The 56595-nt window shown below is 61.2% G+C and carries 54 protein-coding genes and 2 pseudogenes (2 of these 56 running past the window's edge); 32 read left to right on the top strand and 24 right to left on the bottom strand.

The features are described 5' to 3' along the window. From J2X42_RS14125 to J2X42_RS14100, 6 genes are all read right to left on the bottom strand, one after another. A protein-coding gene (locus J2X42_RS14125; RefSeq protein ID WP_310166119.1) for a hypothetical protein crosses the window boundary here: on the bottom strand, positions 1 to 303 show its 5' portion. 309 nt of this gene lie to the left of the window's left edge; the window shows 303 of its 612 coding nt (coding positions 1–303); the start codon lies at positions 301 to 303; its stop codon lies off the left edge, out of view. A gap of 71 nt (positions 304 to 374) precedes the next feature. Continuing rightward, the gene (locus J2X42_RS14120) at positions 375 to 932 is read right to left on the bottom strand and encodes an alternate-type signal peptide domain-containing protein (protein ID WP_310166117.1); all 558 of its coding nucleotides are present in this window, start codon (positions 930 to 932) and stop codon (positions 375 to 377) included. A gap of 475 nt (positions 933 to 1407) precedes the next feature. Then, positions 1408 to 2097 carry an alpha/beta hydrolase gene (locus tag J2X42_RS14115; RefSeq protein WP_310166115.1) on the bottom strand — a complete coding sequence of 230 codons (690 nt, stop codon included), beginning with the start codon at positions 2095 to 2097 and terminating at the stop codon, positions 1408 to 1410. Between the two features lie 36 nt (positions 2098 to 2133). Further along, on the bottom strand, positions 2134 to 3351 hold the full coding sequence (locus J2X42_RS14110) for an MFS transporter (RefSeq protein ID WP_310166113.1): 1218 nt from the start codon (positions 3349 to 3351) through the stop codon (positions 2134 to 2136). Positions 3352 to 3396: 45 nt separating this feature from the next. Then, positions 3397 to 3714, bottom strand: a complete 318-nt coding sequence (locus J2X42_RS14105) for a hypothetical protein (RefSeq protein WP_310166111.1) — start codon at positions 3712 to 3714, stop codon at positions 3397 to 3399. 599 nt (positions 3715 to 4313) lie between these two features. Next, positions 4314 to 4907 carry an ArsR family transcriptional regulator gene (locus tag J2X42_RS14100; RefSeq protein WP_310166110.1) on the bottom strand — a complete coding sequence of 198 codons (594 nt, stop codon included), beginning with the start codon at positions 4905 to 4907 and terminating at the stop codon, positions 4314 to 4316. A 172-nt stretch (positions 4908 to 5079) separates the two neighbouring features. On the opposite strand from J2X42_RS14100, the gene J2X42_RS14095 reads away from it, so the two are divergent. The 3 genes from J2X42_RS14095 (at position 5080) to J2X42_RS14085 (ending at position 7035) form a co-directional block, all read left to right on the top strand. Next, positions 5080 to 5433, top strand: coding sequence for a hypothetical protein (locus J2X42_RS14095; RefSeq protein WP_310166109.1), 354 nt, complete (start codon positions 5080 to 5082; stop codon positions 5431 to 5433). 150 nt (positions 5434 to 5583) lie between these two features. Beyond that, on the top strand, positions 5584 to 5907 hold the full coding sequence (locus J2X42_RS14090) for a hypothetical protein (RefSeq protein WP_310166108.1): 324 nt from the start codon (positions 5584 to 5586) through the stop codon (positions 5905 to 5907). A 123-nt stretch (positions 5908 to 6030) separates the two neighbouring features. Then, positions 6031 to 7035, top strand: a complete 1005-nt coding sequence (locus J2X42_RS14085) for a LacI family DNA-binding transcriptional regulator (protein WP_310166106.1) — start codon at positions 6031 to 6033, stop codon at positions 7033 to 7035. A 123-nt stretch (positions 7036 to 7158) separates the two neighbouring features. Here the strand turns inward: J2X42_RS14085 and J2X42_RS14080 are convergent, their stop codons facing one another. Beyond that, a complete protein-coding gene (locus J2X42_RS14080) occupies positions 7159 to 7812 on the bottom strand; it encodes a DUF4304 domain-containing protein (protein ID WP_310166105.1) in 654 nt (217 codons plus the stop codon). Positions 7813 to 8394: 582 nt separating this feature from the next. On the opposite strand from J2X42_RS14080, the gene J2X42_RS14075 reads away from it, so the two are divergent. Beyond that, positions 8395 to 9096, top strand: a complete 702-nt coding sequence (locus J2X42_RS14075) for a hypothetical protein (protein ID WP_310166103.1) — start codon at positions 8395 to 8397, stop codon at positions 9094 to 9096. 141 nt (positions 9097 to 9237) lie between these two features. Here the strand turns inward: J2X42_RS14075 and J2X42_RS14070 are convergent, their stop codons facing one another. After that, entirely contained in the window at positions 9238 to 9516 is a 279-nt protein-coding gene (locus J2X42_RS14070) for a DUF6228 family protein (RefSeq protein WP_310166142.1), read from the bottom strand. A 114-nt stretch (positions 9517 to 9630) separates the two neighbouring features. On the opposite strand from J2X42_RS14070, the gene J2X42_RS14065 reads away from it, so the two are divergent. Further along, positions 9631 to 9864, top strand: coding sequence for a hypothetical protein (locus J2X42_RS14065; protein WP_310166102.1), 234 nt, complete (start codon positions 9631 to 9633; stop codon positions 9862 to 9864). 320 nt (positions 9865 to 10184) lie between these two features. After that, positions 10185 to 10541, top strand: a complete 357-nt coding sequence (locus J2X42_RS14060; protein ID WP_310166101.1) for a hypothetical protein — start codon at positions 10185 to 10187, stop codon at positions 10539 to 10541. 421 nt (positions 10542 to 10962) lie between these two features. On the opposite strand, the gene J2X42_RS14055 is transcribed toward J2X42_RS14060, so the two are convergent. Both J2X42_RS14055 and J2X42_RS14050 read right to left on the bottom strand, forming a co-directional pair. After that, positions 10963 to 11319: a hypothetical protein gene (locus J2X42_RS14055; protein WP_310166100.1), complete on the bottom strand. Its 357-nt coding sequence runs from the start codon at positions 11317 to 11319 to the stop codon at positions 10963 to 10965. 179 nt (positions 11320 to 11498) lie between these two features. After that, positions 11499 to 12059: a hypothetical protein gene (locus J2X42_RS14050; RefSeq protein WP_310166099.1), complete on the bottom strand. Its 561-nt coding sequence runs from the start codon at positions 12057 to 12059 to the stop codon at positions 11499 to 11501. 254 nt (positions 12060 to 12313) lie between these two features. Between J2X42_RS14050 and J2X42_RS14045 the strand changes: the two genes are divergently transcribed. From J2X42_RS14045 to J2X42_RS14005, 9 genes are all read left to right on the top strand, one after another. Beyond that, on the top strand, positions 12314 to 13318 hold the full coding sequence (locus J2X42_RS14045; protein WP_310166098.1) for a LacI family DNA-binding transcriptional regulator: 1005 nt from the start codon (positions 12314 to 12316) through the stop codon (positions 13316 to 13318). 113 nt (positions 13319 to 13431) lie between these two features. Next, on the top strand, positions 13432 to 14736 hold the full coding sequence (locus tag J2X42_RS14040) for a sugar ABC transporter substrate-binding protein (protein ID WP_310166097.1): 1305 nt from the start codon (positions 13432 to 13434) through the stop codon (positions 14734 to 14736). 2 nt (positions 14737 to 14738) lie between these two features. Then, positions 14739 to 15689 carry a sugar ABC transporter permease gene (locus tag J2X42_RS14035; protein WP_310166096.1) on the top strand — a complete coding sequence of 317 codons (951 nt, stop codon included), beginning with the start codon at positions 14739 to 14741 and terminating at the stop codon, positions 15687 to 15689. After that, complete coding sequence (locus tag J2X42_RS14030; protein WP_310166095.1) at positions 15682 to 16587, top strand: carbohydrate ABC transporter permease; 906 nt, start codon at positions 15682 to 15684, stop codon at positions 16585 to 16587. Before J2X42_RS14035 ends, J2X42_RS14030 begins: the two co-directional genes overlap by 8 nt. A 28-nt stretch (positions 16588 to 16615) precedes the next feature. Beyond that, on the top strand, positions 16616 to 17980 hold the full coding sequence (locus tag J2X42_RS14025; protein ID WP_310166094.1) for a glycoside hydrolase family 172 protein: 1365 nt from the start codon (positions 16616 to 16618) through the stop codon (positions 17978 to 17980). A 34-nt stretch (positions 17981 to 18014) separates the two neighbouring features. After that, entirely contained in the window at positions 18015 to 19364 is a 1350-nt protein-coding gene (locus J2X42_RS14020; protein WP_310166092.1) for a glycoside hydrolase family 32 protein, read from the top strand. Positions 19365 to 19373: 9 nt separating this feature from the next. Further along, positions 19374 to 20120, top strand: coding sequence for an NAD(P)H-binding protein (locus J2X42_RS14015; RefSeq protein WP_310166090.1), 747 nt, complete (start codon positions 19374 to 19376; stop codon positions 20118 to 20120). Positions 20121 to 20373: 253 nt separating this feature from the next. Then, positions 20374 to 20715, top strand: a complete 342-nt coding sequence (locus J2X42_RS14010; protein ID WP_310166088.1) for a DUF5655 domain-containing protein — start codon at positions 20374 to 20376, stop codon at positions 20713 to 20715. A gap of 483 nt (positions 20716 to 21198) precedes the next feature. Continuing rightward, positions 21199 to 21615: an Hpt domain-containing protein gene (locus tag J2X42_RS14005; RefSeq protein ID WP_310166087.1), complete on the top strand. Its 417-nt coding sequence runs from the start codon at positions 21199 to 21201 to the stop codon at positions 21613 to 21615. A 317-nt stretch (positions 21616 to 21932) separates the two neighbouring features. Here J2X42_RS14005 and J2X42_RS14000 read toward each other — a convergent pair whose 3' ends face one another. The 4 genes from J2X42_RS14000 to J2X42_RS13985 form a co-directional block, all read right to left on the bottom strand. Continuing rightward, positions 21933 to 23177 carry a MinD/ParA family protein gene (locus J2X42_RS14000; protein WP_310166085.1) on the bottom strand — a complete coding sequence of 415 codons (1245 nt, stop codon included), beginning with the start codon at positions 23175 to 23177 and terminating at the stop codon, positions 21933 to 21935. A gap of 348 nt (positions 23178 to 23525) precedes the next feature. Continuing rightward, positions 23526 to 23666: a hypothetical protein gene (locus J2X42_RS13995; RefSeq protein WP_310166083.1), complete on the bottom strand. Its 141-nt coding sequence runs from the start codon at positions 23664 to 23666 to the stop codon at positions 23526 to 23528. Positions 23667 to 23776: 110 nt separating this feature from the next. Beyond that, positions 23777 to 23920, bottom strand: a complete 144-nt coding sequence (locus J2X42_RS13990; protein ID WP_310166081.1) for a hypothetical protein — start codon at positions 23918 to 23920, stop codon at positions 23777 to 23779. An 86-nt stretch (positions 23921 to 24006) separates the two neighbouring features. Further along, positions 24007 to 24822, bottom strand: a complete 816-nt coding sequence (locus tag J2X42_RS13985) for an MBL fold metallo-hydrolase (protein WP_310166079.1) — start codon at positions 24820 to 24822, stop codon at positions 24007 to 24009. 2969 nt (positions 24823 to 27791) lie between these two features. On the opposite strand from J2X42_RS13985, the gene J2X42_RS13980 reads away from it, so the two are divergent. Then, complete coding sequence (locus J2X42_RS13980; RefSeq protein WP_310166077.1) at positions 27792 to 29435, top strand: heparin lyase I family protein; 1644 nt, start codon at positions 27792 to 27794, stop codon at positions 29433 to 29435. A gap of 531 nt (positions 29436 to 29966) precedes the next feature. Here J2X42_RS13980 and J2X42_RS13975 read toward each other — a convergent pair. Genes J2X42_RS13975 through pdhA form a run of 3 tightly spaced genes read right to left on the bottom strand, consistent with a single transcriptional unit; the run spans position 29967 to position 33810 of the window. Continuing rightward, positions 29967 to 31481, bottom strand: a complete 1515-nt coding sequence (locus tag J2X42_RS13975) for a dihydrolipoamide acetyltransferase family protein (protein WP_310166076.1) — start codon at positions 31479 to 31481, stop codon at positions 29967 to 29969. Between the two features lie 2 nt (positions 31482 to 31483). After that, a complete protein-coding gene (locus J2X42_RS13970; protein WP_310166075.1) occupies positions 31484 to 32596 on the bottom strand; it encodes an alpha-ketoacid dehydrogenase subunit beta in 1113 nt (370 codons plus the stop codon). Then, complete coding sequence (gene pdhA / locus J2X42_RS13965; RefSeq protein ID WP_310166074.1) at positions 32593 to 33810, bottom strand: pyruvate dehydrogenase (acetyl-transferring) E1 component subunit alpha; 1218 nt, start codon at positions 33808 to 33810, stop codon at positions 32593 to 32595. Before pdhA ends, J2X42_RS13970 begins: the two co-directional genes overlap by 4 nt. Positions 33811 to 33969: 159 nt before the next feature. Here pdhA and J2X42_RS13960 point away from each other — a divergent pair, with 159 nt between their 5' ends. The 16 genes and pseudogenes from J2X42_RS13960 (at position 33970) to J2X42_RS13900 (ending at position 50896) form a co-directional block, all read left to right on the top strand. Next, on the top strand, positions 33970 to 34434 hold the full coding sequence (locus tag J2X42_RS13960; protein ID WP_310166073.1) for an Lrp/AsnC family transcriptional regulator: 465 nt from the start codon (positions 33970 to 33972) through the stop codon (positions 34432 to 34434). A gap of 230 nt (positions 34435 to 34664) precedes the next feature. Continuing rightward, positions 34665 to 36200 carry a polysaccharide biosynthesis tyrosine autokinase gene (locus J2X42_RS13955; RefSeq protein ID WP_310166140.1) on the top strand — a complete coding sequence of 512 codons (1536 nt, stop codon included), beginning with the start codon at positions 34665 to 34667 and terminating at the stop codon, positions 36198 to 36200. Positions 36201 to 36241: 41 nt separating this feature from the next. Next, a pseudogene (locus J2X42_RS23425) lies at positions 36242 to 36562 on the top strand (hypothetical protein); the annotation flags it as partial. An 87-nt stretch (positions 36563 to 36649) separates the two neighbouring features. After that, positions 36650 to 36793, top strand: a pseudogene (locus tag J2X42_RS23420) (DapH/DapD/GlmU-related protein); the annotation flags it as partial. Between the two features lie 99 nt (positions 36794 to 36892). Further along, entirely contained in the window at positions 36893 to 38041 is a 1149-nt protein-coding gene (locus J2X42_RS13950) for a glycosyltransferase family 4 protein (RefSeq protein ID WP_310166072.1), read from the top strand. Then, positions 38022 to 39149 (top strand): glycosyltransferase, encoded by a 1128-nt coding sequence (locus tag J2X42_RS23415; protein ID WP_396134078.1) that lies wholly within the window; start codon positions 38022 to 38024, stop codon positions 39147 to 39149. Before J2X42_RS13950 ends, J2X42_RS23415 begins: the two co-directional genes overlap by 20 nt. Before the next feature lie 2 nt (positions 39150 to 39151). Continuing rightward, positions 39152 to 40540, top strand: a complete 1389-nt coding sequence (locus tag J2X42_RS13945; RefSeq protein WP_310166071.1) for a hypothetical protein — start codon at positions 39152 to 39154, stop codon at positions 40538 to 40540. Then, a complete protein-coding gene (locus J2X42_RS13940; RefSeq protein ID WP_310166070.1) occupies positions 40537 to 41499 on the top strand; it encodes a glycosyltransferase in 963 nt (320 codons plus the stop codon). The genes J2X42_RS13945 and J2X42_RS13940 overlap by 4 nt, the downstream gene beginning before the upstream one ends. A gap of 31 nt (positions 41500 to 41530) precedes the next feature. Next, on the top strand, positions 41531 to 42571 hold the full coding sequence (locus J2X42_RS13935; protein ID WP_310166069.1) for a glycosyltransferase family 4 protein: 1041 nt from the start codon (positions 41531 to 41533) through the stop codon (positions 42569 to 42571). A 24-nt stretch (positions 42572 to 42595) separates the two neighbouring features. Further along, positions 42596 to 43192 (top strand): serine acetyltransferase, encoded by a 597-nt coding sequence (locus J2X42_RS13930; RefSeq protein WP_310166068.1) that lies wholly within the window; start codon positions 42596 to 42598, stop codon positions 43190 to 43192. After that, entirely contained in the window at positions 43189 to 44514 is a 1326-nt protein-coding gene (locus tag J2X42_RS13925) for an oligosaccharide flippase family protein (protein WP_310166067.1), read from the top strand. The genes J2X42_RS13930 and J2X42_RS13925 overlap by 4 nt, the downstream gene beginning before the upstream one ends. A gap of 149 nt (positions 44515 to 44663) precedes the next feature. Next, positions 44664 to 46124 carry a sugar transferase gene (locus J2X42_RS13920; protein ID WP_310166066.1) on the top strand — a complete coding sequence of 487 codons (1461 nt, stop codon included), beginning with the start codon at positions 44664 to 44666 and terminating at the stop codon, positions 46122 to 46124. A 25-nt stretch (positions 46125 to 46149) separates the two neighbouring features. Continuing rightward, entirely contained in the window at positions 46150 to 47463 is a 1314-nt protein-coding gene (locus J2X42_RS13915; RefSeq protein WP_310166065.1) for a UDP-glucose/GDP-mannose dehydrogenase family protein, read from the top strand. A gap of 157 nt (positions 47464 to 47620) precedes the next feature. Next, positions 47621 to 49333 (top strand): DUF4012 domain-containing protein, encoded by a 1713-nt coding sequence (locus J2X42_RS13910; protein WP_310166064.1) that lies wholly within the window; start codon positions 47621 to 47623, stop codon positions 49331 to 49333. Between the two features lie 180 nt (positions 49334 to 49513). Then, on the top strand, positions 49514 to 50125 hold the full coding sequence (locus J2X42_RS13905; RefSeq protein ID WP_310166063.1) for an LPXTG cell wall anchor domain-containing protein: 612 nt from the start codon (positions 49514 to 49516) through the stop codon (positions 50123 to 50125). A 348-nt stretch (positions 50126 to 50473) separates the two neighbouring features. Beyond that, positions 50474 to 50896, top strand: a complete 423-nt coding sequence (locus J2X42_RS13900; protein ID WP_310166062.1) for a VanZ family protein — start codon at positions 50474 to 50476, stop codon at positions 50894 to 50896. Here J2X42_RS13900 and galU read toward each other — a convergent pair. The 7 genes in view from galU to paaA are tightly spaced (at most 39 nt apart) and all read right to left on the bottom strand, a layout consistent with a single transcriptional unit that may run on beyond the window. Further along, positions 50893 to 51783: a UTP--glucose-1-phosphate uridylyltransferase GalU gene (gene galU / locus J2X42_RS13895; RefSeq protein ID WP_310166061.1), complete on the bottom strand. Its 891-nt coding sequence runs from the start codon at positions 51781 to 51783 to the stop codon at positions 50893 to 50895. The genes J2X42_RS13900 and galU overlap by 4 nt on opposite strands. A 39-nt stretch (positions 51784 to 51822) precedes the next feature. Next, the gene (locus J2X42_RS13890; protein WP_310166060.1) at positions 51823 to 52602 is read right to left on the bottom strand and encodes an enoyl-CoA hydratase/isomerase family protein; all 780 of its coding nucleotides are present in this window, start codon (positions 52600 to 52602) and stop codon (positions 51823 to 51825) included. 38 nt (positions 52603 to 52640) lie between these two features. Beyond that, positions 52641 to 53882, bottom strand: coding sequence for a 1,2-phenylacetyl-CoA epoxidase subunit PaaE (gene paaE / locus J2X42_RS13885; RefSeq protein WP_310166059.1), 1242 nt, complete (start codon positions 53880 to 53882; stop codon positions 52641 to 52643). Between the two features lie 10 nt (positions 53883 to 53892). Beyond that, positions 53893 to 54411, bottom strand: coding sequence for a 1,2-phenylacetyl-CoA epoxidase subunit PaaD (gene paaD, locus J2X42_RS13880; protein WP_396134077.1), 519 nt, complete (start codon positions 54409 to 54411; stop codon positions 53893 to 53895). Continuing rightward, positions 54408 to 55319, bottom strand: coding sequence for a 1,2-phenylacetyl-CoA epoxidase subunit PaaC (gene paaC, locus J2X42_RS13875; RefSeq protein WP_310166056.1), 912 nt, complete (start codon positions 55317 to 55319; stop codon positions 54408 to 54410). The genes paaD and paaC overlap by 4 nt, the downstream gene beginning before the upstream one ends. Continuing rightward, positions 55316 to 55696 (bottom strand): 1,2-phenylacetyl-CoA epoxidase subunit PaaB, encoded by a 381-nt coding sequence (paaB, locus tag J2X42_RS13870; protein WP_310166055.1) that lies wholly within the window; start codon positions 55694 to 55696, stop codon positions 55316 to 55318. The genes paaC and paaB overlap by 4 nt, the downstream gene beginning before the upstream one ends. Then, on the bottom strand, positions 55693 to 56595 hold the 3' portion of the coding sequence (gene paaA, locus J2X42_RS13865) for a 1,2-phenylacetyl-CoA epoxidase subunit PaaA (protein WP_310166054.1). The gene runs 120 nt beyond the window's last position; only the last 903 of its 1023 coding nucleotides appear in the window; its start codon lies beyond the right edge, outside the window — the gene reads right to left on this strand; the stop codon is at positions 55693 to 55695. The genes paaB and paaA overlap by 4 nt, the downstream gene beginning before the upstream one ends.

Genomic DNA, 56595 nt, shown 5'->3' with positions numbered 1-56595 from the left:
CGTTCCGCCGGCGTTGGAGTTGTTGCCGGCCACAATGCTGGCGTACACCGGCGTTCCGGGTGCGAGTGTTGTGGCCGAACCAAGGTTGATGGTCGCTGACGTCCCTCCGGGAAGGCTCATGTTGGTGGCCTGCCCGGAGGGGCTCGCAGTGAGGCTGACGTCGAACGATGCGGAGGTTACGGTTCCCGGGGTGACCGAGGTGCCGGCGTTCCACAGGGCGTAGGTGCCCTGTACCGCCAGCAGTCCCAAGACCACAGCTGCTGCGATGAGTGCACCGGCTCGCAGCATCCGCGGGATCCGCATTGTTCCTCCTGGTCCTGATCCTAAGTTGTCCTGATTGACGGTTGGCCGGTCAGCCAACCGCCAAGTTCAGACTAGGACAGGCCGTCACCCGAGGCGTTGACCTGGGTCAGGGTGAAACCAACATTGTTGAAGTTGTAGGTTGCGCTGACGTCGGCGCGGCCAGCGGTGGCCGCCTTGAATTCGAAGGTGATGGTCGATGTGACCGTCTGGGTTGCTCCCGTCGGGTGCAGCGGGTTGGAAACGGCCGAGCCGCCGACAGTCAGGACCGGAGCGGAAACCACCACGTTGTTTGCGGCAGTGAATCCGTTGGTCGCGGTGATCCCGGAGGTGGCGATCGTTGCGGCCATCTTGTCACCGACAAGCGTGACGTTGAGGTCCTGCGTGAACGTAAGCAGGTCGCCCGGAACAACGTGGTAAGTGTTGTTGGCAATCTTGGCGGTGATATCGACGCCGAGCCGGTCCTTCCAGACACCGGCGCCGTTGACGACGTTCAGGTCGCCGGCAACGATGGTGCCCGGCGTCTGCGTGGCCGATGCGTTCCAGTTGGCCAGCGTGCCGCCGCCGCCCAGCAGCAGTGCGCCGCCCAGTGCGATGGCTACAGATCCCTTGATGAGTGTGGTGTTCTTCATGATGTTGTGTCCCCTCAGACTTTTGCGTGCTTTGTTTTGGTGCTGAACACCACATTGCACGCCTTCGATCAGGACTTATGGGGGGAATCAGTCAATGTTTGCTCAAGAAATTGAAGGTTAAACCGGCACCTGACCTGCACTTATATATCCAGTCGTTGGTCGAACTGGCCGCCAACCGCCAAAGCCCAGCCCCGCCCTGCGTACCCGGCACGCAAAAAGCGAGTACTTGCTACTCGTGCGTAACAAGCGCAACAGCGCTTGAATGATCAGGACAGGTCCGGGGGCTACAGGCAGCAGCACGGCAGCTCCAAAAGCCCTCCGTTCCGGTCAGGTCCAGGACTTCCCGGTTGATCCACGCCGGGGCATATACAGGGGCCGGCGGTGGGATGGCCTCTGAGACCGGGTCATTCGCCCCCAGACACCGCCGGCCCCCACCACCTCACACTCCGCCGTCAGACCCGCCGCCAAAAGAGGCTTAACCCCGCAGTTGCTCAACAATAATCCGTGCCGTCTCCGGCTCCCCCAGGATCCGGAAGTGCCCGGCGGAGGGCAGCTCGATGTTGGTGGCCCCCGGCAGGACGCTGCCCTCGGGGATGTGCGGGTCGAACACACCGTAAATGGAGCTGATCCGGCTGTTGATGGCCTCCTCGCGGGCCATCTGCCGGGTCAGGGCGTTCCGGGGCGAGAAGATCCGCAGGCTGGGGATCAGCATGTAGCGGGCGTACCGCGATCCGGAGAACGGCGTGCAGACGGTGATCATGCGGCGCACGCGCTGCCCGGGGTCCAGGTTCAGCATGACGTATTTGCCGATCAGGCCCCCTTTGCTGTGCGCCACGATGGACGCGTCGGTGAGGCCTGCCTCCTCGAGGTGCTGCGCCACCAGGCGTGCGGCGGTGGGCACGTCCAGCTTGTTGCGCTGCAGCATGGTCACCACGTGGACCGGATGCCCGGCGTCGTGGATGACGTGGATGACGGGCAGCATGAACTGCCAGTTTTCGTAGACGCCGGGGATGATCACCACGGGGCTGAGGTGCCCCTGGTGGAAGGATCCGGGCTGGATACGGGACAGGAGGCCGCGCACTTGCCAGCCCGTGGCATAGGCATAGTCCTGCGCCCACCACAGCCCTTTTTGCAGCGGCCCCGTTGCGCCGGCGTCGTCACCCATCTGTTGAGGATAGCCGCTTTGGGTGCGCTGCCGGGCTTAGTAGTTGCGGCGGTGCTTGAGGCGGGGAATGACGACGGCGAACACGGCCGCCGCCGCGAACCCCAGGACGCCGGTGGCTGAGACCCCCGCGCCCAGGGTTGCCAGCGCGGTCACCCCGGAGAGGAGGAGGGGCCCGCCGGTGGACCCGGCGTCGGCCATGAACCGCCACAGGCCCAGGAACTGGCCGCGGCCGCGGTCCGGCGAGAAGTCGGCGCCGAGGGTCATGACCAGGCCGGAGCTGATGCCGTTGCCGAATCCGATGAGCATGCCGGCCAGCAGCAGGCCGGTGAATCCGCCGGTCAGGGGTATGAGCAGCAGGGCCGTTCCCATGATCGCGGTGGACGGGATGGCCACCCATTGCCGGCCGCGTCGGTCCATGAGTTTGCCGGCGGGATAGAACACCAGCATGTCGATGGCACCGGAGATGCCGTAGATCAGGGAGGCCTGGGTGGCGTCCATGCCCAGGTGGTCGGCCCAGAGCGGGATGACCACCTGGCGGGAGGACCGCAGGGCGCTGAGGAGCAGGATGCCCACACCCAGGCTGAGGAAGACCCCGGCGTGCGAAACGGCCACACTGCGCAGCGTGGGCTGGGGCCCGACGTCGGCACCTGGCTTGGGTGCGGGAACCTCGAGGTCCGGGATGGTGACGGACAGCAGCGCCGCCCCCACCATGGCCACCACGCCCACCCAGTACGCGCCGCTGAGGCCGGCGAACTGGATGACGGCGGCGCCGGCGAACGGGCCGATGAAGACGCCGATCCGGTTCACGCCGCCGAGGGTGGACAGCGCGCGGGCCCGGTAGTTGAGCGGCACCGCCTCGGTCAGGTATTTCTGCCGGGCCAGGCCAAACACGCTGGAGGACATGCCCACCACCACCATCGCGGCGGCCAGCAGCCAGATGCCGTCCGGCAGCTGGGGCGCCAGCGCGGCGGCCACCAGGGCCAGGCCGGCGGCGGCTGCGGCGCCGACGATGGACCAGCGTTCGCCGAACTTGAGCGTCACCAGGGACGCGGGCAGGTTGAAGAACCAGGATCCGAGCCCGATCAGGGTCACGATCAGCGCGGCAACCGCCACCGATGCGCCCAGGTCACGGGCGGAGAGTGCCACCACGGGCATGACCGCGCCGGTGCCGATCCCGAACAGCAGGGTTGGTCCAAATGCGGCGACGGCGATGCTGCGGAGGCTGAACGGCTGGGGATCATCGGGCGAAGTCATCAGATTTATCCTATGACTCGGGCCCGTCCTCCCCTGCCCGTCACGTCACATGGCGGACCGGCGCTCCGTCACATCCGGCGCCTGTCCCAGCGGCGCCGGCAACCCGCCTATTGAGGCGTCCCCGCCGGCGTCGGAACTCGCAGTTACCAGCGGCGGTTCCGCATGATTCCCCACCCTGTCGACCGAGCGGTGCAGGCTCGCCACCCGGGGCTGGTCCCACTCCTGCAGCATCCCACCCTTCAGCGCCTTGCCCGCGCCGTGGACGAAAACCACTATTTGGTCCGGCAGGACCAGTGAACCCGGCGGAGCCCCGCCGCTCACGTCCGCACCATCTACAGGTCCGGGGCTGCTGTGCTTTCCCATGGCTAATGATCCACCCGCGCGGCAACGCCCAGACAGCGCATTTCCCGCAGAGTAAGCCGCATTTCCACAGTATTAGTCGTGCTACGGGACCGGCCGTAGATTTCAGTCGCGGCCCGAACCAGCTGTCAATCTTGGAACGGAGGCAAGACCCTAACGAGTTGGGAGGCTTTCTCTATGATGTCTTGCGCTGCAGTCCGCGCTTCGGTGGCTTCGTCCGGACCAGCAACCGGCTTCCCGACGGCGGGATACTGGCTGTCGTTCCGCAACTGGCGCATCCAGCGGAACTGACCAAAAACCTCCTGTCCCGCCTCTCCTACTTGGTGCAGCACAGCTTCTTGCACCACCCGGTGCCCCCCCATCGCCCTTCGGCCTTAACCCTTGGGTGAGGAGCAGCGCCGTCATCGCCTTTCGGGCCGCGTCATAGGCCAGGTTGAAGCTGCCAGTGGGGTCAACCTCATGAGCCGCTTCGGAGCCCTTCAGGTGCTGCTCCGCTTGCTCGATGTACTTCAAAGCCAGGCTTCTATCCGGCGCGACGGAATCCAGTTCGCCATCTTTGATGAGCTTTTCCACGTAGGCCTCCCCGAAGGGCCATTGAGGGGTCATTCTTCGTGCCGCCGTTCCAGATCGAGTTCCAGCATCGGACGTTCTTTGATGCTCCTTATGAAGTATTCGTTGTCATCCTGCCACGAGTCGCGCGCGACAGTTCTTATGTTTACTTCGCGGTTTAGTCGCCGGGTGGCAACCTCGGCGGCATCAGCCAGAGCAAGCCTGTCCGGCCTTCCCACCACCAACACATCGATGTCAGCAGGATCGGGTCCAGCGATGCCCTCATGGCGGGCTGCCCACGAACCGTAGATGTAAGCCAGTTCGATCTTCGAAATCCCCCTCAGGACTTCTGGGAGGACCACCAAGGGTCCATAAGAATATTCCAGCATCTGAACCAACGGGCGAAAAAGCGGGTGTTCCTCGCTGGCCAGGATCATGCGGTTGCGTCCGACTTTGCGTTCCCGCAAAAAGCCGCCAGCCAGCAGCCGGTTGACCTCGCGCAGGACTGATGGGAGATTCGTGCCGAGCCGCTCCGCAAGTGCCGTGATGCTCCATTCCCTATCCGGGTTCAAAAGGAGTAGAGCCAAAACATCGCCCTGCAGGTTCGTCCGCAGCAAAGGCGCAAGCGTCGGCACGTTAGATTTCATATTGTCTATGTTATCTAACGTTTTTTGAAAGTTACCGGATTACCTTCCACCGCGCTGGGCCACCCGCCGCTATTCAAGGCAAATAGGGGGGTCACAAGAAGCCTTTTGAGGACTACCGTTTGCCTTGGGGGACACTGCTACCTGTTCTCCGCAAACCAATAGGGAGGGTTTCATGGGGGACGTATGGCTCCGCACCATCAGCAACAGCCTGATCCGGGCGGAAAGTGTCACTGAAATAGCATCAACCCGCGGCAGTCTGCATGAGGAGCAGGGCTTTGCGCTGAAGGTTATCGTGCAGGGCAAGGGCCACGTCCTTATCGACGACAGTGACCTTCAAGGCTCCTTGTCCGACCGGCTGGAGTATGCCCGGCATCTGGAGGACGCGCTGCTGCTTGCCATCGATGAGGCCAAGATCGCCGTGGCATCCGTGGTGGTCAGCTTCGAGCCGGAAAGCCAGCACTGGTCCATGGCGGCGGCACCCGAACTGGCCGGCGGCCTTGCCAGCAATGTGGAGGCGTCTTTGTAACAAGTCGGCGGAAGTGTTGCGCAGGTCACATTAGGTGCCTACTCTTGATGAGGCTGCAACGGCGCAGCCACCCGGGGTTCGACTGCAGCGTCGCAGGAGCCCAGGGTAAAGGCTGCAGCGCCGCAGCCACATAGGGGAAGGCAGCACATCTTGACCGATAAGCTCAACATTCTTGTCCGCGTGGACCTCGACCACGCCCGCGCCCAGGTCCTCGCGCAGGGTCATGTCACCGTACACAGCATCCAGGCCCTCTACGTCGTGGTGAAACGCGCCAACGCCCTGAAGGAAGGCCTGGACCTGGAGCTGGACATCACCAAAGCCCACGTTGATCCCGAAGCCCTGGAACAGCTCCAGGACTGCTCCCGGACCCACCACCTCCCGGCCAAAATCGATCCACAGCAGACGCACTGCACCCTCAGCGTCCTGCCGCCGCGGCACAACGACACCGCCCGGAGCCACCTGCTCGCCGCCTGACCCGGCCCGCACCTCCATCGCCACGTAGGACGGGGCATTGCGCCGCCCGCCCCTCCGCCCGTCTGTAAACTGGCGGAGGCTACGCGAAACGTTCGCGTAAACGATTCCCCGAGGGCGGCGACGATGACGACGATGGTAAAAGTGGCCAAGCTTGCGGGCGTGTCCATCTCCACCGTTTCCCACGTCCTCAACGGAACCCGGCACGTGAACGACGAGACGCGGCAGCGTGTCCTGAAGGCCATCGAGGACACCTCCTACCGGCAGGACGCACTGGCCCGCGCAATGCGGCGCTCCAGGACGGACAGCATCGGCCTCATAGTTTCCGACGGCGGTGAGCCGGCTTTCGCGGAGATGATCCGGGGCGTGGAGGAAACGGCCGCCCGCCAGGGCATCACGTTGCTGCTCGCCAATTCGGCTGAAGACCCGCAACGCGAGGCGCGGGCTGTCCAGGCGCTCCTCGAGCGCCGCGTGGACGGGCTGATCCTGGCGCGCGCCGCCGGCTCCGGCCCTGAAGCCCTCGCGGAGTTCGCCAACCAGGAGACCCCGCTGGTGCTCATGGACCGGCTGTCGGATGACCCGTTTGACCAGGTGGGCGTCGAGAACCGCAGGCCCATCACGGAATTGGTGGAACACCTCGTATCGCAGGGCCACCAGCGGATTCTGCTGATCGCCGGGGACACCAGGGTTGCCACCCTTCACGAACGGCATGAGGCCTTCCAGGAAGCCATGAAGGCGGCGGGCATCCCGCAGGCGGACCGGCTGGCGGTCATCGCAGCGGACCCTGAAAAGACCGACGCCGGGATCTCGGCAGCGCTGTCGGCAGCCAAACCGCCTACAGCCGTCATTGCGTGCAGCACCGTACTGGCCGCCGCGGCCCTCCGCCAGATCCAAAAGCGGGGCCTGCGGATGCCGGAGGACATCGCCTTCGCGGCCTTCGACGGCTTCGCCTACGCCGACCTGTTCGAGCCCCAGCTCACGACGGTCCGTCAGCCCGCGTTCCAGGTAGGCGCTACAGCGGCCGAGCTGCTGACCAGGCGGATTGCGGACAAGTCAGCGGAACACTCGGTGGTCCGCCTGGCGCCCACCATCGAATACCGCGCCTCCACCGGCGCAGCTCCTGCCTCGTAACGCAGGACCGGGTACGGTCAGGCCGTGCCTTTGTCCGTCGAGTCCCAGCCCCGCGAATGAACTAGCTACTGCGTCGGGACCTGGATGCAGCCCCAGCGCTGGTGGGGCCTTCGGGAGGCGGCTTCATTCGGCGTGATTTGCCTGTTCCCGCACCCAGGCATCAAATTCGAGGCCGTTCTCCCTCTGCTGTGGCATGCAGTTTTCGAGCGCGGACTGCAAGCGCTCGTGTAACTCGGGGCTCGGGCCGCCATCCATCAGCAGTAGTGCTTCAGCTCGGGCGAAGAAGACCCCGACGCTCGACCGCTTCCAATTTCCAAGGCTCCCGGTTCGAACCTCTTCGAGCATGCTCTCCGGTCTCAGCAACCGGTCGAGAACTGGCCAGCCCGCGACGTTCAGCTGGATAACCATGTCCGCGACTGCGGACGTAGCGGAAGCAGCATCCGTGATCTCCCACCAGACATCGTGGCCCGGTGCCGTCCCCTCCGGATGAAGCCGCTCGCGATAGAGGCCAAGGGATTCGGTGACCGACTTCGGCATTCCGGGGCCCAACTTCACCCGACTCCAGCGAAGCGAAGGCTCGGGGGCGACTGCCAGGTTGATTACGCACTTCAGATGTTCCGCCGAACTAAAAGACGACGACTGCACATTCATGACGGCCCAATCGCCTGAAGGCGTCGACTTCCGCCAGGTCGGAGCTGTGCCCTTGAAGCCGTGGGTCCGGGCGCAGGGACCGAGCACGTCTCGCAGCGCAACCTTGAGCGCTTCCTGAACTGTCATAAAGGAACAATCTCATGCCCGGTTCGGAACACCCAGATCTCAACGGAAGAACAAAACCCGGGCGTCCTCTGGAGCGGGTCACGTGCTGCGGCGTCACTAAGGGTGACAGTTAGCGCTGCGAAAACGCCGCCAGTTGTCGCTGCGGTCAACATTTCAGCCCCTGCGGGGCCGTGACTGTCCCGCAGGGGGTACCTCAAACAGGCACCAAGAGCACGGTGATCGATCGTCTTACGGGTCCTGGCCCGGCTCGAACGGGCTGCCTCCCTCTCCAGAGACGGCGCGCCATTGCCGGTGTCTGACGCGCTAGGGCAGGATCACCAGCCACAGTAGTACCTTCCTCGCCGCCATCCAATCGGCTTCGGCGCACGCTTCGGCCGCCTGCTGTTGAGCTTGGTCAAGACGTTGTAGACCTCAGCCGCGCCAAGGACCTGTCTGCCTGTCCAAACCCGATGCTCTGGTTGGCGCCAAATCCCTTTGTGGCTTGCTCGGGGAAGGTTCGGTGTAAGCGCACCGTCCGGTAAAGGTTCCTATAACGGACCGTCTTACGGGCGCGAAGACATGCGATTTCAAGCTCAATTCTTTATGACTGCGCTCGTGCCGTGGTCTCATGGGGATGTGATTCAATCAGCAGGTGAGTATGCAAAGTGGTTCGATGCAAGCCCGTCAATGGAACGCTCACGGTTTCTGAGGGAGCGGGCAGATACCGCAACGTGGCTACAAATCATCGAAGAATATCCGCGTTGCCAGCGGGCAGTGTCTCGAAATTCAACCATCTCACTTGAGGTTCTGGAACGGCTCCGTGCCGCTCGCGACTTCGGCGTGCAGTTTAGCGTCCGCAGCGACGACTTATGGCGGGAGGCTCATCCTGAGGATGCGGGTCCATTCGACTTCGATCCAGATGAACCTGTGGAATATGATCTGACAGCTCTCGAACGGGAAGTGCTTCGGCAGGGTCTGCTTCAGTGGGGCGGTCCCGCATACTGCACTGAAGAGCTTGCAGTAGCCATGGGGTTCGCTTCCATCTCAGACTTATTCACCGACGGAGACCTCATCCGGGCGGCCCTCGAAGACTCTCACCCGATGAAACACATCGACTGGGGGCGTGCCCTGCTGGCGACAGAGATAGTTTTCATAAGCAATGCCGTCGGCGCCGGCCTGGACTGGGAAATCGTCACCGGGATCTCTGACTCAGAGACGCTGAAAATCATACGGGAACTGCAGCGACATTTCGCCAGCCCAGTGATCGGCAGAGCGTTCGGCACACCGTACAAGCAACCGCGATAAGACCAGACGAAGCCTGGCGCAGGACCTACTACCCGCATGAGCCGACGAACTAAATAAACGCCGCAAGAAAGTGTCCCTTAGACGTTCCTCAAAAGAGACGGACGATTGAGGCGGCTCCATTCCTCCTGGAAAGGAGTGATCTTACTCTCGCGAATAGTTGGCGAGGATCAACTCAAGTTCCTGTGCGACCACGGCCAGCTCTTCGCCTGGATCAAGGGTCACTTCAGCTGTCAAGGTCCATCCTTGGAGCTTTGATACCTGGGAAAGTGTGAAAGACAGCCGGATATGGCCGTCGTGCTCAGCGTTGAGGACCAGGTCACCCTCCAAGGATTCATAGGTTTTCCTACCTGACCAGCCTCGCCAGTTAAGCTGTCGGTGACGGTCGAAAAGTGAGCCATTGTGACGGCCCGCCCGCGAAATGGCTCACTTTTCGACCAGCGCTGACATGCATCCCCTGAATCCGAGCAGACTTTGGCGTTCCGGTCCTTCGATATGGTTGTGGCTCACAGCAGGGACGAAGGATGTTGGGTTGGAATGAAAACAGATGAACCAGCGAATAACCGTCTTAGTGAAGCCTTGGAGCTAGTGAGTGAACCACAGCTTTGGGACATCGATCTTCGAGATGGTTCGCAGATCACGGTTATTACGCACGGCTATAGCGTTGAGGGTGATGTGGTGGTGTTCTCGTTACTCTTCCGTGGTAAGCCAAACTTCTTCGTTGACTCGCTTCGCATTCCGCTCGCACTTTTGCCTGACGGCTTCTCGTGATCGGCTCAGCTATTGAGGAGAGACTGGTACCCCGCTTTTCGAAGGCCAGTGGCTTTGTTCGATGGCGCCATACTTCAGAGGCCGGACGCCGTTCAGGCCCCCACCAGGCCTTGAATACTTCGCAACGGCTGGTTTCTTCTCGGCGCGGAACAAGCAGGCCTCGGGAGAACACTTCAGCGTCGCCATCACCCTAGATGATCAACGATCGGACGGTCAGGTTCCAGCACGCTTCAGGTACTTTTCTCCTGAGCTCCTCGGATCAAATCTGGCTTCCGGTGCGATGTTCTACCTTAAATCACCCTAATTTCCAAGGAGTACTAATGAGCACCACGCTTCTTACCAAAGAGGAGTTGCCCCACGGTTTTGAGTATCCCTCGGACTTTGTACGTTTTGTCGACTTGGAGATCTTTTACCTCGAACCATGGTTTGTGTTGAGAGAAGACAGGCTCCGTACGCGATATCACGGGATGAAGCTGCGGTACCCTAAGCGGCGGTTAGTTCCATTCGCGAGGCGTGAGGACAACGATGATGTGGCTTGCTGGGATCTGGCAACGGGCACGGTTGCGATTGTGCATGACTTCGCTAGTCCAGGATGGGAATCTCGGGGAGACAGAGGATTTCCCGACTTCGCAGCATGGCTTCACTCCGCGATTGACGACATGCTGGAATTTCGCTGATTACCCCGGCAAAGTATCGACATGGCTGGTCTCTTTCAGAAAGCACGACCGTCTGACTGATTTCTCTAAGTTGTTCACGGCGGTAGCCAAGGAGTTTGTTGGGAGGGGGAAGTTCGTTGGTAGCACGAAGTAGTTTTCTCTCGGGCGAATGGACGACAGAGTGGGACGCAGAAGTGAAGCATGCCTACGTAGTTGTGTCCATTCATGGGCGAGTCGGCCGAACGGCGTTCAACGTTGAGGAAGAATCCAAAGGACGGCAAGTCGTCCGCTACATTGGCGATCCCGACGCCGATTTGAAGGTCGCTTTCACGAAGGCAAAATCGAGCTGACCTGCCCGAACTTACGCCCTGTCCTGGAAGGCCAAGTACCTTTGGCATTTTGCCAATACTTTGCCGAGAACGGCAGAACCATCCAGAAGAGCCTACTCTTCAGCTTTCGAAATGGATCCGGCTCCACGTGGCGGATTGACTCCAGTTGGGCAACTAAATGCCCAAGCTGCCATCAGGGCATGCGCGGATCGCATGCCGTCAACATTTGTCCCGAAGTGTTCCCGGGGACTGCCGTCGCGGTACTCCACGACGTACGTTCCGTCATCGTTGCGTGCTGACTGGATGTAGGTCTGCGGTGTCGCATCTGCCAAGCGCTCGACTAGCAAGAACTTTTCGTCGCCTCGTTCAATGTCCTCCACGAGCATGAAGAGCAGATCTTCGGAGGGGTCCTCCCACGTTTGCCCTGACTCATTGAATGCCTTCAGCACCGACTGACCCTCCATCTGCATACCCCTTTGCTCTGAACAGGTGGGAGCAGCGGCCGCCATCCCGCTGCCGGAAGTCTTTTCGGCATCGAATCTGCGACGCCCCGAGTTCGTCCCGGGAGTCCAGAGTCGCTCCAGAAGCTCAGGATTCTTTGGCGGCCAGCAAAGTCCCGAAGTGCCTCCACCGGCGCAGCTCCTGCCTCCTAGGTCCTCTCTTCGGCTGCAGGCATCCTCGGCTGCACCAGAAGGTTCTGATGCACCGAAACCCAGCCCTCAGCTTCCAGCTCCCCGTGGTCGAACTGGTCGGGAACAAGGATTACCCACCTGCCTTCCAGGTCGGAAATACTCGTCACCACGTCCCTGCCGTCGATCAGTCTGTTGCAGGTTGCCTCCCACACGCCGTCGTCGGCGACCGCTTCGGTGATCAGGCAGAAGCTGTTCCGGTCGTAGGTGCTTGGAGCCGCGTAATAGTTGCTGTTGCCGTACGTGCCCAGGAAGCGGGCACCTTCCATCCGCGCGTCCTCCAGGGATGCGTAGTCACTGACCGGCATGTCCTGATCGACCGGTGCCCGGTCCAGCACCTCAAGGCTGCCAGGCTGTGTCACGAACATGGCCGCCCAGAGGAAGCCCAGGGCAACACACGTGCCCACGCCGAAGACGGCGGCGGAAGCGATGATCAGTTTCCAGGTCGCCGTCAGGCGATACGGCGGCTGAGCGCCGGGCCACTGCTGCTGCACGGAAGGAAAAGTGTAATGACTGGTCATGCGCTGCCCCCTCAGGCTGATTGGTCTGCCTGTAGGTTACACCGGGTGTAGCCGCCCCACCCCTCCGGCGCGAACGTACAGTTGAGGCCCCTCGCGCGTAGGGGCCTCAACTGTACGTTCGCGCTTGTCCAGCCGCTGCGGACCGGCTGCCGAGGACGAAACCTCAACAATTTTCAGTGTGACCCATTGCACACCGAAACGTTTGTCTCTACTATCGAAACGTTCGCGCAATCGTTTCGCTAGAAGGAGTCGCAGTGGCCACCATCGTAGATGTCGCCTCACTTGCCGGCGTTTCGACGTCCACTGTGTCGCACGTCCTCAACGACACCCGGCACGTGGAACCGGAAACCAAGGAGCGCGTCATCAGCGCTGTGAAGGCCACCGGTTACCGGCGGGACGTGCTGGCCCGCTCCATGCGTCGTGCCAGGACTGACTCCATCGGCCTCGTGGTCTCGGATGCCGGGGAGCCGGCCTTCGCGGACATGGTGCACGGGGTGGAGGAAGCCGCCGCACAGCACGGCCTGTCCCTGCTGCTGGCCAACTCGGCGGAAGATCCCGCCCGGGAGCGCGCAGCCGTGGAGGCACTCCTGGACCGCCGCGTGGACGGCCTGATCCTTGCCCGGGCAGCCGGCTCAAGCCCCTTGCTGCTCGAGCGGATCCGCGAGGAGAAGAAGCCCCTGGTCCTGCTGGACCGCCTCGCGGACCTGGACGTGGACCAGGTGGGCGTCAACAACCAGTCGGCCATGGCAGCCCTGGTTGACCACCTCACGGACCGCGGGCATGAACGGATCATGCTGGTTTCCGGCGACCTGCGGGTCTCGTCGCTCCGCGAGCGCCATGACGGGTTCCGCGCCGCCATGCTCAAGCGGGGCCTGGACGTGCCGGCCGGCCTGCTGTGCGAAGGCACGGTCACCGCGGCCCAGACTTTTGACCGCGTCCAGGCGGTCCTCCGGGCTTCCGCTGAGGCCGGTGAACGTCCGACGGCGGTCCTCGCCTGCAGCACGCTGCTGGCGGCGGGTGCCCTGAGGGCACTGCAGCACGCGGGGTTGCGGGTGCCCGGGAACATGGCCTTCGCCACGTTCGACGGCTTCACCTACTCGGATCTCTTCCAGCCGCAGGTCACCACCGTCCGCCAGCCGGCTTTCCGGCTGGGCGAGAGCGCTGTCAGTTTACTGATGCGGCGCTTCCAGGACCCCTCAGCCCCAGCCAGGATCCTTCGGCTCGAATCAGAGATCGAATTCCGCAGCTCCACCGACTGACCGCAGCACGCACTGACAGCTCCACCAATAACCGCGTCACCCAATAACTGCTGTTCAAACCCATCGCATCCCATCAGCGCCCCCTCCGGGCGCCGCATGCAAAGGAGCATCACATGAGAAAAACCCTCCGCACGTCCATCGCCACGGCGGCAGCCGTGGCCCTGCTGGCCCTCACCGGCTGCGGGAGCGCCACCCAGACGGCGGCCCCGGCCACTGACGGGCCCTACACTGCACCGGCCAAGGACATCACGGCCACCATCTCCGTCTCCAACTGGGGCGATCCCGGCGACAAGGCTGTCTACGACGGCGTGGCCAAACGCTTCAAGGAGAAGTACCCCAACGTCACGGTGAACAACAACTTCACCCCGATCACCACGTGGACGGAATACGTCAACAAGCTGGTCACCCAGGCCGCCGCCGGGCAGGCTCCGGACGTCATCAACATCGCCACCGAGGGCGTGGAACTGGGCCTGGCCAACGACCTGTTCACGCCCCTGGACGGCTTCCTCGAGAACGACCCCGAGGCCAAGTCCCTTCGCGCGGACATCGATCCCAAGCTGCTTGAAGGATTCAGCAAGGACGGCTCTACCTATCTGATGCCCAACACCTTCAACACTATGGTGATCTTCTACAACACCAAGATGTTCGAGGCCGCCGGCATCGCGCGGCCCAGCGACGACTGGACCTGGGATGAGTTCCTGGAAATTTCCAAGAAGCTGACCACGGGTTCCGGCGCGGACAAGGTGTACGGGTTCGCCATGCCGTACTACTCCTTCGGCATCACGCCGTGGCTCTACTCCAACGGCACCTCCATGATGAGCGAGGACCTGAAAACGGCCCAGCTCACGGACGAGAAGGTCAAGGAGACCGTGGAATGGGTGCGGGACCTGGCCACCAAGCAGGGCGTGTCGCCGCAGCCGAAGGGGGCGGACCCGTACCAGCTGTTCCCCGCCGGCAAGGCGGCCATGACCGGCGCCGGGCACTTCGTCACCGGCGGCTTCGCTAAGGCCGGCTTCAAGGACTACGACATCCTGCCCTGGCCGAAGGGAACCACCAAGTCCACGGTTTTCGGCGCCGGCGCGTTCGCCGTCTCCAAGGCCTCCAAGAACCAGGAGCTGTCCTGGGAGTTCATCAAGATGCTCACCGACCAGCAGACACAGAAGCAGTGGGCCGACGCCGGCGCCGCCGTTCCGTCGACCAAGACTGCCGCGTCATCGCCGGAGTTCCTGGCCTCCCCGGAGCACGCCGAGGAGTTCTACAACTCCCTCTCGTACGCCAAGCCGGTAGCCGCCCCGGGTGTCTACAACGTGCTGGATCCTGCGTTCATGCGGGCCATGGACGAGATCATGTCCGGCCAGGACATCGGCGCGTCGCTGGAGAAGGCCCAGAAGGATGTTGAGGAGGCGTTGCAGCAGTGACCATGACTGCCCCCAAAACCGCGCTGCCGTCCGCGCCCCTTTCGGGGCGCGGGGGGCGCCCCGGGCACCGAAGCGCCGCCCGCCGTCGGGAAGCCCTCACCGGCTACCTCTTCACCGCCCCCACGGTGATCGGCTTCCTGGTCTTCATCCTCGGCCCGCTGGTTGCCGCCCTGTACCTGAGCCTCACCAAGTACAACATCCTCACCGCCCCGAAGTTCATCGGCCTCGACAACTACGCCCGCATGTTCCGGGACGAGCGGCTGGCCACGACGTACGGCAACACAGTGCTCTACGTGGGCGCCGCCGTCGTCCTGATCAACGGGTTCGCGCTGCTGTTCGCGGTGCTGATCAACCAGCGGCTCCCCCGGGCCCTGACCTACGTGTTCCGCTCCGCGTACTTCTTCCCGTACCTGGTGGCGCTGGTGTACGTGTCCATCATCTGGCAGGCACTTTTCCAGAAGGACACGGGCATCCTGAACTACTACATCACCGCGCTGGGAGGGGACCGGATCGACTGGCTCAACAGCTCCGAGTTCTCCAAGGTGTCGGTGATCATCGTGGACACCTGGCGGAACGTGGGGTTCGCCATGCTGATCTATGTGGCAGCCCTGCAGGAAGTCCCCAAGGACATGGTGGAGGCCGCCAGGATGGACGGCGCCAACGAATGGCAGGTCTTCCGCCGGATCGTGCTGCCGATGATCAGCCAGGCGACGTTCTTCAACATCACCATCACCATCATCGGCGCGTTCCAGATCTACGAATCGATCATCGTCCTCACCCGGGGCGGACCGGGCGATGCCAGCCGCAGCGTGGTGATGTATATCGCCGAAGTTGCCTTCAACAAGTTCGACATGGGCTACGCCTCAGCCATCGCGGTCACCCTGTTCGTCATCATCATGCTGGTGACGCTGCTGCAGTTCCGCCTTCGAAAGTCATGGGTCACCAATGAGTAACGCCACTGCCCTTCCGTCCCGGCCAGGTGCCGGACGCGCCGGTTCCGCAAAAGGCGTACGACGGCGGCGGCCCCGCCCCGGCATCGGCAAGACCATTTCGGTGGTGCTGCTGGTCCTGGGCGCTGTGGGGATGATCGCGCCGTTCCTGTGGATGTTCACCACCTCGCTCCGGGACGCCGGCCAGGCGTACGACCTGCCGCCGCAGTGGCTGCCCACCGAGTGGGACTGGTCCAACTACGCGGCCGCCGTCAGCGGACCCGTGCCGATCCTCAAGAACATGTTCAACAGCGCCGTCATCGCCATCGCCGTCAGCATCGGCATGATCCTCACGGCACCCATGGCCGGCTATGCGTTCGCGAAGCTGGACTTCCCGGGCAAAAACTCCATCTTTGTGGGCCTGCTGTCCTCGCTGATGGTGCCGGCGCAGGTGACCATCATCCCGCTGTTCCTGCTGATGCGGACCTTCGGCCTGCTGGACAACCCGCTCAGCCTGATCCTGCCCGGCATCACCGGAGCCCTGGGCGTGTTCCTGCTGCGGCAGTTCTTCCTGGGCCTGCCGCAGGAGATCATCGACGCGGCCCGGATGGACGGCGCCACCGCCTGGCAGACCTACCGGCTGATCGCGCTGCCGCTGGCCAAGAACGCCGTGAGCACCCTCGGAGTGATCACGTTCCTGGGCAGCTGGAACGCCTACTTTGCGCCGTCGATCTTCCTCAACAGCACGGACACCGCCACCCTGCCGCTGGGTCTGGTCCTCATGCTCGGCCCGTACGGCGCCGGCAACGTGGCCCAGGTGATGGCAGCCACCACCATCGCCATCGCCCCGGCCCTCATCGTCTTCCTCGTGGCCCAGCGGTGGATCATCGCCAGCCTCACCCAGTCAGCCGTCAAGGGCTGAACAACTTTCCCGAAAGGTACAAACACTTATGTCTTCATCGCCCCGCTCAGGCCTGCTCTCGAGCCTGACCAAGCTCTCCACCGCCCGCACAGCCCGTGCCTCCAGCTGGGACCAGACCGGCCGGAACCGCGACAACTGGATCGTGATGCCCGGCGAGGAACGCGTCCTGGCGGACATCGAGGGCCCGGGCTCCATCACGCACATCTGGATGACGCAGTCCTGCCGGATCCAGCCGGGCCCCGGCCAGATCTCCCCCGAACTGGTGGGCGTGCCCATGCTCGAAATCCACAATGCCCTGGGTGTCAGCTGGGAAGTGGTGGACCCGGACTACTACCGCAAGATCGTCGTCCGGATGTACTGGGACGATCAGGAAACCCCCAGCGTGATCGCGCCCCTGGGTGACTTCTTCGGCCTGCTGAACTCCCTGTCCGGCTCCTACGATTCGCTGCCGCTCTCCGTCTCCGCCAAGGAGGGGGAACTGAACACCTTCGGCGGCAGCGCGGCGTTCAACAGCTACTTCGAGATGCCTTTCAACTCCCGGGCCCGCATCACCGTCGAAAACCAGAACGACATCCCCTACCTGCAGTACTTCTACATCGACTACGAGCTCTACACCGAGCCCCTGGCGGAGGACACCGCGTACTTCCACGCCCACTGGCGCCGGCAGAAGCCCAACGCCGGCTGGGGCCCGGACCTGCAGACCAACAGCATCGAGGTGGCCATCCCCAACCTCTCCGGCGAGGACAACTACGTCGTCCTGGAGACCGAGGGCCAGGGCCACTACGTGGGCTGCAACCTGGCCGTCCGCCACTTCCAGGGCTCCTGGTGGGGCGAAGGCGACGACATGATCTTCATCGACGACGACACCTGGCCGCCCAGCCTTCACGGCACCGGTATGGAGGACTACTTCGGCCACGCCTGGGGCATGCAGCACAACGCTTTCCTGATGAACGGCACCATGGTCCACGAGGAAAACGTCCCGGGCTTCCACCACAGCTACCGCTTCCACATGACCGATCCCATCAGGTTCCAGAAGCGCATCAAGGTCACGTTCGAGCACGGCCACGCCAACCACCTCTCCGATGACTGGTCCTCCACCGCCTACTGGTACCAGACCCTGCCCTCCCCCGTGCTGGAGATCGACGCCGTGGAGGACCGCCTGCCGCTGCGGCCCCGCGACCAGGTGGAGGAGCGCCCCCTGCCGGAGCTGACGCCGGCCCAGCAGGCCGCCCGCGACGCCTCCGCCGAACGGATGAAGCAGTTCACCGAAGCCCGGGACGCCGTCCGGAACGAACGCAAGGCGGAAATCGACCAGTGGGAACAGGCCAACGCCGAGCAGGCTCGGGAGATCCGGCAACGGTTCCTGGCCGCCAACAGCGTCCTGGCCCAATGAACCCCTTCCCCCAACCAAGCACAGAAGGATCAGCATGAACGCGCAGGAACCCCGCCCCGCCTTCCACTTCACCGCCGCTGAGGGATGGATCAACGATCCCCTGGGCGTCACCTGGAAGGACGGCCAGTACCACCTCTTCTACCAGTACGTCCCTGGCCGCACCACGTGGGCCTCCACCTGCCACTGGGGCCATGCCACGTCCCCGGACATGATCGCCTGGACGGAGCAGGGCGTCGCGGTGGCACCCGGGGAGGGGGACGACGGCGTCTGGTCGGGTTCCATCGTCACCGGCACCGATGGTGAGGCCACCATGTTCTACACCTCGGTCACCGAACCGGACCTCGGCATCGGGACCGTCAGGACGGCCACCGCCGATGACGCTTCCTGGAACTCGTGGACCAAGGGCCCGAAACTGATGACCGCCCCGGACCTTGGCGTGGTGGCCTACCGGGACCCGTTCGTCTTCCGCGACGGCGGGCAGTGGCGGATGTTCGTGGGCGCCGGGCTGGAGGGCGGAACGGCGGCGGCGGTTTCGTACAGCTCCCCTGACCTGCAGCAGTGGACCCTGGACGGCATTGCCGCGCAGAGGGCCGGCACCGAAACAGAGCCGGTATGGACAGGCACCATGTGGGAATGCCCGCAGCTGTTCGAGATTGACGGCTCCCACGTGCTGGTGACCTCCATCTGGGAGGACGACGTCCTGCACTACGTGGCGTACGGGGTGGGCAGCTACTCCGACGGCAGGTTCACCGCACGCTCCTGGGGGCAGCTCAGCTACGGCAAGAGCTACTACGCGCCTTCGTTCTTCCGGGACAGGGACGGGGCGCCGTCGCTGATTTTCTGGGTCCGGGGCGTCATCAGCCCGGACGGGCTGTGGGCCAGCGCCCTGAGCGTTCCGCACACGCTGACGCTCGACGGCGACACCCTGGTGGCTGCCCCGCACACCGACCTCGCCGGGTACTCCGGGCCGGGCCACCTGGAGCAGGTGGACGCTGCGGTTTTCGAGTCAGTGCTCGACGGCGGCGCGGACCTCCGGTGCACTGTCACCGCCGGGACGGTCATCAGCCTCGGAACGCGGGCCGGGACCCTTGCCTCCCTCCGGCACGACGGCGACGGCATCGAAGTGACGGCCGGCGGGAACCCGGATTTCGCCGATGTGTTCTTCCCGGCCGATGCGGGATCCGAGCTGCGGGTCATCGTTGACGCGGGTGTGCTGGAGGTTTCCGGCCGCCAGGGGATCATGGCGGTCCCGCTGCCGATCGTGGACGTGCCCGTGACGCTGACAGTGACCGCGGCCGCCGGCACGCCCCGGCTCCGCACGGTCGCCAACCCGGTGGCCAATGAAGTGGCCGCAGGCCGGTTCCTCTTGAGCGGCTCGCCATAGACTTTAGGCATGAACATTGCCGTTGCAGGGGGAACCGGAATTGTTGGCCGCCACGTGGTCCGTATCGCCAGGGAGCGCGGTCACCAGGTGACGAGCCTGACCAGGCATGAGGGGGTGGACCTGGTCAAAGGCACGGGCCTGGCCGCAGCGCTGAAGGGCGTGGAAACGCTGATCGATGTGGCCAGCATCCAGACCATGCACACCAAGAAATCGGTGGACTTCTTTATGGCCACCACCGAAAACCTGCACCGCGAGGGTAAAGCGGCCGGGGTCAAGCACCACGTCCTGCTCTCCATCGTGGGCGTGGACAAGGCCCCGGCCGGCTACTACGCAGGCAAGATGGCCCAGGAAGAGGAGGTCCGCGGCGGGGACATACCGTGGACCATCCTGCGGGCCACCCAGTTCCACGAGTTCGTCACCCAAGTGCTGGGACGCACCTCGTTGGGGCCGGTGGTTCTCGTGCCCAGGTTCAAGACCCAGCCCATCGCCGCCGCGGAAGTGGCCGAAGCACTGGTGCACGCGGCCGAAGTGGGCCCGCAGCGCCGCCTCCCGGACCTGGGCGGGCCGAAGGCCGAGCGGCTCAAAAACCTCGTAGACAGGTACCTCCGGAAGAGCGGGAAGAAGCGCCTGGTCCTGGAGTTCACCGCCCCGGGACCGCTCTGGAAAGCAATGCGCAGCGGTGCGCTGCTCCCGGCGGCGGGTGCCGCCGTCGGACGCCAGAGCTTTGACGAGTGGCTGGACTCCCCGGAATCTTGATCAATTCTTGAGCAATACTGCGGCCGGCCTTGAGCCAAGCCATGCACAGTGGTTCGCGTAAGGCCCTAGCGCTGAGTCCACGGGTTGCAAAACTGGGTAAGCCTCCCGTGGTGTGAAGGCCTTTTGCCGGGGAACAACCGGTGGTCTCTAGCCCTTGGCGGTGTCATCACGGTGGCACCGCCAAGGCGTCCAGGGAACAGCATGAACCGGGACGCTGTGGCCTCGCCGCCGGCGTCACCCGTATGCTGACTGCATGGCGCGCACAGCCCGCGAACGAATCCACGGGGACCCCACCTCATCCACGATCTACGATGCGCTCATCGACCGGATTACGACGCTCGACGGGTGTGAACTTCAGGAGAACGCGTCGTCGTTTCATGTGTCGCACGGGCGTGCCTTCCTCGGCATCCATCCACGCCGCGGCGGGATCCTGGTCAACATTGTTCTGGACAGGCAGCTCGATTCCGCCAGGGTGCATCGAGCCGAGCGTGTATCCGCCAACCGATGGCACAACGAGATCATCCTGCTGGACCCCGAAGAGAACGACGCCGAACTGGCCGCGTGGATCCGGGAAGCCTACAACCTCACCATCTGACGCCCTTGCATCGGCATTTGCGTTGTCGCGCTGTACAAGTGCGGCGTCAGCCGCACGGACATCGGCATCCCGTACAGCGGTAAGGGAAACACCCGAAGCCGAACCCCGGATTTCCAGGGCTTGGGAACTCTTGCGTGATTCTTGACCGCACCTTCCGCGGTCCTTGATCCCGGCCGTGCACAGTAGTTTCTACAAGGCCCGAGGCGCTGAATCAAAAGGGGCAAGACTGGGGTTGGACCCCCGCGACGCACGGGCTTTCTGTCGGGCAACCGGCGGTCTCAAGCGCTTGGCGGTGTTATGAAGCTGGCACCGCCAAGCTGACCTCCTGACCACCATCGGGACCATTTAGCAGGGCAGGAGCGATGAGAGCACTAACTGAAACTTCCGCGGCGGCCGAGACCGCCGCCGCGGTCATAAAGCCGTCCCGGCGCCGAGGCACCCCCCGCCGCGGCGTCGGGACTTTCCACCCCAGGGCAGACCACATTGCCTGAGGGCGGTCCGGCCCGGCTGGAACCGGCGACCATTCGTCGACTGGCGGAGGACATCGAGAACCCCACCGCCGCGCTGAACTTCCTTGGGGACTTCCTGTCCATGCTGCCGGGGCGGATCACCCGGATCCTCGACACCCTGGCCGACGGCGACGCCAAAGCCGCCATGGACGCCACTCTGAGCCTCAAGATCACGTCGGCCATGACCGGCGCTGTGGACGCAGAGACGTGTTGCAGCCGCATCGAGTCCCTGATCCGCTGCGGGCGGTTCGAGGAAGCCTCGGAAGCCGCGCAGCTCCTGCACGGGATCGTCACGGCCTTGATGGTGGCCGGACCCGGACTGCTGCTCGACGCACGGTCAGACCTGCAGGGGTTGGAAGCCCAGCCCTCACGGCAGGAACCGGCGGTCTAAAAAGACCGCCGCACCATCGTTCGCTCATGGGCCGCCCGTCCGATGGCCTGGGCAAAGGACCCCGAGTAACTAGTGGGTCCGCCGGAAACGCAGAACCACGGCGGAGAGGCCCATGGTACCCACGAGGGATCCGAGGATGATTGCAACGCCTGAGAAGTATTCAAGAATGGTCATCGTTGACGCACCTTTCATATGGCTGGTGCACCGAATCTATTCCTCAAGCCTCGGTGTCAACGCAGGAACGCAGGCGTGTCTGGTCACGATTAAGCGTCGGCGATGCCACAGGCTGTCACACGACGCGCCCCGGACGGGAACCCCTACTGGTACCCGTCCACAATGGCAGCGGCGATTTCCTTGTACGCACGCCGCGTCTCCGGCTTCAGCACGTCGAGCGTGACCAGGTCACCGTCGGCCACACCGCGGTCGTGCGGAACGGCGATCAGCTGGCGGCAGATTCCGGAGAGGTGCTCCTCGATGGCGTCCTTGTCCACCCGGGAGGAAACCTCGTCCTTGTCCGTGATCACCACAATGGCGTTCAGGGCCAGGTCCTCGTAGCCGTGGCTGGCCAGCCAGTGCAGGGTGCTGCGGGCCCGCTTCGCGCCAGAAACCGCGTAACCGGCGGCGATCACCAGGTTGTCGGCGGACTGCAGGATCCCGCTCATGGCGTTGTGGGTGACGCCGGTTCCGCAGTCTGTCAGCGCCACGGAGTAGTAGCTGGAGATGAGCCTGCGGATCCGCAGGTACTCAGCGGCCGTGAGAGAATCCGAAACCTCCGGATCCTGCTCGCCGGCGATCAGGTGCAGCCGGCCGGCGTGGTGCATGTACCGGGCCAGGGCGGTGAGCGAATCGACGGTGTCGATGTTCCGGAGCAGGTCGGTGATGGTGCGCGGGCTGGCCTGCTGGTAGATGCCCTCCCCCAGCGCTCGTTCCACGAGATCGCCGGAGTCCGGGTTGGCGTCGATGGCGCACGGCGCGTCGCCCCGGAATTCGGCGAGCGTCAGGCCCACGCCCACGGTGGTGGAGGTCTTGCCGATGCCGCCCTTGAGACTGAGGATGGCGGTGTTGTAGCTACCCTGCAGCTGGCGGGCGATACGGCGGCCCAGTTCGTCTTCCTGCCGCTGCTTCGCGCCGGGGCCCATGTTCCAGGCTCCGCCGGTCAGGGAGTAGACGGCACCGCGGAAGCCGCCGACGGGGCGAGGCTTCTGTTCTTTGACGAACAGCCCCGGGGAGCTGATGAAGTCCGGCATGGGTGTGTCGGAGATGACGTCTGCGGCGGTGGGGCGGACGCGGCGGAACGCGGGGGCCTCTGCGGGCGCGGGCGGCATGGCAGGCTCGACGGCGGGACTCGCCACAGCAGCGGTGCCGGGCTCCGGGGCCTCGTACTCTCCGGTCTGGGGCTGGGATGTGGCTGGCGGCCTCGCGGGACGGCGCGTGGGTGCCGGGACGTGCTCGATGGGTTTCACAGCATCAGCAGCGGCTGCCGCCTCGGCCCAGGAGGTCCGGCGGGTGACCGGCTGGCCGGCGTCGGCAGGGTTGGAAGGATTGGGCGTTACGGCTGGCATGGTTCCTGTCTGGGCATCGCTCAGTTCACCGTCGGCGCGACGGAGGTCACGGCGTCGGCGTGGCTGCGGCTGGCCTGCATCCTGTGCATTGGCGCGTGCGTTCTTATCCGCCGGATCGGGCATGGCTGTCCCCCCAGGACGTTCGGCAAAAAGTTTTGCGGCACTTTACTGTCTGGTTCAAACAGCAAGTCTAGGTGCTTGGGAAGGAATCCAGTGGTCAGACGCGGGTCAGGGCCGCGCCCACCACACTCGCCGTGAGGATCAGAAGGATGGCAAGGACGGCATAGCCCTGCCATTTGGGGCGGCCTTTGTGGGGGTTGATGTCGACGTACGGCATGCTGGCGGTGACTACCTCGGGGTGCGGTGGGGATGTGCGGTAACGCGCATGGCACGGCGCTTCAGCCGCAGCATCTGGAACAGAACTGCACAGGGGATTAACAGCGTGCCCAGCAGCGCGCAGAGCGCAAGGGCGTAGTCAGCGAGAGCCACGCGAACCTCCATTGGTTGTTGGTGATCCCCCATATCAGATCAACGTGGACGCTACCTGTATGCGCCCGACATTACAAATCACATCACCCACCGCACTCTCGCCGCCCGAATCAGCGGGTCAATGCCAACACCACCACGCCCACTGTGGCCGCGGCCAACGCGCCAAACAAAACGTAGGACATCCATTGGATTCTGCGCCGCCGGAGTTCCCGCCGTGAGTCGCGTGCGTATTGTGTGCCCCCGAAGTTACCCATGACGCGAGGCTACTCGCACAATGTTTCCGGCTGATCAAGTCAAGCTGGATGTGACCTATGAAGTGCCTGAACGTCCGGCGTCGCCGTCAGTGCTGCGGCCGGGTCTCCTGCAATCGCTTGATGAACCAGCGGGACTGTTCCGGGCCATACGGGAGGACCGGGATGGCCTTGGTAGCGTCGGACGGCGTTTCACGGATGGACTGCTGGGCCTGCCGCACGGCTGTGGTCATGGTGTTGGCCATAGTCTTTACGAACTGGTCGCTGCAGGGCTCGCCGTGTCCGGGGATCAGGAATTCGTAGCGGTGGCGCAGCGCGGAGATGTGCCGTAATGAGTCCGCCCACTCCTCGGGGAAGGAGTCCTCGAAGGACGGGTGCGCGCCCTGTTCCACCAGGTCGCCCACGAACAGAGTCGTCGGCGTGCCGATCAAGAGGTCGCCGTCGGTGTGGCCGCGGCCCAGGTAGAAGAGGGTGGCGGTCAGCCCGCCGAGGTCCACCAATACCGGCTGCTCCTTGACGATGGCGTTGGGCACTACGAGTTCAACGTTCTCGCCTTCGCCGGTGGACATCTCGGGTTCCAGCGTGCCCACAAAGCGGCGCTGCAGGTCGCCGCGCTCCTCGATTTCCGCGGCGCAGTTTTCGTGCGCCCAGAATTCGGTGGCACCGTCCGCTGCGAACACGGCGTTGCCAAAGAAATGGTCGTAGTGGGCGTGCGTGTTGACCACGACGAGGGGCAGCTGGGTCTTCTCCCGCACGGCGTCCAGGATCTCGCGTCCCTGCCGCGGGCCGCAGCCGGTGTCGATCACTATGGCCCGCTCGGATCCAACAATCAGGCCGGTGTTCAGCAGCGAACCTTCGGTGACCAGCACATAGTTGTCCGCGCCGACTTCGAGCCATTCTGACATTGTTTCTCCATACCTCCGGCAAGCAGTTACGTTCGTCTTGGCCTCGATTGTACCCACGGCGCAACATGAGTTGTGTTTGTCCCCGAGGGGGCCATGGACTTTCCGGGACGCGGAACCGGCTAGGGGTGCCGCCGCCAGCCCAAGGGACAGCGGGGCGGCAATCCAGGCATCAGCCAAGGGGTTCCGTGGAAAGGGAAGGCCCGGGACAGGAAGATGATGAGGGGTAGTGCCACAGTACAAATCTTCGCTGATGTGTCCCGGATGGGCCATAGAAGCGACCCCAAAATACCCGCGCCCCAGCCAGACGTGCTCCGCGAACGACATGCTGAGGCTTGCACTTGTCGCGCCAAATATCGAGGAACCAGTGCACAGCAAAGAGCAGCACGACAAACAACTGCCGACTGCGGATCTGTGTATCCGCCCATCCCCGGGCCCCGGACCACGGAGGACAACCCCTTACCCTCGACAGCCGGGCCAGCAGCCCTGTGGAGTGCCTGGCCTGCACTACCGCCAGGCCCCGACGTTTACGCAGGCGCACTACCCAAGTCGAGCAAACCCATCTGGGGCTGGCTTGCAGGTGGCGTCTGCGCCGTCGCCGGTGCGTAGGTGTTCAACGGACTATTCGGCGGCAGCAAATAGCCGGACGTCCTCCTGTCCCCAACTTAGCGAGACGGTGGCCTGGAAGAGTCAGCGGACGCGGCTGCCCTGGCGGATGCCGGCGGCGCTGTTTACCTTTTTGACGACTCCGATTTCACCAGCGCGCCGATCTGGTCAATCTGGTATCCAGAAGATTGGTCCAGGGAATCGGTGAATGAGGGCGAGCTTAACTACCGAAACGCCAGCTGGCAGTGCACGTTACGAGCTACCAGGCCGCTCTGCCTGGCGCCGGCGGAGAACGAAGCGGCGACAGCCGCGGCGATGGCAACTGAGATTGGCGGCGTCAAGCAGGCGGTGGGCAAGCCCGTAGAGGTCGTGGATGATGCCGGCTCGGTGTACGTTGGCCTTCGCGACGGCAACAATCACATCAAACTATAAGAGGCAGAAATCCGGATCAAAACCGACAACGATGCGGAGGTTGTCTACCGAATGGCTGGGCGTGCCACTACCAGCAGCGACGGCTCATGGAACTGGCCGTTGCCTGCCCCCGGCAGGACGTGACGACGAAACGGCTGTGGCAGCCCTCACCGAACGGGTGAGCATGGTCGACGCGGCGTAACCGAACCTCAACAGATTGTCAGCGGACACAGGTCCGGGCAGGCTTCAGGCTCGCACGGCCGTTACTGTCCGGATGACAACCTGCAGGCAACTCTGGGCGACGGTGCTGGCTGCCACCACTGCTCTGGGCTAGAAAGTCGTGGTGTAGTCTCCTGTCCGCAAGACGGGCACGAGGCCGCCAAATGAACACGTCCCGTCACCGGGCCGGGTGCTCCCAGGTGAGGGACATATTGCGCCGTCCCTCCCAACTGAAGGGCCGGCGGGGCGGCTGGTACATCGATCCGTCGCGGATCCAGCACCAAGGACTCGGCATCGAGGAGGGTGGGCTCAGTGGCGGCCTCGAAGGGCACAGGGCGTTTTCATACTGGTGTTTCCCTATTGGCAGACCCGGCGCTACCCGGCCGCTTACAGATTCTATAATTTCCCTGAGGGTCTTGCTCGGCGGCGGACGGACGAACCGATGTCGGACACCAGCATTGCCAAATATTTCTAATATTAAGCGGGGCTGGGACTAAGTATTGCCGCCAATGCTTTCTCTCTTAGGCGAGGCTTGGAGGAAAGAATTTCAGATTCGACAACCTTTGCCGGCGTCAAGCACACCGCCGATCCAAATTCCTCGTGGGTTGACAGCTATTTAGGTTGGACGCCTTCCCTCAGTTCGTGAAGAGCGAGGACAGCAGCGTCCTTTATGTTTAGGAACTGTTCGTCAAAGTAGCGAAAGCTGACCCTCCAATGGAAAATTCTATCGAAGGCCGCGTCGGCTTCCTCGGGCGTAGCATCTTGACTCCGCAACAGGTGCCGAATCACGTCGGCACGGACCTCGGCCGATCCACCCGATGGTTCCTTTGTTTCCTTCATCTTGGGACTGTACAACGGTGAAACGGCCCAGTCACAGACCTTCCCCTACCTGTTCTACCGTCTGGCAGTACTCGTCTTTTGACAAGCGACTACTCGGGCTTCTGCGTCCTTCCAAGGACCGCTTAGGAGGCGTCAGAAGCATGAGTGTCCTGTTGAACGCGTGGACTCGACGGCCCAGAGCCGCGGCTGGCGCATTTCTCGCGGAACCATCAGTGGTTGAGACCAGGCGAGTTCCACGGCCCCGGGGACGAAAATGTCCCGAAGGCCCTTGTGACGCCGCTCGTCCGCCGCGAAGCTACTAGATCCGGCGGCCGCCCATCGACCCGCGCGGTGGCCGATGTGACGCGGTAGTCGGCCGGGTTCAGAATACTTGTGGCAGCTTCGGGCGCCATGGCCCGTGGCCGAGTACCTGATTGAATGCTAGACGCGCACATCCCGGCAGTGCCCCCGGCCCCTTTTTCTGCTACGGCATGCAATCAATCCCCCAACAGCCACAAATCGACAGTTTACCTCCTTCCGCCGCCACGTTTCCCTCAAAGCATCTCAAGTTATCATCACCGTAAGCGCAATATTGCATCAATTTCGTATCGAGTTAGATGACCAGTCAATTCTCGGCGTGCGGAAGTGCGTACGTCTAGTCCTATTCAAGTACTTTCTACTTATAAGTCGAGTACGGTCCACTGTGGTTTATCCAAATCTAGAAAATTACCCTTTTCAGGACGGCATCTTGTAAGACTAAGGCGGTCCGATGTTACTATCCAATATATTAATTCCACTAAAGCGACGGCTCTTTCCCAACTCAAAAAGAGGCGAAGCCAAGCTATTGTGGATTAAGTTCTGCCGAGACCAGCGCAGTTGGAGTTCGCACAGGCGAGCGGATGAGTCGCGGTGCTTCGATGCGTAGCGAGTCAAGCGATAGCACGCAGGACACCGAAACCGGTACTGGAGTCAAACGCAGAGGGCTTCTCCGCTTTGGAAGCTTGCTAGCAGCACTAACCGGCGGATCGGCAATATCTATCCTCAGTGAAAAAAAGGCACATGCTGGCCCTGGAGATAAGGCCCCGTCTACGGGCTACGTACCAATTGCCGAAAAAGGTGTCGCCTCGGGCGTCGCAACGCTGGATCGTGAATCCAGAATTCCGCCCGCACAACTCCCTGACCTTTCCGCCACTATCAGGGAGGCTGGCGACGCTCGCTATCCAAAGACGACGCCCGCCCTGACCCGCGCTGAGTACGCTGCCAAGGACGCTAAGGTGGACGTCGCACAGCGTTTCGCCCCCATCGGCGCGACAACGCAGAAGTACCGTGGTGGGGGATACTACTGGCTCGGAGACGCCACCAGCGGGAGTAGCGGGGATGTCGGCGCCAACAATATGCGTCTCTTCCCATTCTTCATTCCAGGCCCATCACGCATTAACGTCGGTTCACTGTTTTTGGAAGTGTCGGTGGCAGGAAGTTCCGAATCGACTTTCACTCTTGCCATTTACAGCGAAGATGGGTTCGGCGTGCCCAAGAACCTCGTCGTGAAGAGCGGCCCTGTTGCCAGCTCGACGGCAGGCGTCAAAGAAGTCCCAATGGTTACGACGCTCAACCCCGGGCTGTACTTCTACGCCGTCTATGTTCCCACAGCAAGTGTCGCCCCTCAGTTCACACAGGTGGGCTCAGGGATGAGGGTTTCCTTGGGGTCTCCGATTCTCCCTAGCGCAGCCGATCGCTCATCGGGGTTCGTGATAGCGAATATCGCCGACACGCCTCCCGCCAGCATCAGCACGTGGCCCAGCACGTCCATAACGTGCCCATGCGTCGGCATGAAGGTGACCAGTCTCAACCCATTCGGCAGCAGCGCATTTGATGCGGACTTTGGGTCTAAGGGTCTGACTGCCTACGAAACTGTTGTTCACCCAGAACGCGTTGCGCTTGTCAATGATCCTCTCGGCAGCGGACGAATGGTTGCCAAATTCAGTCCCCTGGACACTGATACTGGCCCAACATCTGCTCCCAGGGCGCAATTGGATCCGTACCAGAACATCCGAGACGGCGACCGGGTCTGGTTCGGGTTCTCACTCTTACTCCCTGTTGACTTCCCTGTTATTCCCCCAGGAGGGTGGGTGAATTTCGCTGAAATTTACGGCTCTCCATACGGCGGCGCATCACCGACAAAAATCTATATCGACGGAAGCACTGGCGATTTCATAGGCTGGCGCCGGTCGGCTACTTATGGCGATGACATGCCATGGAAGATGCCGGTCGTCCGAAACCGCTGGATGGACTTTGCTATCCAAGCTCGTATGAGCGAGGACGAGAGCGCTGGCTTCTTCGAAGTTTGGGTGAACACCGGCAACGGCTGGCAGCAACAGTTCTTGAACGAAAAGTTGCGCCTATACACGAAGACCCGCGACTATACGAACAACAAAGGAAACAGCAACGCCGCAATCAAGCTCTACAGAAAACCGGGAATGTTCGCTCAGTTAACTTGCTACTTCGGCTCCCATAAAGTGGGCGACACATTCGAGTCTGTGGACCCTCATACATACAGCTAGTTTCGATCTTGGGACATTGATGTGCACCTTCGCTGCCCTCTGGCCTTTACCCTCACACACGCGTATGTGGCGGGCTGACGTACGTCGAGTTAACCGCGTCGCGATCGACCCCAGAGCGGTCACTGTGGGCAGCGAACAGTTGGCGGCAGATGCCCGAGATGGTCCTCGAAGACCTCCGGGTCCCGGGGGAGGACACCTCGCCCTGTCCATGACCACCACGACTTTGCTCCAGCCAATCTGATAGCCCCGGCTAGGGACTGCAGAGTGCGCCTGCTCGCTTCGTGCCGCCCCTCGCGTAGCGGATGGCAATCACCAGATAATCCGCCGATCGCGGAACCCAGTCGCAGCGTGGGTGACGCGGTAGGCTGGTCCGCACACGAGAACACCCTCGAAAATTAGGGGCTGCGACGCAAGCCATAGATGCCCGCCGAATTGGGTGCAATGAGGAAAGTTCACCTGCTACGAACCCCCGGCCTTTGCATATTACCGAGTTCGCTTTTACCTGGATCAACACACCACAAGAAGAGACAGTTACATCTCCGACAGCAGCCATGACGGGTTCTCCACAGCATCCGCAACAAACTTCAGGAAGCCGGCAGCTGTCCCGCCGTCGCAGACGCGATGGTCGAACGTCAGCGTCAGCTCAGTCACCTTCCGGACGGCAAGCTCACCGTTCACCACCCAGGGCCTGTCGATGATCCGGCCCACACCGAGGATGGCCACCTCCGGGTGGTTGATGATGGCCGCGGACCCGTCGACGCCAAACACGCCATAGTTGTTGAGGGTGAAGGTTCCGCTGCCCAGTTCGCTCGGGGTTGCCTTCCCCTGGCGGGCGACGTCGGTGAGCCGGCGGATTTCCGCGTCCAGCTCGCGGGCGCTGAGCTTTTCAGCTCCGCGGACGGACGGTACTACAAGGCCGCGGTCGGTCTGGGCTGCGATGCCGAGGTTGATCCCGTCAAACCGGATAATCTCCTGGGAGCCGTCCGCTGCAGTTTCAATCCGCGTGTTCAGCTCCGGGTACTTCTTCAGCCCCGCGGTGACAAAGCGGGCAATGAATGCGAGCAGCCCCGGCACCTGGGATGCGCCTGCCTTGAGAGCCTTCCGGAGCTCCACCAGCGCGGTGGCATCAACGTCCACCCAGACAGTCGCCTCCGGGATTTCCGATCGGCTGCGCGTCATGTTCGCGGCGACGGCCTTTCGCACTCCCCTGACCGGCGTCCGGGAAGAAATGCCCAGACCAGTCCGGGCATCCTTGGCGCCCTGGGCTTCGGTGGTAGAGCCTGTCGAAACCTCCGCCGGAGCTTCGGTGGTTGAGCGTGTCAGAACCTCATCCGGTTGCTCGGTCCGGATGGCCGCCTCAACGTCCTTGCGCATGATCAGTCCGCTGTCCCCCGAGCCATGGAGCTCACCCAAGTCAACGCCGTGTTCCCGGGCCATGCGCCGGACGAGGGGCGAAATCACCGCCCCGAGCTTGCCCGGAACTCGGGTCCGAAGGAGGGACAGATCGCCATCGGTGGCTGAGCCTGTGGAAACCCGTGAAGTTGCAGGCTCAACCACCGCGGTTCCGGAGCTCTTGCGGACCCGGGTCCGCCGGGCAACACCGTGCCCGCCCGGGGTGCCGTACCCGATCAGCACATTCCCGGATCCGGCCTTCTCCTCCTCGCGGTAGGCCTCCGCCTCCGCATGCGCCGGTTCAGTGGCAGCTGCGCTCTCCCCAAGTTCGGTTTCGGCAGGCTCAATCACGGGGCCGGCGGGGGTTATAACAGGCTCGGTTTCGACGGGCTCGACCACCGGCCCAGCCCCAACCGGCGTGACAGAAATCAGCGGCTTGCCCACGTCCAGGATCTGGCCCGGTTCACCGTGAAGCACGGCAACGGTGCCGGCGTACGGGGACGGGACCTCCACCACTGACTTGGCCGTCTCCACTTCGGCTATGGGCTGGTCCACGCGGATCTCGTCCCCCACAGCAACGAGCCAGCCGATCAGTTCGGCTTCGGTGAGGCCTTCGCCCAGGTCCGGGAGCAGGAATACTTTCGGTTCACTCATGGTCAGTTCTCCCACTGAAGGTCGTCGACGGCGTCGAGGATGCGGTCCACGCCGGGCAGGTAGTACTTCTCGAGCTTTGGTGCGGGGTAGGGGACGTCGAATCCTGTAACCCTGCGGATGGGTGCGGCCAGGTGGTGGAAGCAGCGTTCCTGGACCCGGGCCACAATCTCGGAGGAAACGGACGCGAAGCCGTGGGCTTCGGCGATCACCACTGCACGGCCGGTCTTGCGGACTGACGCGCACACGGTTTCGTCGTCGAACGGGACGATGGTGCGCACGTCGATGACTTCCAGCGAGCGCCCTTCCAAGGCGGCCGCCTCGGCGGCGGCGAGTGCGGTGGGGACGGACGGGCCGTAGGCGATCAGCGTCGCGTCGGTGCCGGGGCGGGCGACGGCGGCACGGCCTTCCGAGGACCGGCCCGACTTCGCGTTGGCGGCGTGCTGTTCCCGGAGCTCGTCCAGGTCCACCATGTCCTTGGACCAGTACAGCTTCTTCGGCTCCATAAACATGACTGGGTCATCCGAATCGATGGCTTCGCGGAGCATCCGGTAGGCGTCCGCAACGGTGGCCGGCGTGAATACCTTGAGGCCGGCCGTGTGGGCGTAATAGGACTCGGAGGAGTCGCAGTGGTGCTCCACTCCCCCGATGCCGCCGGCGTAGGGAACCCGGATCACCATTGGCAGCTTCACGGCGCCCTTGGTGCGGTTGTGCATCTTGGCCACGTGGCTGACGATCTGTTCGAACGCCGGGTAGGCGAAGGCGTCGAACTGCATCTCGATCACCGGGCGCATCCCGTTCATGGCCATGCCCACTGCCATGCCCACGATGCCGGACTCTGCAAGCGGGGTGTCGAAGCAGCGCTGCTCGCCGAAGGTCTTGGTAAGCCCGTCGGTGATGCGGAAGACGCCGCCCAGCATGCCCACGTCCTCGCCGAACACCAGGACAGACCGGTCATCGTGCATGGCGTCCGCCAGCGCAGTGTTAAGGGCCTTGGCCATGGTCACCGGCTGGGGGCCGGCGGCTTCCGCGGTGGCGGCGGCCGAGGCGGCCGCGCGGGCGGTGGCGGCGCTGACGTTGCCGTTGGCCTCGGATGAGGTGGTGACTGTCGGGCTCACAGTGCTGCCTCCTGGGATGATACGTCGCGGGCGAGTTCGTCGGCCAGCAGGGCGGACTGTTCCTTCAGCTGGGGCGTGGGCCTGGCAAAGACGTGGCGGAAGAGTTCCTGCGGGTCCACGGGCACGTCCTCGCCGAGCCCGTCACGCAGCTGGGTGGCCACAGCCTCAGCCTTCTCCGCGATCCGAGCCTCGGCCTGGTTGTCGAGCAGGCCACGGTCCGTCAGGTAGGTCCGCATCCGGTTCACCGGGTCCTTGGCCAGCCATTCGGCCACTTCGCTGTCCTGCCGGTAGCGGGTGGCGTCGTCGGCGTTGGTGTGGGCCTGCATGCGGTAGGTGTTGGCTTCCACGAGCAGCGGGCCGGAGCCTTCCCTGGCGAGTTTCACCGCGCGGTCCAGGACCGCGAGGAGGGCGACGACGTCGTTGCCGTCCACGCGTTCGCCGGCCATGCCGTAGCCCACGGCCTTGTGCGCGAGCGACGGCGCCACGGACTGGTGCGACAGCGGCACCGAGATGGCGTATTTGTTGTTCTGGACGAAGAAGACCACCGGCAGGTGGAAAACGGCGGCGAAGTTCAGGGCCTCGTGGAAGTCGCCTTCGCTGGTGGCGCCGTCGCCGCACATGGCAAGCACCACGGTGTCCTCGCCGCGGAGCTTGGCCGCGTGGGCAACTCCGACGGCATGCAACAGCTGGGTGGTCAGGGGCGTGCACTGGATGCCCACCTTGTGCTTGCTGGGGTCGTAGCCTCCGTGCCAGTCGCCGCGGAAGATGGTCATCACCTGGACGGGGTCCACGCCGCGGGTCATCACGGCGACCGCGTCGCGGTAGGTGGGGAACATCCAGTCGCCCTCGGACAGGCACAGTGCCGCTGCCACCTGGCAGGCTTCCTGTCCGTGGCTGGAGGGATAAACGGCCATACGGCCCTGGCGGACGAGTGCCGAGTTCTGGTCATTGACCCGTCGGCCGACGACGAGCTGCTCGTACGCTGCCAGCAGTTCCTCATCACCGGGCAGGGGGTACTCGTGGCCAGGTTCGGTGCCTTGCTCGCCAACCGGCGTGAGCCGGCCGTCCGGGTCCACCATCTGGATCTGGTGCCGGGCCGGGAGCATGTAGTCCTCAGCCGTGATGCCGAACTTTTTGGCAGCTTCGGTGAGGGCGTCCTCGGCCTGGGCCCTGCTGGCCTGGTCCGGTGCAGTGTGGTCTGCGGAGATCGTCATTGGTCCGTCCTTCTGTAGCCACTATTCACCCTCAGTATCGTCCTCCAGCAGGTTTCGTATCCAGCTCCTTTCGAAATTCTGGAGAAGTACGGCCCATAGGCCTACTCTGGAAGACGAATTGCAAGGTGATGCAGGATACGGGCGGGGGCGGTGGACAGAATGGCAGCATCGGATGCGGGCACGGAACCAGCGCCGCTGGACGACATCGACCGCAGGATCATCGCGGAGCTGACCAGAGACGGCCGGATGTCCGTCACCCAGGTGGCGGAGAACGTCCACATCTCCCGGGCGCACGCCTACACGCGGATCGCCAGACTCACCGGGGACGGCGTCCTGACCAAGTTCACGGCTCTGGTTGATCCCATCAAGGCCGGGCTGCGGTCATCCGCCTACGTGACGTTAAAGGTGAGCCAGCATTCGTGGCGCGAACTGCGCGAGCAGCTTCGCGCTATACCTGAGGTGCACCACATCGCTTTGGTGGGCGGCGACTTTGACGTCATATTGCTTGTGCGGGCCATCGACAACATCGATCTCCGCCGTGTCATCTTCGATCAACTGCAGTCCATGCCGGGGGTGTTGGATACGCAGACGTTCTTGATTTTTGAAGACGTGGAAGTTCGGTAGGCACCTCTAGGGGGACTGTCTTGGCCTGATGACAACAGCGTCGTCACGTGTCCGTCCGCGCATTATCAAGATTCAGCCCATAACACGTCATATAGCCTTCCGGCCAACCGAGGAATAGGAAGTCATTCATGATCCACGGTCACAGGTACAATTATCGGGACCGCACGAATATTGCCGTTCTGGGGGCAAACCGCACGGTAGCCTCTTCAAATCAACACAGGGGGCCTGGTTTGGACCTACGCGATTACCTGCGCGTCCTACGCCGTAATTGGATCATGATCGTCGCTGCTACCTTGGGTGGACTCCTTGTGGGTGGTGCCTTCTCAATAATGACGAAGCCCACGTACACAGCCGAGACTCAGTTGTTTGTCGCCATTCAGAATTCAGGCTCCGTCCAAGAGCTTCAGCAGGGCAATACTTTCAGTCAGGCCCGCGTCCAGTCCTACGTGAAGACCGTAGGGTCGCCCGTTGTGCTGCAGCCGGCAATTGACAGTCTTGGATTACCCCAGACGGCTGACGAGTTGGCCAAAAAGGTTCAAGCTTCCACAGATCTCAACACGGTCTTGATCAACATATCAGTAAGCGATCAGTCACCCGTTCAGTCAGCTGCGATTGCGCAGGCGGTAGCCAATAGCCTTATCAAGGCCGTTGACAATCTCGAAAAGCCTCGAACTGGCGGCACGTCGCCTGTTAGCTTGTCGATCATCAAACCAGCTACTGCCCCGTTAGTACCATCCGCCCCAAACACTCGGATTAATCTACTTATGGGTCTGCTTCTGGGGCTTGCTATCGGAGTTGGGGGCAGCGTCCTGAGGTCAACCTTGGACACCCGGATTCGTAGCGAAGTAGACCTCAGGCGAGTTACAGACATTCCGCTGCTCGGGGGCATCTCCTTGGACGCAAATGCCACCAAGCAGCCGCTCCTGACACAAGCTCCCCACCAAAGTCCTCGATCAGAGTCGTTTCGCCAACTCAGGACGAACCTCCAGTTCACTAACGTTTCAGGTAGAGCAAAAACGGTCTTAGTTACGTCCTCACTCCCGGGGGAAGGTAAGAGCACGACCGCTACTAATCTTGCGATCGCACTTGCCCAAGCCGGCCAAAGTGTATGTTTGGTGGACGCAGACTTGCGCCGGCCAATGGTTAATGAGTACTTGGGCTTGGAGCGGAACGCAGGGCTCACCACCGCGCTTTTGGGAACAGCCGAACTGGACGATCTACTTCAGCCCTGGGGCGACGACAATCTCTATGTGCTGACCTCGGGCCAGATTCCTCCCAATCCAAGCGAACTCCTTGGTTCGGACGAAATGAAGGACATAATTACTCGTTTGGAGAATGTTTTTGACACCGTTGTCATTGACACCTCGCCCCTGCTTCCTGTCACTGATGCAGCTGTACTGTCCCAACATGCCGGTGGCGTAGTACTCGTTGTCGGCGTTCAGCGGACACGACAGCAAGAACTGCAAAAATCAATCGACGCTTTGCAGATGGTTGGCGCGGATGTGCTCGGAATTGTTTTGAATCTTCTTCCCGTAAAGGGACCAGACGCCTACAGCTACAGCTATTACTCCTACACAGCAACAGAAGCCGCCACTAACGACGCGTCCGCTCGCCGTAGGAGGGGCCGCTCGGCAAAGGTTGACGCAACTGACGGCTACAAGGATTCCGCAAACAATCTGACAGGCGACATATTTGATCAACCATTCCTGAATGACGCCGTCAAAGCACCCGGGAAGTTTCCTAGGGACCGGGTTCCAGGCAACTAACACGTGATCGGCGTCAACAATCTTCCTGGGGGGAGATCCATATGGGCTTTGCACTCTACGACATAATTATCCGGGCAATGGCGCGGGCGAGGACCACACTCGTTCGCTCGTCGTTTGCTAACTTTGGCGCTAGAAGTGTCATATTCGCGCCGGTCCGGCTGGCGGGTGTGGAACATGTAGAAGTCGGAAATGGCGTATACATCGGATCGGGATGTTGGATTCAAGGCGGCCCTGATCCTGAGCGAACATCAGACTCCCAGCACGTACCGCTAAAAATCGGCAATAGAGTATCCATTTCGGGAAATACAACAATCTCTGCAGTCAGATCGGTCCAAATCGGGAATGACGTTCTGATCGCATCTGGAGTGTTCATTTGTGATCACACTCATCAAACCACAGGCGTCAAGGCCGTTCGAGACCAAGGCATTACAGGAATTGCTCCAGTCTCGATAGGAGCTGGCAGCTGGATAGGCCAGAATGTGGTGATCATGCCTGGGGTATCCATTGGGCAGGGTGCCGTTATTGGGGCCAACAGCGTCGTAACTAAGGACGTGCCGCCTCGCACAATAGCCTTCGGCACGCCCGCCAGTATTCACCGAGGAATTGATCCGGCCAGTTGATTGGTAGCTCCCGTCGCGTGCGACACTGACTTATCTGCTCGGCGAAACCACTTACGGCCGAAAGGCATTTTCATGCTCATAACGCTTCCTTACAGGGAACGCGCTGCGTTGGCAATTCAGAGCGCAGCCCAGGACGCACACGTTCTTCGCGGCATTGTCGACTCAGCCTCGGTTAAAAACATCTGGCGCAAGAACGGAGGCCTACAGAACGTCAACGCTGGGCCGGTCCGGAGTGTTGGCATTCAAGCCGACCTGATGCGAATTGCCGCTAATCAGCTGAAAAGTCCACGGATTTCACTGTCTGCAATGCACATATCCAAGGTTCTTTTCGACCGAGGCGCTGTGGGGATGGTTCCGGAAAACGTGCAGACGCTCATAGGCTTCCCAGGAGCCAGTCGCCGCACATTCGGTGTCGCACCGCCGCAGTCAACTAAAGTACTCCACTGCGTTGACGCCCACCCCCGACACCACAATTCGGCGCTCCTATCGCACTTTTCGAAAGCGGAGTGTCGAGCTGAACTATATCCGGAATGGCTTGTCCAAAGGATCGAGGCGGAAATCGATTCTGCAGATCTACTGCTCGTCCCCTCCGAACTCGTTGCAGACCAGATGCGAAGAAATAAGGTCCCCGATTCGAAAATTGTCGTAGAGCCATATGGGGTGGATTTTGAACTTTTCATGCCTAAAAGTTCGCAATTCTCCCATCACCGGACTACGCCAAAGATTCTGTATGTAGGGCAGATTAGCCGGCGAAAAGGTCTCGGGTTCCTGTTAGAAGCGATCCGAAATCTCCCCCTGGAGCTCGAGCTCATAGGGAACGTATTTGATCCTGCAATTATCCAGGATCTGCCTCCTAATGTTTGCCTGTCACCTCCATTGAATCACTCGGCGCTAGTGTCCAAATACCACGAGGCGGATGCCTTTGTTATACCGACCATTGAGGATGCATGCTCTCTCGTGGCTTTGGAAGCAGCTGCGGCCGGGCTGCCTGTCATCAGTACGCACGTGAATGGCGCCATGGAAATATTGCCGGCAACCGTAAGTCGTGTCCTGAATCCGGGAGACACAGCGACGCTGCAGGAAACCTTAAGAGATATAGGTCCCCTCGATCAGGACGATCGTGAGGCCAACGTTGCTGCCGTGCGAGGGAGTTTTGTACGCAGCTGGACCGAATACGGCGCGGCAATCGTTAGCCGGACGCATGGGAGCAGAGATGACTAACTCGGCGCTCAAGTACAACGTCGCTATAACGACGAACACACTCTGCGCTGGGGGAGCCGAAAAGCAGAGAGTGCTCTTGGCCAACGAGCTCACGCAGTTAGGTCACAGTGTAACGCTGTATTGCTTGCAAGGCTTTGGGCCCTTAGCTGGCCAAATAAACGACTTGGTACGTTTGCGCAAAAGGCCTTTCTGGCTTGGACATCCAAGAGGCCACGATTTCGTGATCACTGGAACGACGAACACTGAGACGGCGTTTGCCATCCTAGGCAGGGCAAAAAGTGCACTGCGCTCGGCCAGATGGATGATGGCGATCCACAATCCGATTGGCCCTACCGCCCCACCACTGAAGAGCGTCACAAAGCTGGGATTACGCCTCTCCGACCAAAGACTGGCTCTGACCACAGCCCACGCCGATGCCCTACGAACTCACTGGAACGTCACTGTGGATTCTTCTGTACCCAACGGCCTCGACCTTGGATGGGCTAATCACGTCCGGGCTAAGCGGAAGGAAACATCCAAGTTCGAGTATGACATCGGCTATATCGGCCGCATTTCGACGCATCACAAAGGCCTTGATCTCCTTTTCGCCGCTCTATCTCGACCGCCCGCTGCGGATCTAACTCTGGCCATCGCTGGCTCTGGTCCGGATGAGGCCGAGCTTCGGGAAGCTGCAATTAGGCTCGGGATCGCCTCAAGAATCGTATGGCTCGGCCATCAAGAGCCAGAGTCTTTTCTATGTCGAGTAAATACTCTAGCCCTGTTCTCCCGTTATGAGGGACAGCCCCTAGTACTGTTAGAAGCCCAAGCGGGCGGAGTCCCCGTAGTGGCTTCTCGCACTGCATGTGCCGAGCCAAGCACTCGAGTCCTAGTAACCGATGCAGAAGATGCCGACGGAGCTGCGCTCGCTCTGTCTTCTCATTCTCGGCTTGTAGGAGCCTATTTAGAAGACACCGAGGAAATGCCTGACTCGGTGGCGGCGATGACTCGAAACTATTTGGAAGTTATGTCTCGACTGCAGGATCGAAGGAGAAAACCCTGGAAGGGATTCAGCTTTCTCTCGGGTGCACGAACCGAATTACAAAACCGCCTGAATTCTAAAGCCAGATAAGCATGACCGTATTGAATCTCCTGGTAATCGTCACGTTCGGCACCTTATGCCTTGTGCCCTTGTGGTTCCGACCGAAACTGCTTGTTGCATCGGCATTGCTGTGTGTTTTGTTTGTTCGCACCCTAACGCACCTGTCCGGAATAGAGCCTCTCGCCAACCTGGATGATGCGCTGGTCCTTCTGACTGTACTCAGAGCGCTTGTCCAGCGCCTTTCTCCCGGTAGCCAAGCCGTCAGCGCAGGCTTTCCAGGAAGTATCGCTTTCCTGGGCTTCGCTAGTTTGGGATTCCTTAGTGCGTTGCTTCGCCAACCACTCGATCCGACGGTCGTGATATCTGGAAGTTTCTTGGCTACCAAGGCCATTCTGTTTGGCTGGGCCGTTGCGCAATTCCAGTGGCAGCCGAAAGATGTAAGGAAAATGGCCCGCTCGGCTGCTTTTGTTGTGACCATCATCCTGGGCGCAACTGCAATAAATGCAATAATTCCGGGGACTTGGTCGAGTGTGTTCTCAGTAAATGGAGCACCAATTGTTCGATATGGGCTTCCTTCCATGATAGGCCCGTTCATTCATCCCTTTGACCTTGCATTTGCGATGTCAATGTCTGCCATCGCGATAATGTCATACAGGCGATATGTCGGTAAATCACATTTCTCGGCAGTACTTCTTGCGGGCAGCTCTATTGCGACATTCCTTTCTTTTCGACGAAAGGATCTCCTCGGACTACTGGCCTCCACAGTCATCCTCGCACAGCGTTTTCGATGGAACGGCGTTCTTCTGGGTGGCTTCCTTTGTCTTCCGCTTGCAGTCGTCTTGGCTTGGCCTGAAATTACAAATCAATTCCAAACGATAAATGACGCTTACTTCTCGGCTGAAAGCTCGGAAGCTCGGACTGTTCTATCTCTAGGCGCTTTGCAACTTGCAAATGAATATTTCCCGTTTGGTGCCGGCTTTGGGAGATACGCATCTCGTACAGCCGCAATCGAATACAGCCCCGAGTATTTCAGGCTTGGATTCAATGCCGTTTATGGACTTGGCCCCGGAGTTGGTCAAGGAGCCTTCCTGACGGACACGTCATGGCCAGCGATACTTGGCGAGTCCGGAATCTTTGGTACTGCTTGTTTCGCATTCGGTCTGGTGCTTATTTTTTCCCGTGCTATTTCATGGGAGCGCCGTGGAGTCACGAATGAAATGAAGTGGATAGGTGCAACCACTATAGGATGGCTAATTTTGACACTGTTCCAGTCCACCGGCGCCGCCGTATTTACGAGTCCTCCAATGTTCGCATTCTTCCTCGGCATAGTCGGCCTAGGAACCGCGCTTCAAAAGTATGAGTTGGAAAATGAAGAGTTTATTTCTAAAAATTTCGTCCGTGTGAGGAAGATCATCAAATGAAGAATCTTGAACTATTGCGCGGTAAGCGTGTATTGATCGTTGCCTCGACTGGTGGGCATCTGACCCAGGCAGTCAAATGGTTTAAACGCCTAGGTTTCGCGCCAGATTCAATGTTTGTGACATTTGATTCCGCTCAGAGTCGCTCACTTTTGAGGGATTTACCCCACTACTATGTTCCATATGTCGCTCCCCGCGACTATAGGTCTTTGTTGCTTGCGACCTTCAAAATGCTAAGCCGCGAGAGCGGCAGGGACTATGAGGCGATCGTTAGCACGGGGGCGGGGCTAGCACTTGCCTGCTTGCCGATTTCGTGGGTGAAGCGAAAAAAGTTCTATTACATCGAGAGCGTGTCGCGGTTTCAGGGACCGAGCCTTACTGGACGAATAATTGAACGCATTCCGGGTGTCAGGCGTTTTACGCAGCATGCTGGCTACGCATCCCCGAAATGGCGGCTGGCCGAGTCGCTGCTTACGAGCTATCGGGCAGAGAGCAAGGAATCTACGGCGCCGGAAGATAGGCCTTTGCGAATCTTCGTGTCCTTGGGAACCATCAAACCATACCGGTTCGATCGGATTATCGACGGGCTTCGACCGGCAATTTCCCCCATGGATCAGGTGGTTTGGCAGGTGGGTGACACGACCAGGGATGACCTCCCTGGCGAGGTCTTTTCTCATGTCGATGCTGAAGACTTCGCAGACCACAGTTCAAACGCCGACGTCGTGGTCACACACGCTGGCGTGGGCACGTTGATGGCCTTACTTGACGCCGGTAAGAAGCCACTGGTGATGGCGCGCAGGGCTGAGCATGACGAACACGTTGACGATCACCAGCTTCAAGTGACCGAAAAGCTCGACTCATTGGGGCTCATATCCAGCTTCAGCGATACAGTCAGCCGAGACACCCTTCTCGAGTTGGCAAACTCCCACATCGTAAGCTCAGACCACAACGAACAGCGCTGAATTGTCACGGAAAGGTCAAGGGGCCCTAAAAATGAGCACCGTTGTTCACTTCGGGAATAAGCCCGAGGGCGAGGGCGGGATCGCGTCCGTGGTTCGAGGGCATTTGAAGCGGTTTCAATCCGGCTTCGAGGTAAGTAGTGCGACCACCTACAACCAAGATGCCAATGGATTCTTGCGAAAGAACCTGGTACTGGTTCGTTCCCTCCGACACCTTTTCTTGTTGCCGAGGACCACCGTCGTCCACGTACATCTTTCGCAGCGCGGCTCGCTCTTGCGCGAAGGCCTCATAGCCACCGTGGCAAAACTCAAGAAGCATCCCGTTGTGGCAACGATACATGGAAGCAGCCTCTCCACTTCGTCTGCATTAACAGAGTTGGGGCTGCGACTGGTCTTGCGTAGTGTCGACACCGTTCATGGTTTTTCGGAAGCATATAAACAACGATTAAGTCTTCCTGCGTCCAAGTGGGAGTTCGTCCCCAACGATGTGAATGTTCCGCTGGCCGTCGCGCCGTCGTCGCAACGAGAACGGGTGGTCGTATTTGCGGGTCAAGTAGGACACCGCAAAGGCATAGAGCTGCTTCTCGATGCCTGGCGCACCACCGACTCGACCGACTGGCGTCTAGTCGTAGCCGGCGTTGTTCCAAAAAATGAAGCAGAGTTCGTTTTCGGGAACGAATGGCCCCAGGGATCTGAGTATCTCGGCGCCCTTTCTCACACCGACGTATTAAAGCTCTTATCATCAGCGATGATTCTTGTTCAGCCTTCTCGAGCCGAAGCCTTTCCCATGTCGGTCTGCGAAGCGCTAGCGAATGGCTGCGCCGTGATCGGAACTCGCGTTGGCGGCATGGGGGAGCTGCTCGAAGCTGCGCGGCAAACCACTGTGGACACGTCGGCTACGTCCGTTGCACAGGCATTACAGAGCCTCATGGCGGACGCAAATCGACTAGAAGAACAAGCTAAGGCCGGACATCAGTATGCGCAGAGCCACCTCAGCACCGCAGTAGTCACATCCGAGTGGGCGCGGATCTATAAGCAGGTAATCGAGAAGGCCCATGACCAGCAGAGCAAATGAAGTCCATTTCGACGGAGAACCCCTATGAAAGACGAAGTGTGGAAGCGAAGCCTAGAAGACGACCTTCGATCGATGGGCCTTTCGCCATTGTGGAAGAAACGCTTCATAGCAACCAACAGAATCGCTTGGTTTGTTCGAACCTTGCGAATAACCGAGCATAAACGGAAGCAGCCGGGCAAGTTTGCTAAATTGTCGTATCTCGCGACCCGTCTCTACTACGACAGGTTGTCAGAAAGGTTGGGGTTTGATATCCCATTGGATGTCTTTGGACCAGGCCTCTCGATAGCGCACAGAGGAACCATCGTTGTGAACGGCCAAGCGAGAGTCGGACGAAATTGTAGAATTCATCCCGGCGTTACGATTGGCGCTTCGAATGGACAAGCTCCAGTAATTGGAAATGATGTCTTTATTGGCCCCGGCGCAGGGATCTTTGGTGGAGTGACCATCGGTGACGGAGCAATAATTGGTCCGCACTCCCTCATCAATATGGATGTTCCGGCAAACACCACCACAGTTTCGGCCCGCGCTGGGGTTCGTAGTAATGGAAGTCAAGCTTGGAGTCACGCGGACAGCAATCTTGGGCCTGTTGTGGATAAAACGGCTAAATTAACGACGAGATGAAGCGGCTTAGTGGTGGATGGCTGATTTCGTCCTCAGGATCTCAAGCTGTTAACGCGATCGCGGGGATGCTCACTAACGTTGTTTATGCTCGAAGCCTACGGCTCGATGAAGTGGGTCTCATTGCTTTGGTAAATGCGATCGGGATGTTTTCAACCGTCTTTGTAGACCGCGGCATTGGGGCGTGGATGACTCGGGCATTAGCAGCTGGGGAAATCTCTTTCTTGAACACTATGGAAATAGTTTTCAAAGCGGCTAGGCCAGCATTGGCTGGCTTTGCCTTAGCTGGCGCAACGGTCTTTGTTCTAAGTCCAACGTTGCCTCCGGGATGGAGTGCAACGTGTGTGTATAGCATCTTATTCATCGCTTGCTTCTGGATCTTTCAGGTCGGCCTCTCGTTCACACAAGGGCTTAACCTTGCCGGTTTGCGGTCCATTGGCGTAGTCCTAAACGGCGTACTCACGCTTGGTTGTACTGCACTTGCTCTGGGAGTCGGGGGAGGTCTTAGTGGCGCTCTCTCGGCCACATTAGCTGCGTACCTGGCTGTTGGTCTCCTACTCATTGGCGCGTCGGCCATGTCGTCTAACAAACCAATTCCGCGTCAACGTCGAATACCTCCGCGACGAGCACTACGTGCATCGCGCGCCCTATTTGCTTCGAACATAGTTACATATGCCGTTTCGTCTGGAGATATACTCCTCGCAAGTCTGCTATTTGCGCCGTCGCAGATTGGTCAGTACCAAATTGCCAAGAAGGTTGCCCAAGCGACCGTTCTGCCGTTGATCGCAACACTGCCCATGATGCTTGGAAGGATATCCGCCCGCAACGAAGAGAATCGACGAGAATTTGTGTCGCGCTTCATTCGCTTTTCTGCGATTGGATTCTCTGCTCTGCTCCTTGTTGGCAGCCTGATTCTTCCGTTTGCCATGCCTTGGTTGTTCGGGAATGAGTATGACGGAGTAACGCTGCTTACTCTTGTTCTGGCATGCTCTTACCAGTTTCAGTTTCTACGAGATCTCCTCAGTGTCTACTCGAATTCACGCGGATTATACACTCGATCCCTGATCGTGAATGTTCTGACGGCCCTAACGTTTCTAGCGCTGGTCGCCGCTCTCAGCACAGTGATCAACCTGGTTCTATTCGCGTTCACGATGATGCTGTCATTTGTCATCGGCTTCGCTGCTCACATGTTCCTCCTGCACCGGAAGGACATGTGGGAGCGAAAACGGGTCAATAGGTTAGTAACGTCCACGTGCGGTCTGATCGTTTGCCTTATTGGCATTCAGGCTCTTCCTTGGATTTTCAACACTTGGCGCACAATTTGATGCACCGAAAATTACGCAGAGGTGCGTGAAGGCATCGACGATGGGTTCGTGCCGTTTGGCGCGAGACGTCTGATGACCACGCAACATTTCAGATGACTGACGACACCCCTGTAATATGACCTCGGGGGGTTTCCTCGGTAGGTTGTGCCATGGCAAATTCGAGGGATAGTGAAGTGGGGACTGTGGCAGATTGGCGAGTCCGGACATCCCGGAACCTTCGTATCATTGATGCTTTCGTGATCGTGTGGGCAGTGACCGGAGCTTATGTTTTCAGGTTTGGCATTGAGCAGGACTTCTCGGTCCCACGCCAAGAAGCCAACTATGTGTGGCTGTCGGTCCTCATAGCACTGGTCTGGTGGGTCATGCTTGAGGCTTGGAATAGCCGGCAGAGCCGGATATTGGGATCAGGACCAGAAGAGTACCGACGTGTTGCCGCCGCGTCTCTTTGGTTATTTGGACTGATAGCGATATTTTCCTACGTGTTTCGGTTTGACACAGCGCGCGGTTACGTAGGCATAGCTCTGCCTGTCGGCCTGTTGGGACTTATCCTCGCCAGATGGCTTCTCCGACAGCACCTTAACGTTCGCCGCCAAGGCGGAAACAGTATGTCGCGGCTCCTACTCCTTGGCGGCCCCGGTGCCGTCGCGCATCTGGCGGCTTCTCTGCGCAAGGTCAGACACGCCGGATATGAGCCGGTGGCTGCTTACACTCCCGGCGCGCCGGACGCTCAGACCCACGAGGTGGAGTCAGGCCTTAAAATCCTCGGAAACAAGCCCGAGACGGAATCGATCCTGGCAGCAATCAAAGAATGCAACGCTGATGCAGTCGCAGTGTCAGCTGGCGTCCAGCTTCATCCCCAGACTCTGAGACACCTCGGCTGGGAGTTGGCCGCCAAGAACGTTGGTCTAATCATGGCCCCTGCCCTAACAGATATCGCGGGTCCTCGTATTCACACTCAGCAAGTAGCTGGTCTTCCTCTGATTCACGTGACAACGCCGACGCTGGAGGGGGGCCAACGGGTGGCAAAGAGGCTGTTCGATATTGTAGTCTCTGGCGTTCTCATTACCCTTGCTTCCCCGCTGATGATGCTGTTGGCCATTGTGGTCAAGATCGATAGTCGCGGCCCCATCCTATTTAGGCAGGAACGGGTTGGAATCGAAGGGACTCATTTCCGGATGCTGAAGTTCCGCTCGATGGTCGTAGACGCGGAGCAACTACTGGCCGAACTGGCAGACCAGGACGAGGGCAATGGCGTACTTTTCAAGATCAAGGATGACCCACGTGTAACGACTGTTGGCCGGTTCCTGCGCCGCTACAGTTTGGATGAATTGCCTCAACTGTTCAACATCTTCGGCGGGTCGATGAGCCTTGTTGGTCCACGGCCACCGCTTCCACGGGAAGTTGAGGTGTACGAGCAAGATGTTCGGCGGCGCTTATTAGTGAAACCAGGGCTAACCGGTCTATGGCAAGTTAGCGGACGCTCGAATTTGTCCTGGCAAGACTCTGTGAGACTCGACCTTTACTACGTTGAAAATTGGTCCTTGGCAGGCGACTTGGTCATAATCCTTCGAACCGTTCGGGCTGTTTTCCACAGCACCGGCGCCTATTAGTTCTGTCTGGGAAGGAACTTATATTATGCGTATTTCTGTAATCGGCTGCGGCTATTTAGGTGCTGTCCATGCTGCATGCATGGCAAAGTTGGGCCACGAGGTTGTAGGTATAGACGTCGACGAACGGAAAATTGCGGAGCTTTCCGCCGCCCGAGCACCGTTTTTCGAGCCTGGCCTTGAGGATCTCTTACGAGAGGTGCAGGAAACGGGTCGGCTGTCATTCACCACCGACTTGGCCGCTGCGGAAGGAAGCGCTGTCCATTTTATCTGTGTTGGAACACCCCAGAAAAAAGGCGAGAACGCCGCTGACCTGACTTACGTTGACTCGGCCACGTTCGGACTACTCCCCTACCTATCGCCGGGTGACTTGATCGTGGGCAAGTCGACTGTGCCGGTAGGAACTGCCACGAGACTTTCAAACCTTATCCAAGCTCAAGAACCGGACGCCCACCTCGTATGGAACCCTGAGTTTCTTCGCGAAGGCCATGCCGTGTCCGATACGCTTCACCCTGACAGGTTTGTGTACGGGGTTGCGAACGGGTCTGAAGAACATCCCGCCGTAGCCATTCTTGATGAGGTGTACTCGACATCATTGGCCTTGGGGACACCTCGTTTGGTCACAGACCACCCAACAGCTGAGTTAGTCAAGACCGCAGCCAACTCTTTTCTCGCGACCAAGATCTCGTTCATAAATGCCATGGCAGAGCTATGCGAAGCCGCTGGCGCAGATGTCACACGTTTGGCAGACGCGATTGGAATGGACGACCGCATCGGACGGAAGTTCCTCAACGCAGGCATAGGCTTCGGCGGGGGTTGCTTGCCCAAAGATATTCGCGCCTTTATGGCGCGCGCCGGCGAGTTGGGCGCAGATCAGGCCCTCACATTCCTGCGAGAGGTTGATGCCATCAATATGCGCCGTAGGACTCGCATGGTGGAGCTCTCACGCGAACTTTGCGACGGTTCCCTCATGGGAAAGCGAATCACCGTACTCGGTGCAGCGTTTAAGCCCGAAAGCGATGATGTCCGTGACTCTCCTGCTCTGAGTATTGCTGCCCAACTCCAGCTTCAAGGAGCGATCGTCACCGTCACGGATCCTAAGGCGCTTGCCAATGCCGCGCGCAGGTTTCCAGAGCTGCACTACGAGCCAGACACGGACAAGGCAGCTGAGAGAGCCGATGCAGTTCTCCTTCTCACGGAGTGGAAGGAGTACCAAAATCTAGACCCGTATGAGTTTGCGCACATAGTTTCCTCCCTCCGCATCCTTGACGGTAGAAATGTTTTGGATGCAACTAAGTGGCGTGCTGCGGGCTGGACCTACCGCGGACTGGGGCGTCCCTGAAGTGTCCGCAATCCGCCCCGGCAAAGAAGGCCACATTGGCTCGTTCAACCCCAGGTCCAGCGGTAGGCCGAAACACCGCTGGCACAGACTTCGAATAGCTCTGCTATGGCTTTCAGCGTTAATCTTCTTGGCGTGCGTCGCAGGAGTGTGGCTCGGCGTGCAAGCTTCAGCGCTCAATCGGGAACTAAACTCCGCAACAGCATTGATCTCCCCGCTCAAAGAAGATATTTCAAGCAATGACAGCGACGGTGCTGCACTTACAGTGGAGCAGATCCGTTCCCATACGAGCGCTGCCAAGAACATCGCTGCAGACCCTGTGTGGGCAATAGCTTCGGTTGTACCTGGAATCGGACCAAACTTCAGGGCTGTAGCTGAAGTAGCGCGCTCTGCCGACGACGTGGCCAACCTCGGATTGGCACCGCTTGTGCAGGTGTTCAGTTCGCTAGATTGGGACAGCCTGCTACCGAGCAGCTCCGGCACCAATTTGGCGCCGCTTGAAGCTGCCTCGCCCCGAGTATCAGCTGCGGCTCATGCAGTTCGCGCCTCAGTAGAGCGCCTCGGCCAGATCGATAGTAGTCAACTTCTGCCTCAAGTGGCAGAACCCCTTAATAGCGCCCGAACGCAGCTGGAAGACGTAACTGGTGCTCTAGATGCGGCGGCAGGGGCATCGTCAATTGCGCCAGCTATGCTGGGGGCTGAATCACCTCGAAGCTATTTGCTCATGATCCAGAACAATGCGGAGTTGCGTGCCTCCGGGGGTATTCCGGGCGCCCTCGCAGTCCTCAACCTCGAAAATGGAAAGTTGACATTAGGCACGCAAAGTAGTGCCACACAATTGGGTGCTATGTCGCCTGCGATTCCAGTAGATCCCGAGCAGCAACAGATCTATTCGGGAAGGCTGGGGAAGTTCATGCAGGACGTAAACTTGACCCCCGATTTCCCCTCGGCCGCAGGCACGGCGCAAGCTATATGGGAGAAAAAGACCGGCCAGCGTGTCGATGGCGTAATCTCCATTGATCCAATTGTGCTCGGCTACATTCTGGACGCCACCGGACCGGTCGAGATAACCAACCCTTCGGTGATCTCAATTGCGAGCGGGGGTCTGCCCACACAGCTGACCGGAAAAAACGTTGTGCAGACTCTTCTCTCCGACGTCTATGCAAAAATCAAGCAGCCACAGCTTCAAGATGTCTACTTCGCTGGCGTCGCTCAGGAGATCTTCGCGGCGCTGTCTGATGGCAAGGGGGATGCCAAGGGCCTGATTGAAGGCATTACTCGCGGAACCGAAGAGGGCCGTGTACTAGTTTGGTCCGGAATCACTAGCGAGCAGGCAATCATCGCAACGTACCCACTAAGCGGCTCAGTGTCAGGGCCTAGCGTGTCAGCCGCCCAGTTTGGGATCTACTTCAACGACGGTACCGGCGCAAAAATGGATTACTACGTCAAACGGACTGTTCAGCTGGTGAAGGAATGTGCCCAGGACGGGTACGAGCAAACGACCGTGCGTGTAACAAGCATTAACACCGCCCCCATCGACTCGGCCTCAACATTGCCGGCCTATGTCACTGGCGACGGAAACTACGGAGTTCCGTCGGGATCCGTCCAGACAAACGTTGTTGCGTACGGCCCCGTTCAAGCGAACGTCGAAATGGTCAAGGTGGATGGGGTAAAGACCGAGTTCGCACCGTATCTCCAGAGCGGCAGACCTGTCGGTGTTCTTGCAGTACGCCTTGCGCCCGGAGAAAGCCGTACCGTGGATTTTACGTTCGGGAAAATCGTGCAGCACACCGAACCTAACTTGGTTGTCACACCGACAGTTCAGGATGTAAAAGATGTGATCCTGCCCACAGAAAATGCGCAATGTGGCTAGGACTCATAGACAGTGCGTTAACACTATGTAAACCGACTGGATTGACGTTGCTCACAGCGCGCGCCGAATGGTAACGTCTTTTTGGGATATCTATCCGGCATTTCCGCGCAGGTCTCGTGCGGTGAGGAAACCTCCTCAATTCGGGTACATCTAAAACTTAACGTCTCCGGGGGGACACACATGAAAAAGACACTCGCAGCACTCGCACTGGCTGGATCCATCGCACTTATCGGCTCCGCGCCGGCAATGGCAGCCACCTATCCGCCGCTTCCGCCGCAGGCAGCCGTTTCTGACGGCACTGTAGGCCCGGGCGAAACCTTCGTCTTCCGCGGCCAGGGCTTCCTGGCCGGCGAAACGTTGACCATCACCGTTACGCCGGGCAACCCGCCCGCTGCATCCGGCGCCAACATCGCCGGTGGTACTTCCTTCTCAGCGAAGATCCCTGTCTTCCTGGCACCCCAGACGTTCAGTGCAACCGCTGACGCCCAGGGTGCAGTTGCCTTCCCGATCACCATCAGCACAGCTGGCACCTACTCCATCACCGCAACGGGAAACACCTCCGGCGTCACCGTCGGTCCCGTCACAGTTGTTGTCGATCCGTCGTTCTCCAGCACGGGTGCTTCGCTGGCCAACTCCGGTGGCGCTCCGCTCGCCAACACGGGCGGTCTGGCCAACACCGGTGCTGACTCCGGCCTGGTCCTGTGGACCATCGTCGGCGCTGGCGCACTTGCCGCCGGTGCAGCTTCCGTAGTTGTTGTTCGCCGCCGCGCCAAGACCGAGGTAGCTGCGTAACCGCAACACCCACAAGCACCAAAGAGGGTGGGTGGTTCTCCGGGAAACCGGAGAACCACCCACCCTCTGCATTTTAATGGTTTCGACAGGCTCAACCACCGGTTCCACCGCCCGAAGAGATCGCGTCCGTGATATCTATTAGAGCTATGGGGAGACATTGGCGCAGAACCCGCTGGCAGTTCGACTTCTCGTTACCCCTGCCCGGCCCTCAGGCCCTCCCCTACGCTCTCCTCGGGCTGTTGACCGCCGCAGCCTTCGCTGTGGCGTTTCTCGCCATTCTACGAACGTCCTGAGACCGTTTTGAATTTCCTGGCAGACCGTCGTTTGTGGCGCTGGGTCCTCGTTGCCATGCTGATTCCCCTGGCCTTTATCGCATTTTGGCCGAGCCCCGTAGACCAGCCCATCCAGGGCGATCTGGGCCGAGTCTTGAGATATCTCCATGCACACGGTGTCCCGCGCTGGTTCGACTATAAATTTATTGAAGCCGCTGCAAATGTTGCATTATTCGTGCCGCTGGGCATCGTTGCCTCGCGTGCATTTCCGGACAAGAGCTGGTGGAGGGTTGGAGCCTTGGGACTTCTGGTCTCCGGCTGCATGGAATTGGGCCAACTTCTGTTTCTTGACGATCGTTTCGCAACGCCGCAGGACGTTGTCACAAATACTGCCGGAGCTGTCATTGGCGCCATAGTGGCCCGAATTGTCACCAGACAGATGCGGGCCCGCCGCTTCATCAGCGACGGGCCCGTACGGACTAGAAACAGCAGCTGTTAGCTGACGAAGCCCTTCATCCAGGTCTTCAGATCCTCACCGAACTCCACGCGCTCGGAGGCGAGCGTAATGACGGCTTTGAGGTAGCTCAGCTTGTCACCGGTGTCGTACCGGCGGCCCTTGAACACAACGCCGTACACGCCCGAGCCTTCGCCCTCGCCTGCGGCCAGGGTCTGCAGGGCATCGGTCAGCTGGATCTCTCCCCCGCGTCCCGGTGCCGTGTTCTCCAGCACACCGAACACGGACGGGTGCAGCACGTACCGGCCGATGACGGCCAGGTTGGACGGCGCCTCACCGACGGCCGGCTTCTCCACCAGGCTGTTGACGCGGACGTAATCCTCGCCCTCGATGGCCGTGATGTCAGCGCAGCCATAAGCGCTGATCTGGGATGGGTCCACCTCGATCAAGGCGATCACGGAACCGCCGGTCTTCTGCTGCACCTCGATCATGGTGGTGAGCAGGTCCTCTGCCTCGTCGATGAGGTCATCGCCCAGCAGGACTGCGAAAGGCTCATCCCCCACGTGCTGGCTGGCGCACAGAACCGCGTGCCCCAAGCCCTTGGCCTCGCCCTGGCGGACGTAGTGGATGGGCCCGAGGTCGGAGGCGTGCTGGACGGAGGCCAAACGCTCCGTGTCCCCCTTCAGTTCGAGCGTCCGCTCCAGGCCCGGCTCGCGGTCAAAGTGGTCTTCCAGGGCGCGCTTGCTGCGGCCTGTGATCATCAGCAGGTCGGTGAGACCTGCCTTTACGGCTTCTTCCACCACGTACTGAATTGCCGGCCGGTCTACCACGGGCAGCATTTCCTTCGGCATTGCCTTGGTGGCGGGCAGGAATCGAGTTCCCAATCCGGCAGCAGGAATGACGGCTTTAGTCACAGATTTCCCCATAGTCATAGGTGAACCATACAAATCAAGGCCCAAAGATAGCAATTGCTACCCCGTAAACTCTGGGTTTCGTTTCTCCTGGAAAGCCCTGAAACCCTCGGCATAATCATCGGTTTTACAAAGCCGTGCCTGCTCGGCATTTTCCTCTGCCATGGCGTCCCACAGGCCCAGCCGCTGGTCCCGGATATGCGCCACCAGCTCCTTGCTCGCCTTGAATGCACCCGTTGCGCCGGTGGCCACCTTCGACACAATTGCCCGCGTGTTATCCAAGAGTTCATCCGCCGGCATGGCCCGGCTGAACAACCCCTGCGCCACGGCATCGGATCCGCTCATCAGCTCGGCCGTGTAAATCAGGTCCAGCGTCCGGTGCATGCCCAGCCGCTCCGTGAAGTACCAGTGCCCGCCCGAATCCAGCGTGGCGCCCAGCTTGGCGAACGGCGAGCCGAACTTCGCGTTCTCCGCCACGTACACCACGTCCGTGGCCAGCAGCAGGCCCAGCCCCACACCCAGGCAGGCGCCCTGCGCGGCTGCGAAGGTGGGCGCAGGGAAGGCGGCCATCTTCTGCAGCAGCGGCTGCACCAGCCCGCCCAAGTACGCGGCCGCGTCGTCGGTGTCCGGCGTGACGCCGGAGATGTCCCGGCCGGCACAGAAGGCGCGTCCCTCTCCCCGCAGGAGCAGCGCCCGGACCTCACCGCGTGAGGCGGCGGCAGCGGCGTCGTCGTACGCCTGTGTTAAATCCTTCAGCGCCTGCTCATCCAGCGAGTTCAGCTTCTGCGGCTCGTCCAGCACTATCTCGGCCACGCCGTTGCTGATGGAGAGGGAAATCATGGGGCTCCTGTTCCGGAATTCAAAACGGTTTGTAGTGCTTACACGTCGAAGTCGACGGTGACTTCCTTGCTGGTGGGGTGGCTCTGGCAGGTCAGCACGTAGCCCTTGTCCAGTTCATCCTGCTCCAGCGCGTAGTTCTCGTCCATGGTCACGCTGCCGGTGACCACCTTGGCGCGGCACGTGCCGCACACTCCCCCGGCGCACGCGAACGGCACGTCCGGGCGGACCCGCAGCGCTGCGTTCAGGATGGACTCGCGGGCGTGCGTGGGGCTGGCCACCTCGCCCTGCAGGCCGTCCAGCTTGAACGTGATCTTGTACGTCTCCTTGGACTCGTCCACCACCACGGGACGGCCGGCGTGGCCCTCCGGGCGGTCCGGCTTGCCGGAGGTGAACAGCTCGAACCGGACATGCTCCGGCTTCACGCCGCGCTCGGCCAGGGTGTCCCGGCACAGCTGCACCAGCTCGAACGGCCCGCACAGGAACCACTCGTCCACATCGTCCGCGTGGATGGCGGTGCCCAGCAGCTGCTGGAGCTTCTCGGCGTCGATCCTGCCGGACAGCAGCGGCGCGATCCGCTGCTCGCGGGACAGCACGTGGTGGATGGCCAGCCGCTGCGGGTACTTGTCCTTCAGGTCCGCGAGCTCCTCCAGGAACATCACGTCCATGGCGGCCTTGTTGGCGTAGATCAGGTCGAACCGGGTCTCCGGGTTGGCGGCCAGCAGCGTCCGGGCGATGGCGATCACCGGGGTGATGCCGGACCCCGCGGCGATGGCCACAAAGCTGCCTCCCCCAATGGAGGCAGTTTCCCCCGCCAGGTCCTCCGGGTGGTTCATGGAGTTCATGACGTTCTGGTCCACGGGCTTGCCGTCGCGGCCGTGCTTGGACACAAACGCGCCCATGGGGCTCATGACGTCCAGGGTGTCCCCGGCCTTCAGCTCGGCGTTGGCCCAGGTGGAGAACAGCCCGCCCAGGTCCTTCTTCACGGCCACGCGGATCTCGCTGCTGCCGTCCGCGAAGCTGCGCGGCTCGGCGCAGATGGAGTAGCTGCGGCGCACCTCGTGCGGCTCGCCGTCCTCATCCGGGAGCGTGGTGCGCAGGGCCACGTACTGGCCGGGCAGGTAGTCGAACTGGCCGGCGAGCTCCGGCGGGACTCCGAAGGTCACCTCGATGGCGTCCTCGGTGAGCCGACGCACCTCCGCCACGGCGAGGGTGTGGAAGGACGGACGACGGCGGCCGGTGGCCTGCGCCGATTCGGCGGCGGTCTGGCGGACAACAGGCATGGGGGCTTCCTTACAGGACTTTGAAGTAGTCGAACGGTTCCAGGCAGTCCTTGCAGACGTACAGCGCCTTGCAGGACGTGGAACCGAAGCGGGTGAGTTCCTTGGTGTTCAGGGACGAGCATTGCGGGCATTTCACGGCCATCTGCAGCCGGATGGGGCCGGCGTGCCGTGCGGCGTCCGAGCGGCCCGTGGGCGGCGCGATGCCGTACTCCTGCAGCTTGGCCTTGCCGGCGTCCGTCATCCAGTCCGTGGTCCAGGCCGGGGCGAGGACCAGGTCCACGTGCACGCTGGCGTAGCCCTCCTTGGCGAAGGCTGTCTTCAGGTCATCGCGGATGGCGTCCATCGCCGGGCAGCCCGAGTACGTGGGCGTGATGGTGACCGTGACATCGCCGCTGTCCCCCACCCGCACGTCCCTGAGGATGCCCAGGTCCGCGATGGTGAGCACCGGGATCTCGGGATCGCACACCGTGGCGGCGATGTCCCAGGCCTTCTGCGTGCCTGTGATTTGTTCGACGGCCACGGCGGTCACCAGCTTGCCCCGGGGTACTCGCGGGCCAGGACCTGCATCTCGGCGAGGATGTAGCCCAGGTGCTCGGAGTGCTGGCCGCGCCGGCCGCCGCCGGGTGCTGCCGGTACGTTGGGAACGTCCAGTCCGGCTTCGGTCAGGACTTCGCCGGTGAGCCGGTCAAAGTCCTCCCGGAGCGAGGAAGGCACGACGGCGGCACCGGCCTCCGCGAGGCGGGTCGCCAATGCGTCGTCCTCGAAGAGTTCGCCGACGTAGGGCCAGACCAGCTTGAGGGCGTGGATGATCCGCTTGCGGGATTCGTCCGTGCCGCCGGCCAGGCGCAGGATCCACTGGGCGCTGTGGTCCCGGTGGTAGTCCACTTCCTTCACGGCCTTGGCGGCTATGGCGGCCAGCGTGGCGTCCGTTGATTCGGTGAGCCGGCGGTAGAGCTCAAACTGGTAGTAGCTGACTACGAACTGGCGGGCGATGGTCACAGCGAAGTCGCCGTTGGGCTGCTCAAAGAGGTGGGCGGAGCGGAACTCGTGCTCGCGGCGGAAGTAGGCGAGGTCGTCCTCGGACTTCTCCCAGGCTCCGCCGGCGTAGGTGAGGAAGCTCCGGGCGTGACCCAACTGGTCCAGGGCGATGTTGCCCAGGGCCACGTCCTCCTCCAGTTCGGGGGCGCGGGAGATCCAGTGGCCCAGGCGCTGCGCCAGGATCAGGGCGTCGTCGCCCAAGCGGAGCGCGTACTCGGCCGCGTCCTCGGTGGGCTTGACCAGGCCCGTGCGGACCTCGAGGGCGATGTCCTCCGGGCGCAGGGCGTTGCCGGGCGTGATACGGGTGGCGGAGGCGTTGGAGTCGCCGCCGGCCACACCGGCTGCATTGGGGACCCCGGTGGAGATGTCGCCGTGGCTTGTTGTTGCTTCGGGGATCACAGGTGCTTCACCCCTTCGCTCTTGGTGTAATACGTGGCGTGCCGGTAGTCCTTGCCCTGCGGGGACTCGAAGAACGAGCCCTTGGAGTCGGGGTCGCTGGCGGCGATGGCGTCCGCGGGGACCACCCAGATGGACACGCCCTCGTTCCGGCGGGTGTAGAGGTCGCGGGCGTTGCGCAGGGCCATGGCGGCATCCGGCGCGTGCAGGGACCCGGCATGGACATGGCTCAGGCCGCGGCTGGACCTTACGAAGACCTCCCACAGGCCCCAGGCGTTGCCGGTGGCTGAAGCCTCCGGGGCCGGGCTCACCTTCTGGGCGTCGCGGTTGATTTCGGTTGCCGAGCTGGCCGGTGTCTCCGGGTTTCCATGGGGGGTCATGCTGCGTATTCCTTCGTCTTCATTGACTGTTTGTGTGCGTAAGCCGCCGCTGCCTCGCGGACCCAGGCGCCGTCGTCGTGCGCTTCCCTCCGGCGCTCCAGGCGCTGGGCGTTGCAGGGGCCGCGGCCGGCGAGGACCTCGTGGAACTCGTTCCAGTCCAGCGGGCCGTGCTCCCACTTCTTGGTGTCCTCGTTGAAGCGGATCTCAGTGTCCGGCAGGGTCAGGCCCAGCACGCGGACCTGCTCCACCATCATTCCCACGAACCGGCTGCGGAGTTCATCGTTGCTGAAGCGCTTGATGTTCCAGGCCATGGACTGCTTGGAGTTGGGCGAATCGTCGTCCGGCGGGCCGAACATCATCAGCGCCGGGGCGTACCAGCGGTTCACGGCGTCCTGCGCCATCTGCTTCTGCTCCGGGGTGCCGTTGGAGAGTTCCAGCAGGATCTCGAAACCCTGGCGCTGGTGGAAGGACTCCTCCTTGCAGACGCGGACCATGGCGCGGCCGTAGGGGCCGTAGGAGGCGCGGCACAGCGGCACCTGGTTGCAGATCGCGGCTCCGTCCACCAGCCAGCCGATGGCGCCCATGTCCGCCCAGGTCCGGGCCGGGTAGTTGAAGATGCTCGAGTAGCGGGCCTTGCCGGCAATGAGGTCGGCCATCATCTTGTCGCGCGGCTGGCCGAGGGTCTCGGCGGCCGAGTAGAGGTAGAGCCCGTGGCCGGCCTCGTCCTGGACCTTGGCCATCAGGATGGCCTTGCGCTTCAGGCTGGGGGCCCTGGAGATCCAGTTGGCTTCCGGCTGCATGCCGATGATCTCGGAGTGGGCGTGCTGGGAGATCTGGCGCAGGAGGGTCTTGCGATAAGCGTCCGGCATCCAGTCCTTGGGTTCGATGCGGGAATCCTC

Source organism: Arthrobacter sp. BE255 (genome assembly GCF_031457335.1).
Taxonomy (GTDB): Bacteria; Actinomycetota; Actinomycetes; order Actinomycetales; family Micrococcaceae; genus Arthrobacter.
This window is presented reverse-complemented; position numbering and strand designations above follow the sequence as displayed.

What these genes read in the sequence shown, in the direction of transcription:
- J2X42_RS14120 (WP_310166117.1), bottom strand. Translation starts at nt 932, where the DNA reads ATGAAGAACACCACACTCATCAAGGGATCTGTAGCCATCGCACTGGGC.
- J2X42_RS14115 (WP_310166115.1), bottom strand. Translation starts at nt 2,097, where the DNA reads ATGGGTGACGACGCCGGCGCAACGGGGCCGCTGCAAAAAGGGCTGTGG.
- J2X42_RS14110 (WP_310166113.1), bottom strand. Translation starts at nt 3,351, where the DNA reads ATGACTTCGCCCGATGATCCCCAGCCGTTCAGCCTCCGCAGCATCGCC.
- J2X42_RS14105 (WP_310166111.1), bottom strand. Translation starts at nt 3,714, where the DNA reads ATGGGAAAGCACAGCAGCCCCGGACCTGTAGATGGTGCGGACGTGAGC.
- J2X42_RS14100 (WP_310166110.1), bottom strand. Translation starts at nt 4,907, where the DNA reads ATGAAATCTAACGTGCCGACGCTTGCGCCTTTGCTGCGGACGAACCTG.
- J2X42_RS14095 (WP_310166109.1), top strand. Translation starts at nt 5,080, where the DNA reads ATGGGGGACGTATGGCTCCGCACCATCAGCAACAGCCTGATCCGGGCG.
- J2X42_RS14085 (WP_310166106.1), top strand. Translation starts at nt 6,031, where the DNA reads ATGACGACGATGGTAAAAGTGGCCAAGCTTGCGGGCGTGTCCATCTCC.
- J2X42_RS14080 (WP_310166105.1), bottom strand. Translation starts at nt 7,812, where the DNA reads ATGACAGTTCAGGAAGCGCTCAAGGTTGCGCTGCGAGACGTGCTCGGT.
- J2X42_RS14075 (WP_310166103.1), top strand. Translation starts at nt 8,395, where the DNA reads ATGACTGCGCTCGTGCCGTGGTCTCATGGGGATGTGATTCAATCAGCA.
- J2X42_RS14065 (WP_310166102.1), top strand. Translation starts at nt 9,631, where the DNA reads ATGAAAACAGATGAACCAGCGAATAACCGTCTTAGTGAAGCCTTGGAG.
- J2X42_RS14060 (WP_310166101.1), top strand. Translation starts at nt 10,185, where the DNA reads ATGAGCACCACGCTTCTTACCAAAGAGGAGTTGCCCCACGGTTTTGAG.
- J2X42_RS14055 (WP_310166100.1), bottom strand. Translation starts at nt 11,319, where the DNA reads ATGCAGATGGAGGGTCAGTCGGTGCTGAAGGCATTCAATGAGTCAGGG.
- J2X42_RS14050 (WP_310166099.1), bottom strand. Translation starts at nt 12,059, where the DNA reads ATGACCAGTCATTACACTTTTCCTTCCGTGCAGCAGCAGTGGCCCGGC.
- J2X42_RS14040 (WP_310166097.1), top strand. Translation starts at nt 13,432, where the DNA reads ATGAGAAAAACCCTCCGCACGTCCATCGCCACGGCGGCAGCCGTGGCC.
- J2X42_RS14035 (WP_310166096.1), top strand. Translation starts at nt 14,739, where the DNA reads ATGACTGCCCCCAAAACCGCGCTGCCGTCCGCGCCCCTTTCGGGGCGC.
- J2X42_RS14030 (WP_310166095.1), top strand. Translation starts at nt 15,682, where the DNA reads ATGAGTAACGCCACTGCCCTTCCGTCCCGGCCAGGTGCCGGACGCGCC.
- J2X42_RS14025 (WP_310166094.1), top strand. Translation starts at nt 16,616, where the DNA reads ATGTCTTCATCGCCCCGCTCAGGCCTGCTCTCGAGCCTGACCAAGCTC.
- J2X42_RS14020 (WP_310166092.1), top strand. Translation starts at nt 18,015, where the DNA reads ATGAACGCGCAGGAACCCCGCCCCGCCTTCCACTTCACCGCCGCTGAG.
- J2X42_RS14015 (WP_310166090.1), top strand. Translation starts at nt 19,374, where the DNA reads ATGAACATTGCCGTTGCAGGGGGAACCGGAATTGTTGGCCGCCACGTG.
- J2X42_RS14010 (WP_310166088.1), top strand. Translation starts at nt 20,374, where the DNA reads ATGGCGCGCACAGCCCGCGAACGAATCCACGGGGACCCCACCTCATCC.
- J2X42_RS14000 (WP_310166085.1), bottom strand. Translation starts at nt 23,177, where the DNA reads ATGCCAGCCGTAACGCCCAATCCTTCCAACCCTGCCGACGCCGGCCAG.
- J2X42_RS13990 (WP_310166081.1), bottom strand. Translation starts at nt 23,920, where the DNA reads ATGGGTAACTTCGGGGGCACACAATACGCACGCGACTCACGGCGGGAA.
- J2X42_RS13985 (WP_310166079.1), bottom strand. Translation starts at nt 24,822, where the DNA reads ATGTCAGAATGGCTCGAAGTCGGCGCGGACAACTATGTGCTGGTCACC.
- J2X42_RS13980 (WP_310166077.1), top strand. Translation starts at nt 27,792, where the DNA reads ATGCGTAGCGAGTCAAGCGATAGCACGCAGGACACCGAAACCGGTACT.
- J2X42_RS13975 (WP_310166076.1), bottom strand. Translation starts at nt 31,481, where the DNA reads ATGAGTGAACCGAAAGTATTCCTGCTCCCGGACCTGGGCGAAGGCCTC.
- pdhA (WP_310166074.1), bottom strand. Translation starts at nt 33,810, where the DNA reads ATGACGATCTCCGCAGACCACACTGCACCGGACCAGGCCAGCAGGGCC.
- J2X42_RS13960 (WP_310166073.1), top strand. Translation starts at nt 33,970, where the DNA reads ATGGCAGCATCGGATGCGGGCACGGAACCAGCGCCGCTGGACGACATC.
- J2X42_RS13950 (WP_310166072.1), top strand. Translation starts at nt 36,893, where the DNA reads ATGCTCATAACGCTTCCTTACAGGGAACGCGCTGCGTTGGCAATTCAG.
- J2X42_RS23415 (WP_396134078.1), top strand. Translation starts at nt 38,022, where the DNA reads ATGGGAGCAGAGATGACTAACTCGGCGCTCAAGTACAACGTCGCTATA.
- J2X42_RS13945 (WP_310166071.1), top strand. Translation starts at nt 39,152, where the DNA reads ATGACCGTATTGAATCTCCTGGTAATCGTCACGTTCGGCACCTTATGC.
- J2X42_RS13940 (WP_310166070.1), top strand. Translation starts at nt 40,537, where the DNA reads ATGAAGAATCTTGAACTATTGCGCGGTAAGCGTGTATTGATCGTTGCC.
- J2X42_RS13935 (WP_310166069.1), top strand. Translation starts at nt 41,531, where the DNA reads ATGAGCACCGTTGTTCACTTCGGGAATAAGCCCGAGGGCGAGGGCGGG.
- J2X42_RS13930 (WP_310166068.1), top strand. Translation starts at nt 42,596, where the DNA reads ATGAAAGACGAAGTGTGGAAGCGAAGCCTAGAAGACGACCTTCGATCG.
- J2X42_RS13925 (WP_310166067.1), top strand. Translation starts at nt 43,189, where the DNA reads ATGAAGCGGCTTAGTGGTGGATGGCTGATTTCGTCCTCAGGATCTCAA.
- J2X42_RS13920 (WP_310166066.1), top strand. Translation starts at nt 44,664, where the DNA reads ATGGCAAATTCGAGGGATAGTGAAGTGGGGACTGTGGCAGATTGGCGA.
- J2X42_RS13915 (WP_310166065.1), top strand. Translation starts at nt 46,150, where the DNA reads ATGCGTATTTCTGTAATCGGCTGCGGCTATTTAGGTGCTGTCCATGCT.
- J2X42_RS13905 (WP_310166063.1), top strand. Translation starts at nt 49,514, where the DNA reads ATGAAAAAGACACTCGCAGCACTCGCACTGGCTGGATCCATCGCACTT.
- J2X42_RS13900 (WP_310166062.1), top strand. Translation starts at nt 50,474, where the DNA reads ATGCTGATTCCCCTGGCCTTTATCGCATTTTGGCCGAGCCCCGTAGAC.
- galU (WP_310166061.1), bottom strand. Translation starts at nt 51,783, where the DNA reads ATGACTATGGGGAAATCTGTGACTAAAGCCGTCATTCCTGCTGCCGGA.
- J2X42_RS13890 (WP_310166060.1), bottom strand. Translation starts at nt 52,602, where the DNA reads ATGATTTCCCTCTCCATCAGCAACGGCGTGGCCGAGATAGTGCTGGAC.
- paaE (WP_310166059.1), bottom strand. Translation starts at nt 53,882, where the DNA reads ATGCCTGTTGTCCGCCAGACCGCCGCCGAATCGGCGCAGGCCACCGGC.
- paaB (WP_310166055.1), bottom strand. Translation starts at nt 55,696, where the DNA reads ATGACCCCCCATGGAAACCCGGAGACACCGGCCAGCTCGGCAACCGAA.